The 57,671-nt window shown below is 64.0% G+C and carries 49 protein-coding genes and 1 tRNA gene (1 of these 50 running past the window's edge); 25 read left to right on the forward strand and 25 right to left on the reverse strand.

Annotated elements, in window-relative coordinates; translation table 11 throughout:
- Positions 1-568: 568 nt before the first annotated feature.
- The 7 genes from WN73_RS32745 to WN73_RS32775 form a co-directional block, all read right to left on the reverse strand.
- Entirely contained in the window at positions 569-1,243 is a 675-nt protein-coding gene (locus tag WN73_RS32745; RefSeq protein WP_028175303.1) for a hypothetical protein, read from the reverse strand.
- A gap of 37 nt (positions 1,244-1,280) precedes the next feature.
- Positions 1,281-2,552 carry an efflux RND transporter periplasmic adaptor subunit gene (locus tag WN73_RS32750; protein WP_028175304.1) on the reverse strand — a complete coding sequence of 424 codons (1,272 nt, stop codon included), beginning with the start codon at positions 2,550-2,552 and terminating at the stop codon, positions 1,281-1,283.
- Positions 2,549-5,731 carry an efflux RND transporter permease subunit gene (locus tag WN73_RS32755; RefSeq protein WP_028175305.1) on the reverse strand — a complete coding sequence of 1,061 codons (3,183 nt, stop codon included), beginning with the start codon at positions 5,729-5,731 and terminating at the stop codon, positions 2,549-2,551. The genes WN73_RS32750 and WN73_RS32755 overlap by 4 nt, the downstream gene beginning before the upstream one ends.
- A 79-nt stretch (positions 5,732-5,810) precedes the next feature.
- Positions 5,811-6,734: an RNA polymerase sigma factor RpoH gene (rpoH, locus tag WN73_RS32760; protein WP_011083134.1), complete on the reverse strand. Its 924-nt coding sequence runs from the start codon at positions 6,732-6,734 to the stop codon at positions 5,811-5,813.
- A gap of 60 nt (positions 6,735-6,794) precedes the next feature.
- Positions 6,795-8,219 (reverse strand): sensor histidine kinase, encoded by a 1,425-nt coding sequence (locus tag WN73_RS32765; RefSeq protein ID WP_028175306.1) that lies wholly within the window; start codon positions 8,217-8,219, stop codon positions 6,795-6,797.
- A gap of 9 nt (positions 8,220-8,228) precedes the next feature.
- Positions 8,229-8,909, reverse strand: a complete 681-nt coding sequence (locus WN73_RS32770) for a response regulator transcription factor (protein ID WP_028175307.1) — start codon at positions 8,907-8,909, stop codon at positions 8,229-8,231.
- Between the two features lie 77 nt (positions 8,910-8,986).
- Entirely contained in the window at positions 8,987-9,166 is a 180-nt protein-coding gene (locus tag WN73_RS32775; protein ID WP_271556290.1) for a hypothetical protein, read from the reverse strand.
- 234 nt (positions 9,167-9,400) lie between these two features.
- Between WN73_RS32775 and WN73_RS32780 the strand changes: the two genes are divergently transcribed.
- The gene (locus tag WN73_RS32780) at positions 9,401-9,646 is read left to right on the forward strand and encodes a hypothetical protein (protein ID WP_028175308.1); all 246 of its coding nucleotides are present in this window, start codon (positions 9,401-9,403) and stop codon (positions 9,644-9,646) included.
- A gap of 288 nt (positions 9,647-9,934) precedes the next feature.
- Positions 9,935-10,312 (forward strand): hypothetical protein, encoded by a 378-nt coding sequence (locus WN73_RS32785; RefSeq protein ID WP_271556291.1) that lies wholly within the window; start codon positions 9,935-9,937, stop codon positions 10,310-10,312.
- Between the two features lie 356 nt (positions 10,313-10,668).
- Here the strand turns inward: WN73_RS32785 and WN73_RS32790 are convergent, their stop codons facing one another.
- A complete protein-coding gene (locus WN73_RS32790; RefSeq protein ID WP_271556292.1) occupies positions 10,669-11,625 on the reverse strand; it encodes a MurR/RpiR family transcriptional regulator in 957 nt (318 codons plus the stop codon).
- 242 nt (positions 11,626-11,867) lie between these two features.
- Here WN73_RS32790 and WN73_RS32795 point away from each other — a divergent pair, with 242 nt between their 5' ends.
- The 5 genes from WN73_RS32795 to WN73_RS32815 all read left to right on the forward strand — a co-directional run bounded on the left by WN73_RS32795 (position 11,868) and on the right by WN73_RS32815 (position 17,221).
- Positions 11,868-13,409 carry an ABC transporter substrate-binding protein gene (locus tag WN73_RS32795; protein WP_271556293.1) on the forward strand — a complete coding sequence of 514 codons (1,542 nt, stop codon included), beginning with the start codon at positions 11,868-11,870 and terminating at the stop codon, positions 13,407-13,409.
- A gap of 79 nt (positions 13,410-13,488) precedes the next feature.
- A complete protein-coding gene (locus WN73_RS32800; protein ID WP_161532657.1) occupies positions 13,489-14,433 on the forward strand; it encodes an ABC transporter permease in 945 nt (314 codons plus the stop codon).
- Positions 14,430-15,290, forward strand: a complete 861-nt coding sequence (locus WN73_RS32805) for an ABC transporter permease (RefSeq protein ID WP_161532658.1) — start codon at positions 14,430-14,432, stop codon at positions 15,288-15,290. Before WN73_RS32800 ends, WN73_RS32805 begins: the two co-directional genes overlap by 4 nt.
- Positions 15,291-15,293: 3 nt before the next feature.
- A complete protein-coding gene (locus WN73_RS32810; protein WP_028175312.1) occupies positions 15,294-16,268 on the forward strand; it encodes an ABC transporter ATP-binding protein in 975 nt (324 codons plus the stop codon).
- On the forward strand, positions 16,265-17,221 hold the full coding sequence (locus tag WN73_RS32815; protein WP_271556294.1) for an ABC transporter ATP-binding protein: 957 nt from the start codon (positions 16,265-16,267) through the stop codon (positions 17,219-17,221). The genes WN73_RS32810 and WN73_RS32815 overlap by 4 nt, the downstream gene beginning before the upstream one ends.
- A 99-nt stretch (positions 17,222-17,320) precedes the next feature.
- Here WN73_RS32815 and WN73_RS32820 read toward each other — a convergent pair whose 3' ends face one another.
- Positions 17,321-18,199 (reverse strand): ferritin-like domain-containing protein, encoded by an 879-nt coding sequence (locus WN73_RS32820; protein WP_028175314.1) that lies wholly within the window; start codon positions 18,197-18,199, stop codon positions 17,321-17,323.
- Positions 18,200-18,360: 161 nt separating this feature from the next.
- On the opposite strand from WN73_RS32820, the gene WN73_RS32825 reads away from it, so the two are divergent.
- The 7 genes from WN73_RS32825 to WN73_RS32855 are packed head-to-tail and all read left to right on the forward strand — an operon-like array spanning position 18,361 to position 27,299.
- The gene (locus WN73_RS32825) at positions 18,361-20,664 is read left to right on the forward strand and encodes a NosR/NirI family protein (RefSeq protein WP_271556295.1); all 2,304 of its coding nucleotides are present in this window, start codon (positions 18,361-18,363) and stop codon (positions 20,662-20,664) included.
- Between the two features lie 22 nt (positions 20,665-20,686).
- On the forward strand, positions 20,687-22,639 hold the full coding sequence (nosZ, locus tag WN73_RS32830) for a TAT-dependent nitrous-oxide reductase (RefSeq protein WP_011083147.1): 1,953 nt from the start codon (positions 20,687-20,689) through the stop codon (positions 22,637-22,639).
- 32 nt (positions 22,640-22,671) lie between these two features.
- Complete coding sequence (locus WN73_RS32835; RefSeq protein WP_039186341.1) at positions 22,672-24,015, forward strand: nitrous oxide reductase family maturation protein NosD; 1,344 nt, start codon at positions 22,672-22,674, stop codon at positions 24,013-24,015.
- Positions 24,012-24,920 (forward strand): ABC transporter ATP-binding protein, encoded by a 909-nt coding sequence (locus WN73_RS32840; protein WP_028175318.1) that lies wholly within the window; start codon positions 24,012-24,014, stop codon positions 24,918-24,920. The genes WN73_RS32835 and WN73_RS32840 overlap by 4 nt, the downstream gene beginning before the upstream one ends.
- Positions 24,917-25,744: an ABC transporter permease subunit gene (locus WN73_RS32845; protein WP_011083150.1), complete on the forward strand. Its 828-nt coding sequence runs from the start codon at positions 24,917-24,919 to the stop codon at positions 25,742-25,744. The genes WN73_RS32840 and WN73_RS32845 overlap by 4 nt, the downstream gene beginning before the upstream one ends.
- Positions 25,741-26,289 (forward strand): nitrous oxide reductase accessory protein NosL, encoded by a 549-nt coding sequence (locus WN73_RS32850; protein WP_011083151.1) that lies wholly within the window; start codon positions 25,741-25,743, stop codon positions 26,287-26,289. Before WN73_RS32845 ends, WN73_RS32850 begins: the two co-directional genes overlap by 4 nt.
- Before the next feature lie 11 nt (positions 26,290-26,300).
- Positions 26,301-27,299 (forward strand): FAD:protein FMN transferase, encoded by a 999-nt coding sequence (locus WN73_RS32855; protein ID WP_011083152.1) that lies wholly within the window; start codon positions 26,301-26,303, stop codon positions 27,297-27,299.
- A gap of 207 nt (positions 27,300-27,506) precedes the next feature.
- On the opposite strand, the gene WN73_RS32860 is transcribed toward WN73_RS32855, so the two are convergent.
- The 3 genes from WN73_RS32860 to WN73_RS32870 are packed head-to-tail and all read right to left on the reverse strand — an operon-like array spanning position 27,507 to position 31,150.
- Positions 27,507-28,478, reverse strand: a complete 972-nt coding sequence (locus tag WN73_RS32860) for an alpha/beta hydrolase (RefSeq protein ID WP_028175319.1) — start codon at positions 28,476-28,478, stop codon at positions 27,507-27,509.
- Between the two features lie 17 nt (positions 28,479-28,495).
- Positions 28,496-29,368 carry an MBL fold metallo-hydrolase gene (locus WN73_RS32865; RefSeq protein ID WP_186363038.1) on the reverse strand — a complete coding sequence of 291 codons (873 nt, stop codon included), beginning with the start codon at positions 29,366-29,368 and terminating at the stop codon, positions 28,496-28,498.
- 42 nt (positions 29,369-29,410) lie between these two features.
- Complete coding sequence (locus WN73_RS32870; RefSeq protein ID WP_271556296.1) at positions 29,411-31,150, reverse strand: MFS transporter; 1,740 nt, start codon at positions 31,148-31,150, stop codon at positions 29,411-29,413.
- A gap of 64 nt (positions 31,151-31,214) precedes the next feature.
- Here WN73_RS32870 and WN73_RS32875 point away from each other — a divergent pair, with 64 nt between their 5' ends.
- The gene (locus WN73_RS32875; RefSeq protein WP_271556297.1) at positions 31,215-32,102 is read left to right on the forward strand and encodes a LysR family transcriptional regulator; all 888 of its coding nucleotides are present in this window, start codon (positions 31,215-31,217) and stop codon (positions 32,100-32,102) included.
- Positions 32,103-32,327: 225 nt separating this feature from the next.
- Here WN73_RS32875 and WN73_RS32880 read toward each other — a convergent pair.
- Positions 32,328-32,417: transfer RNA gene (locus WN73_RS32880), tRNA-Ser, on the reverse strand.
- Positions 32,418-32,613: 196 nt separating this feature from the next.
- Between WN73_RS32880 and WN73_RS32885 the strand changes: the two genes are divergently transcribed.
- A complete protein-coding gene (locus tag WN73_RS32885; RefSeq protein WP_028175322.1) occupies positions 32,614-32,955 on the forward strand; it encodes a hypothetical protein in 342 nt (113 codons plus the stop codon).
- 58 nt (positions 32,956-33,013) lie between these two features.
- Here WN73_RS32885 and WN73_RS32890 read toward each other — a convergent pair whose 3' ends face one another.
- From WN73_RS32890 to WN73_RS32900, 3 genes are all read right to left on the reverse strand, one after another.
- A complete protein-coding gene (locus WN73_RS32890; RefSeq protein ID WP_028175323.1) occupies positions 33,014-34,477 on the reverse strand; it encodes a trehalose-6-phosphate synthase in 1,464 nt (487 codons plus the stop codon).
- 232 nt (positions 34,478-34,709) lie between these two features.
- Positions 34,710-35,531, reverse strand: coding sequence for a trehalose-phosphatase (gene otsB / locus WN73_RS32895; protein ID WP_028175324.1), 822 nt, complete (start codon positions 35,529-35,531; stop codon positions 34,710-34,712).
- 3 nt (positions 35,532-35,534) lie between these two features.
- Complete coding sequence (locus WN73_RS32900; protein ID WP_028175325.1) at positions 35,535-37,019, reverse strand: MFS transporter; 1,485 nt, start codon at positions 37,017-37,019, stop codon at positions 35,535-35,537.
- Positions 37,020-37,201: 182 nt separating this feature from the next.
- Between WN73_RS32900 and WN73_RS32905 the strand changes: the two genes are divergently transcribed.
- Complete coding sequence (locus tag WN73_RS32905; protein WP_074076407.1) at positions 37,202-37,561, forward strand: DUF3175 domain-containing protein; 360 nt, start codon at positions 37,202-37,204, stop codon at positions 37,559-37,561.
- A gap of 196 nt (positions 37,562-37,757) precedes the next feature.
- Here the strand turns inward: WN73_RS32905 and WN73_RS32910 are convergent, their stop codons facing one another.
- Entirely contained in the window at positions 37,758-39,797 is a 2,040-nt protein-coding gene (locus WN73_RS32910) for a methyl-accepting chemotaxis protein (protein WP_271556298.1), read from the reverse strand.
- A gap of 282 nt (positions 39,798-40,079) precedes the next feature.
- Between WN73_RS32910 and WN73_RS32915 the strand changes: the two genes are divergently transcribed.
- Positions 40,080-41,246, forward strand: a complete 1,167-nt coding sequence (locus tag WN73_RS32915; protein WP_028175646.1) for an FIST N-terminal domain-containing protein — start codon at positions 40,080-40,082, stop codon at positions 41,244-41,246.
- Positions 41,247-41,251: 5 nt separating this feature from the next.
- Entirely contained in the window at positions 41,252-42,601 is a 1,350-nt protein-coding gene (locus WN73_RS32920) for a hybrid sensor histidine kinase/response regulator (protein ID WP_039186348.1), read from the forward strand.
- A gap of 183 nt (positions 42,602-42,784) precedes the next feature.
- Here WN73_RS32920 and WN73_RS32925 read toward each other — a convergent pair whose 3' ends face one another.
- From WN73_RS32925 to WN73_RS32950, 6 genes are all read right to left on the reverse strand, one after another.
- Entirely contained in the window at positions 42,785-43,480 is a 696-nt protein-coding gene (locus WN73_RS32925) for a response regulator (RefSeq protein WP_049832585.1), read from the reverse strand.
- The gene (locus tag WN73_RS32930) at positions 43,480-43,608 is read right to left on the reverse strand and encodes a hypothetical protein (RefSeq protein WP_271556299.1); all 129 of its coding nucleotides are present in this window, start codon (positions 43,606-43,608) and stop codon (positions 43,480-43,482) included. The genes WN73_RS32925 and WN73_RS32930 overlap by 1 nt, the downstream gene beginning before the upstream one ends.
- The gene (locus WN73_RS32935; protein WP_011083163.1) at positions 43,605-44,288 is read right to left on the reverse strand and encodes a response regulator transcription factor; all 684 of its coding nucleotides are present in this window, start codon (positions 44,286-44,288) and stop codon (positions 43,605-43,607) included. The genes WN73_RS32930 and WN73_RS32935 overlap by 4 nt, the downstream gene beginning before the upstream one ends.
- A gap of 138 nt (positions 44,289-44,426) precedes the next feature.
- A complete protein-coding gene (locus WN73_RS32940) occupies positions 44,427-45,599 on the reverse strand; it encodes a c-type cytochrome (RefSeq protein WP_028175648.1) in 1,173 nt (390 codons plus the stop codon).
- A 131-nt stretch (positions 45,600-45,730) separates the two neighbouring features.
- On the reverse strand, positions 45,731-47,446 hold the full coding sequence (locus WN73_RS32945) for a PQQ-dependent methanol/ethanol family dehydrogenase (protein WP_039186352.1): 1,716 nt from the start codon (positions 47,444-47,446) through the stop codon (positions 45,731-45,733).
- Positions 47,447-47,853: 407 nt separating this feature from the next.
- On the reverse strand, positions 47,854-48,303 hold the full coding sequence (locus tag WN73_RS32950; protein WP_028175650.1) for an SRPBCC family protein: 450 nt from the start codon (positions 48,301-48,303) through the stop codon (positions 47,854-47,856).
- Between the two features lie 593 nt (positions 48,304-48,896).
- On the opposite strand from WN73_RS32950, the gene WN73_RS32955 reads away from it, so the two are divergent.
- The 4 genes from WN73_RS32955 (at position 48,897) to WN73_RS32970 (ending at position 54,069) form a co-directional block, all read left to right on the forward strand.
- Entirely contained in the window at positions 48,897-49,382 is a 486-nt protein-coding gene (locus tag WN73_RS32955) for a (2Fe-2S)-binding protein (RefSeq protein WP_028175651.1), read from the forward strand.
- Between the two features lie 84 nt (positions 49,383-49,466).
- Positions 49,467-51,809 carry a xanthine dehydrogenase family protein molybdopterin-binding subunit gene (locus tag WN73_RS32960; RefSeq protein ID WP_011083168.1) on the forward strand — a complete coding sequence of 781 codons (2,343 nt, stop codon included), beginning with the start codon at positions 49,467-49,469 and terminating at the stop codon, positions 51,807-51,809.
- Positions 51,810-51,948: 139 nt separating this feature from the next.
- Positions 51,949-52,749 carry an FAD binding domain-containing protein gene (locus WN73_RS32965; RefSeq protein ID WP_028175653.1) on the forward strand — a complete coding sequence of 267 codons (801 nt, stop codon included), beginning with the start codon at positions 51,949-51,951 and terminating at the stop codon, positions 52,747-52,749.
- A 207-nt stretch (positions 52,750-52,956) separates the two neighbouring features.
- A complete protein-coding gene (locus tag WN73_RS32970) occupies positions 52,957-54,069 on the forward strand; it encodes a CaiB/BaiF CoA transferase family protein (RefSeq protein ID WP_028175654.1) in 1,113 nt (370 codons plus the stop codon).
- Positions 54,070-54,312: 243 nt separating this feature from the next.
- On the opposite strand, the gene hppD is transcribed toward WN73_RS32970, so the two are convergent.
- Entirely contained in the window at positions 54,313-55,431 is a 1,119-nt protein-coding gene (gene hppD / locus WN73_RS32975; RefSeq protein ID WP_028175655.1) for a 4-hydroxyphenylpyruvate dioxygenase, read from the reverse strand.
- Positions 55,432-55,552: 121 nt separating this feature from the next.
- Here hppD and WN73_RS32980 point away from each other — a divergent pair, with 121 nt between their 5' ends.
- On the forward strand, positions 55,553-56,032 hold the full coding sequence (locus WN73_RS32980) for an Lrp/AsnC family transcriptional regulator (protein WP_028175656.1): 480 nt from the start codon (positions 55,553-55,555) through the stop codon (positions 56,030-56,032).
- A gap of 71 nt (positions 56,033-56,103) precedes the next feature.
- Entirely contained in the window at positions 56,104-56,415 is a 312-nt protein-coding gene (locus WN73_RS32985; RefSeq protein ID WP_011083173.1) for a DUF1272 domain-containing protein, read from the forward strand.
- 96 nt (positions 56,416-56,511) lie between these two features.
- On the opposite strand, the gene fahA is transcribed toward WN73_RS32985, so the two are convergent.
- Positions 56,512-57,671 carry the 3' portion of a fumarylacetoacetase gene (fahA, locus tag WN73_RS32990; RefSeq protein WP_271556300.1) on the reverse strand. The gene runs 115 nt beyond the window's last position, so the window shows 1,160 of its 1,275 coding nt (coding positions 116-1,275); the start codon falls outside the window, past its right edge; the stop codon is at positions 56,512-56,514.

Below are 57,671 nucleotides of genomic sequence, written 5' to 3' on the forward strand. Positions count from 1 at the left end.
GCAAGGTAACCATGACGACGGAATAGCGCTGCTGCGTAGTGGCCTGAAAGCGCGGACCGAGAACGGATGGCTGATGCGCAATCCCGAGTTTCTCGGATCGCTCGCCGAAGGCCTGCTCGCGAGCGGCGAGGCTGCGCAGGCCCTGGCCGCGGTGGAAGAGGCCTTGTCCATCTCGCGGCAAGGCCGGCAATTGTGGTGCCTTGCGGACCTGCTGAGGATCAAGGCTGAAATTCTTCTGGCCAATGGCCCATCCGATCTCTCGCGATCCGAATTGCTGTTCGCCGAGGGACTATCCGTGGCCCGAGAGCAGCAATGCCGCTTCTACGAGCTGAAGGTTGCGGCAGCGTGGGCAAGGATCATGGCGAGGTCGAACCGTCAGCAGACGGCACTTGATCTCGTTGGTCCGGTCAGCGCTCTGTTCGATCAGGAGATCGATCTTCCCGCACTCGCCTTTGCCCGCGCTCTGGCTGAAATACCGGGCATCTCGCTTTCGACATACGACGGCGACCGGCCCCCGTCTTGCACCTGCCACTAGGTTGCGATGACGCTTGAGGCCTGCAATTTCGCCTCAGCATCCCGGTGGCAGGATCGGCGACACGCCCGGCGTTGGCGCTGCACCCGAGGCGTTGGCCGGCAACACTGTCGCAGGCTGCGCCAGATTCATCGAAACCCCTTCCGCGCAAGCCGAGCTGTTCGGGCTGGGCACAACGGCGGCGTTCGGGTCGATGCCCGTGCCGCCGGCGCCGCTGGTATCCGCCAGGATCGTGCCGGGCGCGGGGCTTGCAGGCACCTGCGGAATCGAAAGCGGCAGAGATGCCGCGCTCGTCACCTGCCCTCCGGGCGTTGAGCTGCATGCCACTGTCGCACCTGTTCCCGCCGGCGCGGCCGTGGAGATTGTCCCGATGGAGCTGCCATTCAGTCCCGAGACCGGCAGGATCGGGGCCGCGATGCCCGATGTCGAAAGGCCAGTGCTCGATACGGTCGGTGTCGCCGGCAACGGCGTTGGCGAGGTCGCCGGCGGAGCGCAGACGACCACCGTCCCGGGCGTCGTCGGATCCGAGGCGAGCGGAACAGGCGCCAGCGTCGTATCCGGAGCGCCCGGCACGGTCGTTGCCGAAAACGGCCCCGGACTGTTGAGCGGCGAGATCACGATCGCGCCCGGCACTGTCGGCAGATCCATTGCCGTGCTGCCGGTCGTTGCGATCTGTGCCTGGCCCGGAGAGATGCCGAGTAGCAGAGCCATTACCGCTGCGAACGCGAACCGCATCATCTTTTGTGCCCTAACTCACTTCGCTCTTGCGAACCGTGACCTTGCTGCCCTCCACCAGATTGACCGCAGGATTGAGCACGACCTGATCGCCGGGCTGCACGCCGTCGCGCACTTCCACCGTGGTGCCGAAATCCCTGGAGATCGAGACCTGCTGAAAATGAACCGTACCATTCCGCACGACCGCGACATGGAGGCCGTTCTGATCGAAGACAAGCGCATCGGACGGGATCGTCGTCGAGGGCGTCCTGCGCGGGATCGATAATTCGACCGTGCAATAGATGCCGGGACTGAGCAGGCCATCGGGGTTGGGCACGTCGATCTCGGTCAACAACGTCCGGCTCCCCGGCTGCAGCGCGGTCGCGATCCGCGTGACCTTGCCCGCAAACGTCCGCCCCGGAATCTCGGGAACGCGGATATCCGCGTCGACGCCCGGAGCAACGCCGAAAGCCTCGTCCTGCGGCACGAAGACCTGGGTTCGGATAACGTTGGAGTGCATCATCGTGAACATGAAGGTGGAGCCGGCCTGCACCAGGCTGCCATTGTCCACGTTGCGCTGCGTGACCACGCCGTCGAACGGCGCCACCACGCGCTGGTAGGACTTCTCCTGCTGGAGCACGCGAATCTGCGCCTCCTGCGCCGCGATGTTCGACTGCGCGACGCCCACCGCGCCCTGCTGTGCGCGCAGGGTGAGACGATCGTTATCGCCCTGTTGCGCTGTCAACCAGCCCTGCTTGACGAGATTGCTGTCGCGCGAATTGGTGACGTCGGCCAGTTCTCGGCTCGCTTGCGCTTGCTGAAGTGCGGCCTGGTCCTGCGCGAGCGTCGCCTGCGCCTGCGCGATCTGCTGGTCCAGCTCGGGAGCGGTGATTTCCACGAGGAGATCGCCCTTCTTCACTCGATCGCCGATGTCGACGTAGCGCTTCTCGATATAGCCGCTGGTCCGCGCGAAGATGTTGGCAGCCTCGAACGCGGTCGTCGTCGCCGGCAAGGTGACCTTCATGAGGTCGCCGCTAGCCTGGACCGTCGCCACGCGAACTTCCGGAACGTTGGTCCGAACCTGCTCTGCCACTGCGGCGACCTCACGCGCGGCCTCATAGTGCCGCCAGCCGCCGATGCCCAGACCGCCCGCAAGTAGCAGGAGCACGCCTCCCCCGAGCAGCGGACCACCGTAACGGCGCTTGGATCGCGCGCCCTTGCCCGGCAGCTCCACGATCCTGAGGCCCTCCGCTCCGGGGTGGTCTGCTGCCTCGTCGTCATCGGTCCGTGCGCGAACATCACTCATTCGGGTTGCTCCTCGAATACGCCGTGGCGGGGCTTGCCGTCGTTGCCCTTGCGCAGCATGGCGAAGAGATAAGGCACGATCAGCAAGGTGGTCGGAGTTGCGAACAGCAGGCCGCCGATGACCGCCCGCGCGAGCGCTGCATTTTGCTCCTCACCCGGCCCGCCGATCGCCATCGGGATCATGCCCACGATCATCGCCGCCGCGGTCATCAGCACCGGCCGGATCCTCGTCCGGCCCGCGCTCAGCGCCGCCTGGAAGGCGGAATGTCCCTTCAACTGCTCGTCCCGCGCGAACGTCACGAGCAGGATGGAATTTGCGGAGGCAACGCCGACCGCCATGATGGCTCCCATCAGCGAGGGCACGTTCAGCGTGGTCCCGGTGACGAACAGCATCGTCACGATGCCGCAGAATGTCGCCGGCAGCGCCATGATGACGACGAAGGGATCTCCGAAATTCTGGTAGTTCACGACCATCAGCAGGTAGACGAGAATCGCCGCGAACAGCAGTCCAATCCCGAGATCGCGGAACGACTGATGCATGCTCTGGATCTGTCCCAGAACCTGGATCGAATTGCCGGGCTGCAGTTGCTTCTGAAGGGTGGACGTCACCTTGTCGATATCGGACGCGACGCTGCCGAGATCGCGGCCCTGGACGCTCGCATAGACGTCGAAAACCGGCTGGACATTGGCCTGGTTCAAATTGGTCGGAACGGTGCCCCGCTTGAAGGTGGCGACATTGCTGAGGAGGCCAGGCACCGTCTGCCCGCTTGCGGCGAGCGATGCCGACACCGGCGTGTTGCCCAGGGCGTTCAGCGAGTTGGCCCTGTATTCGGGTGTCTGCACGGCCAGGTAATAGGGGATGCCTGACGTCGGATCAGTCCAGAAATTCGGCGAGACCTGCGCGGACGAACTGAGGCTGACATTGATATTGGTCGCCACCGTGCTCGCATTGAGACCCAATTGCGCGGCGCGAGTGCGGTCGATATCGGCGTAGAACGCGGGAGCATCGACCTCCTGCTGCAGATGCGCGTCGACGACACCGGGGATCGCCGCAAGACTCTTCTGCAGCTCCTTGGCCACGGCCAGGTTGTTGCTGCCGTAACCGACGGTGCGGACATCGATCTGCGCCGGGAGACCGAAGTTCAGGATTTGCGTGACGATATCGGCCGCCTGGAAATAGAACGTGTCCTCCGGAAATGCCGACGGCAGCACCTGCCGCAGCTTCCTGATGTAGTCCGCAGTCGGCTTGTGCCCGTCCTTCAGCGATACGAGAATGGTGCCGTCGTTCACCCCGATCGTGGAGCCGTCGGTGAATGCGAGATTGTAGGGCCGCGCCGGCAGGCCGATATTGTCGACGATCAGCGCTCGGTCGCGCTCCGGAATGACTTCGCGAATCTTGTCCTCGACCGCCTGGAAAATCGCTTCCGTCCGCTCGATGCGCGTGCCCGCGGGCGCGCGAACATGGAGCTGGATCTGGCCGCCGTCGATCAGGGGATAGAAGTCCCGGCCGACATAGGCGAACATGGTGGCTCCGAGCGCCAGCACCAGCACGGCGACGACGGGCACGATGACGCGACGACGCAACAATGTCAGCAGGAGATCGGAATAGCCGTCGCGCAGGTGCTCGAACCCGCGCTCGAACGCGGCGGAGGCGCGCGCGAATATGTTCGACGATCGCTCGCCCTCGCCATGACGCCGCTCGCCCTTCAGCAGCAGGCCGATAGTGATCGGCGTGAGCGTCCGCGACAGCCCGTACGACGCCAGCATCGCGAACACCACGGCGAGGCCAAGCGGCGTGAACAAATATTTGGCCGGGCCTTCCAGAAATACGACCGAGGTGAACACGCAACTGATCGCGAGCGTGGAGACCAACGTCGGAATAGCGATCTCGGCGGCTCCGTGCAGGGTCGCTTCCGACAACGGCATGCCCTCTTCGGTCCAGAGCCGGTGCGTGTTCTCGATCGTCACCGTCGAATCGTCGACAAGGATACCGACCGCGAGGGCAAGCCCGCCGAGCGTCATCGTGTTGAGGGTCTCGCCGAGAAAATACAGGACGACCAGCGAGGACAGCATCGCCAGCGGGATCGAGATCAGGACGACCAGCGTCGATCGCCAAGACCCCAGAAACACCAGGATCATCAGCGCTGTCAGGCCGGCCGCGATCGCTCCTTCGCGCAGCACGCCATTGACCGAATGGGTGACGAATATCGACTGATCGAACAACTCGTTGATCTTCAGCCCCGCCGGGGCCGATGCGCGGATCGACGTCAAGGCCGCCTTCACGCCGTTGACGACGGCGAGGGTAGAGGCGTTCCCGTTCTTGATGACGCTGAGCAAAACGGCCCGGTGGCCGTCCTCGCGGACGATATTCTGCTGGACCTGGGCACCGTCGCGGACCTGGGCGACGTCCTTCAGGAAGATCGTGGCCCCGTTGGCGAACTTGACCGGGATCATGTTGAGATCCTGGATTGTGGCCGGCGTTGCATTGGTTCGAACGGTGTACTGGGTGTCCCCGATCTTCGTCGTGCCGGTCGGCAGCGTCAGATTCTGGGTGTTGACCGCATTGACGATGTCGAGCGGCGTCAATCCGCGCGACAGGAGCTTGTTCGGATCGATATCGACCATGATCTGCCGGTATTTGCCGCCGGCAGGCGTGGGAAGGGTCACCCCCGGAACGGGAGCCAGTTGCTGGCGGACCCGGTAGATGCCGAAATCGTAGAGTTGCTGCTCGTTCAGGCTGTTTGACTCGAGGCTGAGCTGGAGCACCGGGACGCTCGAGGCATTGAACTGCACGATGATCGGCGGCTGGATGCCCGGCGGCATCAGGGCGCGGATGGCATTGGTCGCCGAGACGATCTGTGAGATCGCGAGATCGAGATTGACGTCCGGCTGAAAGTAGATCTTCTGAACCGAAAGGCCGTTGAGGGTCTGTGCTTCGATATTCTTGATTCCGGTGACGTTGGCGCTGATCGAATATTGGCTGTAGGTGCTGACGCGCTGCTCCATCTCCGGCGTCGAGAGGCCAGTGTAGCTCCAGATGACCGTGACAACGGGGATCCGAATCTCCGGGAAAATATCCGTCGGCATCGACCGGATCGCGATCCCGCCGAGAAACAGGATCAGCGCGGCAAGCACATAAAATGTGTGCGGAAGCCGTAGTGCGAAGCGAACAATTCCCATGGTGGTCTGCCTGGAGCGAGGGACGCGGGATCTTCGGACAGGTGAGGACGGTCGGAGCTCCGTTCAAATGAAAACGAATTCAGACGTTGCATACGGCGGCGCGTGGCGCATCCTGCGCGGCGAGCATCACGGCCCGCTTGACCTTGGCAAAGGCACGAATCTCGATCTGTCGAACCCGCTCGCTGGAGATGGACAATTCGCGGGCCAACTGATCGAGCGTTACGGGGCATTCCGTCAGCCGCCGCGCCTCGAAGACATGACGCTCCCGCGCCGCAAGCCCGCCCAGCGCAACCCGCAAGGCTTTGGCACGCCGCTCCGTCTGCTCGTGATCGGCGAGCATCGTCTCGGCGTCGACCGCCCCATCGACCAGCAAGGCTTCCAGCTCGGTTCCGCTTTCCTCGCCACCGACGCGCGCGTTCAGCGACATGTCGCCATTGAGCCGCGCATCCATCTCGATCACCTCACGCGCGGTCACATCGAGCTTCCCGGCGATCAATTCGGCGACGTCAGGCGTGAGCCCTGACATCACGCTGCCGGTGGCTTTCCTGATCTCGCTGCGGAGCTTGAAGAACAGCTTCTTCTGCGCAGCCGTCGTCCCGATCTTGACCAGGGACCAGGAGCGCAGGATGTACTCGTGAATGGCGGCCTTGATCCACCAGATCGCATAGGTGGAGAAACGCGCGCCGCGGCCGGGCTCGAAGCGTGACGCTGCGATGACGAGGCCGAGATTCGCTTCCGCGATCAGGTCGACCATCGGAAGTCCGTATCCCTTGTAGCCGCGCGCCAGCTTGGCGGCGAGCCGGAGATGGCTGGTGACGAGCGCGTCGGCTGCGCCGCGGTCTCGTGTCTCGTGCCAGCGACGTGCCAGCTGCTGCTCCTGACCTGGCTCGAGCAGTTCGTAGCGTCTGATGGCCGCGGAATACGCGCTGAGGAACGGTGCCGATACCGCTGCGCCCGCAGCGGCGACGGAAGCACTCCTCGCAACTTCGTGGCTAGTCTGCATCTGTCACTCCCACACTCCAGGCCGGCTGATCGATCTCGAAGGCATTGCGCATCATTTGGCTCATCCCATCAGGTCGGCGTCTGCGTGCCGCAATGTCCGGGACCGGCAGGTGGCGGCCTTGTCCGCCCGTCCGGTCCAGGCGAGGATCTCGATCCGCCCTCCGGGCGCGGGACCGACGATCAGCCGGAAGCCGTGCAGCTTGACGATGGCGGCCACCAGGCTTAGCCCCAGCCCGACGCCCGGCGTGTTGCGCATCTTGTCGGAGCGATAGAACCGCCGCAGCACCGCCTCGCGCTCCTGCTCGCTGATGCCGGGGCCTGTGTCGCTGACACGCACGAGCGCCGTGCCGTCCTCCGCTTCCAGCGCGAGCTCCACCCGTCCTCCCGATGGCGTGAACTTGACGGCATTGTCCACGAGATTGGCGACCGCCTCGAACAGCAGGTCCCGGTCGCCCCACACCTGCACATTGCGCTCGATGACGACACCGAGGGCGATGCGCTTGTCCTCGGCGATGGGTTCGTAGACGTCGCACACTTCCCGCAGGATCTCGTCGAGCGCGACCTCGCCAAAGCCGGCCATGCGGCGATTGTTCTCGATCTCGGTCAGACGCAGCAGGGCCGTGACGATCGCGAGCGACTGGTCGATGCCGGCGATCGCCTTGTCGGTAATCTCCTGGAGCTCCTCCAGCGTTGCCGCATGCGTGCGCCCGCGCTCCAGCGCCAGGCGGACGCGCGTGAGCGGCGTCCTGAGATCATGGGCGATGTCGTTGCCGACGCCGGCGAGCGCGTTGATCATCGTCTCCATCTCGTCGAGCATGCCGTTGACGATCGCGGCCAGCCGCGCGAATGGATCGTCCGTTCCGCCCTCCGGGAGCCGCTCGCGCAGCTCGCCGGCCACGATGCGCTGGACCCGTTGGTTCACCTCCTCCACGCGTCTCTGGGCGCGGATGCTCAGCCAGGCGCCAGCCAGCAGACAGAGGCTGAAGGCCGGCAGCAAGCCCAGGGCCAGCGCCTGCCCCACCACGCTCGATATCTCGCGCGTCTCATCGACGTTCCGTCCCATCACCAAGACATCGCCGCCATCGAGACGTCTGCCGACCGCCCTGACGACCGGAACGTGGGCTGCCGGCTTTTCGAACAGATCGAGCCGCACGCCCTGCACCGCGCCATCAAGCCCCAGCTCGCGCGGCAAATGGTCGATGTTGCCGGCCAGCCTCGTGCCAGCGGCATCGAACAGTCCCGCGTATTGCACGCCCCTGGAATCCTGCTCGAGATGATCCGCGATCGCGCTGATGCGGCGGGCCGGCGGCAGGTCTGCGATGAAGTGAATCCGTGTGGTGATCATGCGATCGGATCGCGCGACCAGATAGTCGTCGAGCTTCCAGTAGATGAACGCGAACAGGCCGACCACGAACAGCGCGAAGGCGGCCGCCACGGCCAGGGCCCAGAGGAACGTGCTGGAGCGGATCAGCTGGCTCTGGTGCATCTTGCGCCCCTATAGCCGCGAACGCAGAACGAAGCCGGAGCCTCGGACGTTGTGGATCAGCTGCACCTCTCCGGGACCGTCCACCTTGTGACGGAGCCGGCCCATATGCACATCGATCAGGTTCGTAGTCGCCGGGACGAACTTGTAATTCCAGACCTCCTCGAGCAGCATCGCGCGCGTCAGCAACTGATCGTTCCGGCGCATCATGTATTCGAGCAGGCGGAATTCGCGCGGCAACAGCTCGAGCTCGCGCTCGCCGCGTCGCGCGGTCCGCTCGATCAGGTCGATCTCGAGCGGCCCGACATGCAGGATGGTTTCGCGGCTGTCGGTCGGACGGCGCAGCAGCGCCTCGATCCGCGCGACCAGCTCGATGATCGCGAACGGCTTTGTGAGATAATCATCTCCGCCCATGCGCAATCCGCGCACTCGGTCGTCAACCGCGCCGAGCGCGCTCAGGACCAGCACGGGCGTCCTGACCTGGTCCTTGCGTAACGCCTCGATGACGGCCAGCCCGTCCATTCCCGGCAGCATGCGATCGACGATCATGGCATCGGGGCTCGATGTGCGCGCGCGGTCGAGACCGTCGACGCCGTCGCCGGCCCATTGCACCTCGAACCCGCGATCGGCGAGCTCGGCGACAATTGCCTCGGCGGTCTCGGCGTCGTCCTCGATCAGGAGAATCCGGTTCATGATCCTCGTTCCGCGTTCCGCACGCCGTTTCGGCGCGCAGTGAGGAAGCGAGGGTTCAGCGGCACGCGGTGTCATGCTCAATGCCCGCCCGCGTCGAACGCGCGGCCCTGATGCCGCCCGACGCCGGCCACTCGCTGCGGTACAGGATAGGCTAGCGTCGCATGGGGCACCATTGAATTGCAATTCATGGTGCGGACCGCGCGCCTCGCGAGCAGCTCCAGTGCAAGGGCGATGCGTGTTGCCAATGTCGTGATCATCTTCCGGGCTCCGCTGCCAACTGCGCTGGATCGAACATATGCCGTCAACGCACGCGCTGTAGTTTCAGGGGCCACGGATGTTATGCATTCGCACGATCGTGGTTGCGACGCCGCATCGGGTCACGGGCGGTTGAACTGCGGTGAGCAAATCGTGCGTTTGAATCGCGACTGATCGTTCACACGTCGATGACGAGCCGGCTTGGTTCGGCCTGATGTCATCAATGGAGAGAGCGAATGACCACGTCCAAACTGTTGTCGATGGGATTGATCGCAGCCGCCATGCTGGGCGGCCCCGTCATGGCGCGCGAGCACCATCGCGTCGTGCAGCAGCCCGCGGTGGAAGCCGATACGGTCGCGACGAGCGCGCCATTCTATCCGGGCGAACGCGCCTGCATTCCGGCACCGCGCGTCGGCGCCTTTGCCACCGCGCCGTGGACCGGCAACAACGTGCCTTGCGAGCCGGGCACGGGCAGCTTCTGATTGCGCCAACGCGGCCGGCCGGATGGCTCCGCCGGGCGCTTCACATCGAATGACAGAGAGCGGGCTGTTCGATTCAGCCCGCTCTCTTGCGTGCGCCGCCACCACGCGCGGCGCGTTCACCTTCGCGCGCGGCGCCCGATGTCTGACGCCGAATTCAGTTGGATTGCCGCGCGGCGCACCTACCTCTCCTGCATCACACGCCCGGTCATCAGCAGCCTCGCGCGCACAGCACGATCCGGCAGCGGGCCTCAGGGATGACCGGGCAGCTCAACACGAGAGGAGTTTTCCATGAAACGAGCCATCATGATTCTGGCAACAGCAGCGCTCGCCTCGACGCTCGCCATCGGCGCGGCCGACGCGCACGGTGGAGGAGGTGGAGGTGGCGGCCACGGCGGCTTTGGCGGTGGCGGCTTCGGCGGTGGACATGCGGGCTTTGGCGGCGACGCGCATTTCGGCAGCATGGGGCATGAGGGCGGCTTCGGCGGCGGCGCCCGGTTCGGCGGCGAGCACCTCGGCTTCGGCGGTCATGCCGACGGTCTCCGCCAGCACGCGTTTCACCACTTCGGCCGCTACCGGCCCGGATATGGATTCTACGGCGCCTATCCGGATTGCTATGATTGGTACGAGTTGCATCCCAACCAGCCGTTGCCGCTGAGCTGCAGCTAGCCCCAACCGCTCAACAGCCATCGGCCCGGACCGACCAAAGCGCATTGCCGTCTTGTTCGAAGAAGATGGCGATGAAACGTATCCCACGTTTGCGAAGCCAAGATGCTCTCTCGAGAGCATCTTGGCTTCCGAACGACCAACAGACTCAATGTTTTCCATGCCGTTCCAACACGAGCCCACTGTTACAGGCTTGAGTTCTACCGGCTCGCTCCAAAATGACGACCGCTCTGATCGCGCAGATTGTCCGATTTGCTCGTCCCGACATCCAAATCTACGACGCGCACGTTTGAGCAAGGGCCCGAGCCTGCTCTGAGAGCGTCAGCAGCGCAACAGTTGGCATGTGCCGGCAGTGCCCTTCAGTCGCCGAGCGGCCCATTTGAATTCCCGTCCGTCCCCTTCATCAACTCGTATTTGATCCGGCGCATCCGTGTCTGGGCTTCGAGCGGCTTGCAATAGGCCGTCGACGCGGCGAGCAGATCGATGGCCGCGAGAAGGGCATAGCGCGACGCGGTCGGCTTGAGCGCATCGGGCGCTTCGGGCACGTGCAAGCCGAGCGCAATATCGGCGATTGAGGCCAGCCTGCTTTGCGGCTTGGTAATCGCGACGACCAGGGCGCCGTATCGCTTGGCGATACCGGCTGCCTCAATCACCTCGTTCGCTGCACCCGTGGTCGAGATGGCGACGACGACATCGTCCTCGCCAAGGGTCGCGGCGATCATGCGCATCAAGCTCGGGTCGGAGGTGTGAGAGACGGCGATCCCGAGACGAAAGAAACGATTCTGAACCTCCATCGCCGCAAGGGTCGAGCCGCCGCCCACGCCGAAGGCTGCAAGTTTCGAACAGCGCGAGATGGCATCGGCAGCCCTCTCGATGTCCTCCTTCCGCAGTCCCTCTTCGGCAGCAGCGATTGCGCGACGAATTTCCTGGAACACCGACCGCCAGAGAGCGGGGCGCGCCAGATCCGTGCCGACATGCGGGGGCAGCTCAACGTAAATCCGCCCAACCGCCATGGCTTGAGCCAGCCTCACCTTGAGGTCACGGACGCCGCGACAGCCGACGGAGCGGCTGAACCTGGTCACTGTCGGTTCACTGACACGCGCGCTGCGAGCCAGCTCCGCATTGCTCGCGTGAATGGCAAACTCGACGTCGGCCAGCAGCGCCATGGCAACACGCTGCTCCGAAGGGCTGAGACTCGGAGCACTCTGTCTGATGACAGAGATGATGTCGCCGGCCACGAACGCGTCGCGGCGCGACGGGGTCGAGACTGCTGTCCCGGCGGCTTTCGCCGGGTGAATTCGCTTCGCACGCGGCATGCGCGCCCTTCCTTAGGTCGGATTAACCTGCGCCCTTGGCCAGGAGATCGTCGTAAGAAACCTTCAGCCTCGATCAATCCACGTATCGACAGATCGGCAGTCTATCGCAATTTTCCACTTGAAACTTAGCATATTCTGTATGTAACTTTCAAACAAACGATAACGCGCCGCCGGGTCAACGCCTGAGGGCGCATCCCCTGCAGGTGAAGGCAGGCGGCTGAGACAAGGTGGGAGGGGCGATCATGAGATGCGACCTCAGTGTCTTGATGCGTGGCGCCGTTGGGATCGCCGCCGCATTGTTTCTCAATGCACACGCCAGCGCGGCCACCCTGCTTCGCGAAGCCACCATCGGCGAACCGCCGCCACTTGACGTCATGCTGACGACAGCCGACGTCGCCTCGGTCATCGGCCGCCACATCTTCGAAACACTGTATGCGCTGGACTCGACCTATACGCCGCGCCCGATGCTGGCCGAGAGCGACCGCGAGGAAGACGGCGGCAAGACCATCGTCATCAAGCTCCGCGAAGGCGTTCCCTTCCACAACGGCAAGGAGATGACCGCCAAGGACGTGGCCGCCTCGCTGACGCGGTGGGGCAACTTCGGTGCGCGCGGCAAGCTCCTGATGGCCGCAGCCACGTCGGTCGAAGCGACGGGAAAGTACGAAGTCACGCTGAAATTGTCCGCGCCGAACGGCGCCTGGAAGAACCTCATTGCGGACGTCAATGGTGGCCTTGCGATCTATCCGGAAGAAGTCGCCGCCAATGCCGGCAACCGGCCGATCGAGCAGAAGGACTATATCGGTACCGGGCCTTACAAGTTCGTGGAGTGGAGGCCGAACCGCTATGTCGAGGTGGAGAAATTCGATGGCTACAAGCCGGTGAAGGAAAAGGGCGACGGGTTCGCCGGCGCCCGCATCGCCATCTTCGACAAGATCCGGTTCATTCCGGTCCCGGACGTCGGCACCCGCGTGAGCGGCGTGCAAGCCGGCGACTACGACTATGCGGAAATGATCTCTGGCGATCTGTACGAGTCCCTGAGCAAGGACCAATCGGTGCAGGTGCAGCGTACGAACGCGCCGATCTTCGGCCTTTTCTTCATGAACTCGAAGCAGGGAATCCTGAAGGACAACTACAAGCTCCGCCGCGCCATCCAGACCGCGCTGGACAAGTCGCAGGCCCTGCGCGTCGCCTTCGGCTCCAAGGACCTGTGGAACGCCGAGGGATCGATCTTTCCCAAGGGCACGCCCTGGTACTCGGCGGAAGGCGTTTCCGGCTACAGCCCGCACGATCCAAAGAAGGCCAAGGAGCTCGCCAAGGAGGCGGACTACACGGGGACTCCGATCCGCCTTCTGGTCTCGACAAACTATCAGGCGCACTATGACGAAGCCTCGGTCTTCACACGCCAACTGGCCGACGCCGGGATCAATGTTCAGATGATGGTCGTCGATTGGGCGACGCTTCTGAAGATGCGAGGCCAGCCGGAACAGTGGGACATCTTTGTCACCCACCATTCGTTCTCGCCCGATCCGCTGCTCCTCACGTTCCTGAATGCGAGTTATCCCGGGTGGTGGGACAGCCCCGAGATCAGCTCGCTTCGGGCCGAGCTGATCAAATCGACCGATCCGACCGCACGCAAGTCGACATGGGACAAGATCCAATCGCTGATCTACGATCAGGTGCCGGTCATGAAAGTAGGCGATGCCTACACCTATGACATCGCTTCTCCCAAGTTGAAGGGACTGAACCCGAACGGTCCCGTGTTCTGGAATGTGTCCACGAAGTAAGGACGGGCAATGAGACCGCTGGGAATGTCGAGCGCCGTCACCGGCGCGCATCATCGCCGCTGATCAGCCGCACAATCACATGTGGTCTTACGCACTCAAGCGCGCGGGAACGACGGCGGTGACGCTTCTGGCGGCGTCCGTTATCATCTTTGCCTTCATCCATATCGTTCCGGGCGATCCCATCTACGTCCTGCTCGGTGACACCGCGACCCCCGATCAGATCGACGCTCTGCGACACCAGCTCGGTCTCGATCAACCGATCATCCTGCAATATCTGACCTGGATCGGCCATGTGCTCGAGGGCAACCTCGGACGGTCGATCTTCTTCCAGGCGCCGGTGCTGTCGGTGATTGCCGACGGTGCCGAGACCAGCGCCTTGCTCGCCACCATGACGATGATCTGGGTTACGCTCATCGGTGTGCCGATCGGCATGATCGCGGCGGTTCGGCACGGCACCTGGCTCGACCAGGGGCTATCCGGCGCGGCGATGCTGATGGCCTCGATTCCCACGTTCTGGGTCGGGCTCTATTTGATCCTGATCTTTGCCGCGTGGCTTGGCTGGTTTCCGAGCTCCGGTTATCCATCGATCTTCGAAGGCGGGCTCGTCAATCTCCGCTATCTCGTCCTCCCGAGCCTGGCGCTTGCAGCGCCGAATGCCGCGCTGATTCTGCGGCTGACGCGTGCCAGCATGCTCGACGTCTCCCGCGAGGATTACGTGCGCACGGCGCGTGCAAAGGGCATCCGACCCTGGCAGGTCGTGGTTCGGCACATCCTGCGCAACGCGCTCCTGGCGGTGGTCTCGGCATTCGGCTTCACCTTCGCGGCGCTGCTGTCCGAAGCGGTGGTGACCGAAACCGTGTTTGCCCTGCCGGGTATCGGCCGCCTCGTCGTACAGTCGATCCTCCGCCGGGACTATCCGGTGATCCAGGGCGTCATTCTGGTCATCGTCGTCGTGTATCTCCTGATCAACCTGATCGTCGATCTGAGTTATCGCCTGCTCGATCCGCGGGTCGAACTCCAATGAGCCGCGCCGGCGCGACCCTTTGGCTGAAGCCGTTCGTCGCGCGCCCGATCGCACTGGTGGGGCTCGGCATCCTCCTGGGGACCGTGCTCGCCGCGTCTTTCGCACCCTGGCTCGCACCTTACGATCCCTATGCCATCGACCCGTCGATCCGTCTGACACCTCCGAACGCGCTTCATTGGTTCGGCACCGACCAATTTGGCCGGGACACCTTGTCACGCGTCATCCACTCGGCGCGCATGGCGCTCCTGATCGGCTCGGGCGTGGTCGTGTTCGCGCTTGCGACGGGCGTGCCGATCGGCGTTCTGTCCGCCCTGTTCCCCCGACTCGGTCACGTGCTGATGCGCCTGGTCGATGTGCTCATGGCATTCCCGAGTCTGCTGCTCGCACTCGGTCTGATCGTCGTCCTCGGTCCGAGCGTGGCCAATGCCATTCTGGCGATCGGGCTCGGCTACATGACGACGACGACGCGCATCGTTTACGGTCTGACGCTGCGCTTGCGCGTGGAGACCTATGTCGAGGCATCCCGCAGCATGGGCGCCGGAACGGCATGGCTCATCGGCAAGCACATCCTGCCGAACCTGATCTCACCGCTTCTTGTGCAGGCCAGCTTCGTCTTCGCGTTCGCGCAGCTTGGCGCGGCATCGCTCGATTTCCTGGGCCTGGGCGCTCCGCCGGAGATTCCGAGCTGGGGCAACATGCTGGCGGAATCGCGCACCTTCATCACCCGAGCCCCGTGGCTGCTGTTCTTTCCGGGCATGATGATCGTGGCGACTGCATTTTCGCTCAACCTGGTCGGCGATGCACTGCGCGATCGTCTCGATCCCCGGTTCCGTCAGGTGTTTAGCGAGAAGGGCTAGATCGTGCTGTCCGTTCGCGACCTTACGGTGTCATTGGGCTCGGAGACCACACCGGTCGACATCGTCGCCGGCGTGTCCTTCGAACTTGGCAAGGGCGAAATCCTCGGCCTCGTCGGCGAATCCGGCTGCGGCAAGAGCATGACCTCGCTTGCGGTGATGGGATTGCTGCCGCAGCCCGGCCCGCGGATCCGGGCCGGCCGGGTCCTGTTGGAGGGCTGCGACGTGACGCAGCTGCAGCCCTGGCAGCGCGTCGAAGCGGGCCACGGCCGGATGGCAATGATCTTTCAGGAGCCGATGACCTCGCTTAACCCGGTTCGTCGGATCGGCGATCAGATCGCCGAAGCCGTGCGCGTGCATGATCGATCTTCCGGCCCCCCCGCGATCGCCCGGGCGCGCGAGCTGCTCGAGCTGGTGCGCATGCCAGATCCCGCAATGCAGCTGTCGGCGTATCCGCATCAATTGTCCGGCGGCCAGCGCCAGCGGGTCATGATCGCGATCGCGCTGGCCTGCAGGCCTCAGGTTCTAATCGCCGATGAACCGACCACGGCACTGGATGTCACCATCCAGGTGCAGGTTCTCGGGCTGCTGCGCGAGCTCTGCAACCGCCTCGACATGGCGATGTTGTTCATCACCCACGACATGGGGGTGATCGCGCAGCTCGCCGATCGCGTGTCGGTCATGTATGCGGGCCGGATCGTGGAGACCGCGGGCGTCGAAGCGTTGTTCGGCAGACCGCGCCACCACTACACGCGCGGACTGATGGACTGCATGCCGTCGCGGAATTCCGGCGCGCGCCGCCTGCCAACCATAGCGGGGCAGCCGCCGGCGCCCGGCACGGTCGGCGCTGGCTGCGTCTTTGCCTCGCGGTGCGCAGCGGTGCGTGCGTCGTGCCGCACGGCGGCCCCACCGCGCGCGGAAGTTTCTCGCGGACACGAGGTGCTCTGCGCCTTTCCCCTGGACGGCGGGGGACCGCGATGAACGGAAACACCGTCCTCGACATTCGGGATCTTGAGGTCTCCTTCAGCGTCAGGCGCGCCGGCCGAAAATATCAGGTGCGGGCGGTGGATGGTGTGTCGCTGTCGCTGGCAGAGGGTGAGGTGCTCGGGATCGTCGGCGAGTCAGGCTGTGGCAAGACCACGCTGGGCCGGTCCATCGTGGGGCTGGCCCGGCCCGACAGCGGCACCATCAGCTTCAAGGGAACGGACATGACGGGAGCCAGCCTTCGCAACATGCGCCTGAACATCCGGATGGTCTTCCAGGATCCCTATGCATCGCTCAACCCGCGGCGGTCGATCGGAGACTCGGTCGCGGAGGCTGGCGATATCAATGGTTTCTTCACCAGTCGCGCCGAGCGCAGCGCGGCGATCGCCGCCACGCTGACGGCGGTCGGCCTGGATCCGTCTTTCGCCGCGCGCTATCCGTACGAACTGAGCGGCGGGCAGCGGCAACGGGCCGGCATCGCACGAACAATTCTTCCCTCACCGTCCATCGTGATCGCCGACGAGCCGGTCTCGGCCCTCGACGTGTCCGTGCAGGCCCAGGTGCTCAATCTGATGATGGATCTGCGTGAGCAGCTGAGACTGTCGATGCTGTTCATCTCCCACGACCTCGGCGTCATCGGACAAATCAGCAATCGCGTTGCGGTGATGTATATGGGGCGGATCGTGGAGCAGGCCGCAACGCGGACGGTTTTGAACGATCCGCGCCATCCCTATACACGTTCGCTGGTGGCGGCAATTCCGAAGCCGGACCCATCCAAGCGGATTCTCGGCGCGATCGAAACGGGTGAACCGCCAAGCCTCTTCAAGCGGCCAAGCGGCTGCGCCTACGCCCCACGTTGCCCGATAGCCAGCCATCGCTGCCTGGTCGACGTTCCCGAGCTTCGGTCTGCCGGCGCGGACGGTAGAGCAATTGCCTGCCATAACGCGTAGCCGGATTCGTGGGCCTGTCGGATCGACTTCGCGCGACCAGGAAACCGATGGCGTACGGCCAGGACCGGGCACGGAGACGAACGACGTCGCATTCAACCTTCACGCCACCGTCAACGAGCGCAACCACGCTAAGCGAGCGATGGCCCCTTCCGCCAATTCTTGTAGCAGCACGACCTGGGTTTGATCGCTGGCGCTTTCGGCGCTCTCCAGGTAGCCGTCGGCCAGCGCTTCCGAGATCGTCTCCGCGTCGCGCTGTTCGAGTGACACCGGGAATTTCCCGATGCCCTCGGCTTTCTCGGACATCTGCATCGTCTCTTCAACAAGCTCCCGTGTGCGGACCGCTGCAGCCCCGGCGAGACCGCGTTCCAAGTCGGCAAGCTGCGCTGCGAGACGGAGCTCCAGTGCGCGCGCATCGATCTGCATCACGGCCGAATCGTCGCGCCCCCTCCGTTCGGTTTGCTCATGCTCCTTATGGTAGGCGCGACGCCGTTCCTTCCTCAGTGTCGAGATATGTCCGAGTTCCTCACGCGCCATGGCTTCGGCGGCCTGCTTGATCTCCAAATCCCGGGAATAGGCGGCGACGTAGGACCAGAATGCGAAGGCGCGTTCCTCGTTGCGAACCGCCATGGCCAAAGCGCGGTAGGGGGTCGTCAGCCGGGAGGTTTCGATCTCCCTTGCCGTCTCGGCGTCGAAGGTTTCGGGCGCCTCCCATCGAACCAGCGCCGGATCCGGCGCCTTGCCGCGGCGCGATTGTGACCATCTTGCGACGCTGTCGACATGTTCGCGCTCAGCGGCGGCGAGGTTAGCGAAGACCTCGGCCAGGGCATCCTTGTTCTGCCGTCGCATCTCCTCCGCCAACGCGGAGTATCTTTTCGCAGCCTCCTCTTCCATGGCGTTGGCGAGAGCGAACAACTCGTCGAGCGACTCGAGCGTTCCGGCCGGCTCGCTCATCAGCAGCGAAGTTCGTAGCAACGGCATGACGAGATCCTCACGGAACAATTGGCGAGCTTGATCCAGCGCAAACACTCTTTCGGTTGACAGCGTAGCATCTATCCGATCAAGTTCCTGCGTCAACGGCGACTTCGGAAGAAATAGGAGCGCGCGGCCCGGTCGGTCGCGGCGTTCACGTTCGAGGTCCCATGCTCCAAAGAACGCATGTTGTTCCGGATTTTCTAACCCAAGCGGCGCGCGCACTCTTCGCGTTGGCGTTGCTTTGCGTGTCGTCCTTCGGCACCGCGTCCGCTGCCGACCTGAACGGTTACCTGTCGAAGATTGCCCCTGCCGACTTCTTCCCGGGCGCCGACCGTTTCGGTCCCCCGCAGGGCGAGCCGCCTATCATACCGGCCTATCGCGGCGATCAATTGCAGGGCTTCGTGTACCTGAATTCCGATTTCGCCAATGCGGTCGGCTATTCCGGAAAACCGATCCAGATGCTCGTTGGCATCGATCCGAAAGGTGTGCTGACCGGCCTCAAGCTGGTCGAGCACAAGGAGCCCATCGTGCTGGTGGGCATCCCCGAAAAGCGCATTCTGGAGGCCGTCAACAAGCTGATCGGCGCCGACCTGGGGAGCGTCGCCCGCGGGGCTGCGCCGGCGCCCCAAGTCGACATCGTCAGCGGCGCAACCGTAACCGTTCTGGTGATCGGCGACAGCATCGTTCGATCCGCCACCAAGCTGATCCGGAGCGGCCGCCTCGGCGCTCAGGGCAGCCCGGTTGCGGCGGCCGGGCCGCGAGCTACGAAGGCCATCGACGCGGCCAAGAGCGAAGTCCGCGATTGGCAGACCCTGGTCGGCGACGGCTCGGTCCGGCGGCTAACCCTCTCCGTCGCCGATATCAACCAGGCCTTCGAGAAATCGGGCAATGCGGTCGCCGCAGCGCGCCCGGAGGAAGGCGCTCCGGACGACAGCTTCATCGATCTCTATGTCGCGGACGTCGCGGTGCCGACCATCGGCCGCAGCCTGCTGGGCGACGAGAGCTACGGTCGGCTGGCCGGCAGGTTGAAGCCAGGCCAGCAGGCGCTCGTCGTCGCCGGTGCCGGCCGTTATTCCTTCAAAGGGGCCGCCTACGTTCGGGGTGGAATCTTCGACCGGATCGAGCTGATCCAGGAAACCAACAGCATCCGTTTCCGCGATCGGGACCATACCCGACTGGGTAGCCTGGCGGCCGACGGCGCGCCGGATTTTCCCGAAATTGCGCTGTTCATCGTGCCGGCCGACTTCGCGTTCGATCCGACCGAGCCGTGGGCGCTGCAGCTCCTGGTGCAGCGCGTCGTCGGCGCACGGGACAAGGCCTGGGTCACCTTCGATCTTGGATACACACTTCCCGAAATCTATCTCAAGCGCGAAGCGCCGGTTCGGCCGGCCGCAGCGGCAGCGGCGCCGACCGCAAAGTCGTCGCCGGCCGCCGCCCCCGAAGCCCGCGTGCCGACGACCGACGAGGATCCGTTGTGGATGCGGATATGGCGCGCGGACGCCCTCAAGATCGGCACAGCGATGCTGGCGCTCGGCGCGCTGACGCTGATCTTCTTCTTCCAGAATTTTCTGGTCCGTCGTCCGGCGGTGTACACGTGGGTCCGCCGCTTCTATCTGCTGTTCATTCTCGTCTGGCTGGGATGGTATGCGAACGCTCAGCTTTCAGTGGTCAACGTCCTGACCTTCACGAACTCCCTGCTGACCGGGTTCAGTTGGGAGTATTTCCTCTCCGCGCCGCTGATTTTCCTTCTCTGGGCCTCCATCGCGGCGGGACTTCTCTTCTGGGGGCGCGGACCGTTCTGCGGTTGGCTCTGCCCGTTCGGCGCCCTGCAGGAATTGCTCAACAACGCTGCCAAGGCGCTCAAGGTCCCGCAGTACCGCGTTCCCTGGGGCCTTCACGAACGGCTGTGGCCGATCAAGTACATCATCTTCCTCGGCCTGTTCGGCATGTCGCTCTACTCGACGGCGTTTGCCGAGCAACTTGCCGAGGTCGAACCTTTCAAGACTTCGATCGTTCTGAAGTTCGCGCGGGAATGGCCGTTCGTCGTCTACGCCCTGACCCTCCTCGCGGCGGGGTTGTTCGTCGAGCGCTTCTTCTGCCGCTACATGTGCCCGCTCGGCGCGGCGCTGGCGATTCCCGGCCGCATCCGGATGTTCGAATGGCTGCGACGCTGGCCGGAATGCGGCTCGCCCTGCCAGCGCTGCGCCAATGAATGCCCCGTGCAAGCGATCCATCCGGAAGGTCACATCAACGTCAACGAGTGCATCTACTGCATGCACTGCCAGGAACTCTATTTCGATGACCACCGCTGCCCGCACATGATCCAGGTGCGGCTGAAGCGCGAGAAGCGGATGGCCATGTCGTCGCCTTCGATGCGATCAGGCGGCAAAGGACCGAACACAATCATCACAGCCGGGGGAAAACCCGTCGGCGCGTCGCCAGTCGACGCCATCACGCCATCTGCAACCTGAACCGAAAGCCGAGGAGGCAATCATGAGCGACAGCGACAACATCAAGGGCGTCAGCCGGCGAACGCTGCTGGGGACCACGGCGGCCGCTGCGGGCGTGGGACTTGCCGGCGGGGCGGTGGTGACGAAGGACGGCGCGGGCTTCGTCTCGACCGCCGACGCGCAGACCAAATCTGCCGCACCCAAGGCACCGCCGGCACGTCCGGCCGTGCAGAAGACCGAAGTCGCGCCGGGCGAGCTCGACGAATATTACGTCTTCTTTTCGAGTGGCCAATCCGGCGAGATGCGGATCATCGGGCTCCCCTCGATGCGCGAACTGATGCGCGTTCCGGTCTTCAACCGCTGCAGCGCGACCGGCTGGGGCCAGACCAACGAAAGCCTGAAGGTTTTGACAGAAGGGATGCAGCCGGCAACCCGCGAATTCCTCAAGAACCGTGGCGGCACGTTCATGAACGGCGACCTCCACCATCCGCACGTCTCCTTCACGGATGGCACCTACGACGGCCGCTACGCCTTCATGAACGACAAGGCCAACAGCCGCGTGGCGCGGGTGCGGCTCGACGTCATGAAGTGCGACAAGATTATCGAACTGCCGAATCAGCACACCGTCCACGGCCTTCGGCTACAGAAGTATCCACGAACCGGATATGTGTTCTGCAACGGGGAAGACGGCGTTCCGCTGCCGAACGACGGCAAGGTTCTCGACAACCCGAAGGAATATCACTCCATCTTCACGGCGCTCGACGGCGATACCATGAAAGTGGCCTGGCAGGTGATGGTTAGCGGCAATCTCGACAACGTCGATTCCGACTACCAAGGCAAATACTGCTTCTCGACCTGTTACAACGCCGAAGAAGGCGTCACTCTGGCCGAGATGACCGCCAACGAGCAGGACTGGGTCGTCATCTTCAACCTCAAGCGGATCGAGGAGGCAGTGAAGAAGGGTGATTTCAAGGAAATGAACGGCGTGCCCGTGATCGACGGTCGCAAGGGCTCGCCCTACACGCGCTACGTTCCGGTGTCGAACAATCCGCATGGCATGAATACCGCGCCCGACGGCATCCACATCGTCGCGGCAGGCAAGCTGTCGCCGACGGTGACGGTGATGGACGTTCGGCTGTTCGACCAACTGTTCGACGACAAGATCAAACCGCGCGACGTCGTGGTCGCCGAGCCCGAACTCGGCCTCGGGCCGCTGCATACGGCCTACGACGGCAAGGGCAACGCCTACACGACGTTGTTCCTCGACAGCCAGGTCGTCAAATGGAACATCGATCTCGCCAAACGAGCCTTTAAGGGCGAGAAGGTCGATCCCATCATCCAGAAGCTCGACGTCCACTATCAGCCTGGCCACAATCACTCCTCGATGGGTCAGACCAAGGAGGCCGACGGAAAATGGCTGATCTCGCTGAACAAGTTTTCGAAGGACCGCTTTCTCAACGTCGGCCCGCTGAAGCCGGAGAACGATCAGTTGATCGACATCTCGGGCGACCAGATGAAACTGGTCCATGACGGTCCTAGCTTCGCCGAGCCGCATGACGCCACCATCGTGCACCGTTCCAAGATCAACCCGATCTCGATCTGGGACCGCGCCGATCCGATGTTTGCCGATGCGGTCAAGCAAGCCAAGGCCGACGGGATCAACCTGGAGGCGGATTCCAAGATCATCCGCGACGGCAACAAGGTGCGGGTCTATATGACCTCGACCGCTCCGGCGTTCGGGCTCGAGCAGTTCCAGGTCAAGCAGGGCGATCAGGTCACCGTCTACATCACCAACATCGATGCGGTCGAAGACCTGACGCACGGCTTCTGCATCGTGAACTACGGTATCCAGATGGAGGTCGCGCCGATGGCGACCGCGTCGGTGTCGTTCAGCGCCGACAAGGCGGGCGTCTACTGGTACTACTGCTCCTGGTTCTGCCACGCCATGCACATGGAGATGAAGGGCCGCATGTTCGTCGAGCCGAAATCGGTCTGATCGGGAGCGACACCGTGCGTCTTCCGTCACGCATGCTTCCGGCGGCGCTCGTCGCCGCCGGATTGTCCGGCTTCGCCAGCGCGGAGACGCTGACTGCTGTGCCGGGGCAACCGCTGCAGGCGTTGCTGGATCGTGCCCGCGACGGTGACGTCGTCGAACTCGCTCCAGGGGACTACAACGGCTCGATCCGCATCGATCGCCCTCTTGCCCTGACCGGACGTCCCGGCGCCGTGCTGGACGGCGGGGGCTCCGGCAACGTCGTCACGGTGACCGCGCCCGATGTAACGGTCCGCGGCGTGACCATCCGGGGGTCGGGGCGCGACCTGCAGGCGATGAATTCCGGGGTCTTTCTCCAGAAGACCGCCGAACGCGCGACCATCGAGAACAACCGCCTGGTGGGAAACCTGTTCGGCGTCTACGTGCACGGAGCGACCGGATCGCGGGTGGCCAACAACTTGATCGAAGGGCTTCGCGGCCATCGCCTCAGCGAGGCCGGCAACGGCGTCTCGCTCTGGAACGCTCCCGAAGTCACCATTGCGGACAACACCTTCCGCTATGGCCGCGACGGTATCTTTACCATTTCCAGCCGCAAGGACCGCTTCGTCGGCAACCGCTTCGAACAGGTTCGCTTCGCGGTCCACTACATGTACACCAACGACAGCGAAGTCAGCGGCAACGTCTCGATCGGAAATCATGTCGGCTACGCCATCATGTACTCGAACCGGCTGATCATCCGCGACAACATCTCCGATCGCGATCGCGATCACGGCCTCCTGTTCAACTACGCCAACTACGCCGAGATCGACGGAAACAGGGTGACGGGCGGACTATTGGATACGGTGTCCGTCGGGAGCGAAGAGGGGCCGGACGACGAGCGAGGCATGATCCCGGACACGAAGCGCGAGCAGAGCTTGCGAAGCGGCCCGGAGAAGTGCGTGTTCATCTACAACACGAACCACAACCGGTTCCGGAACAACTGGTTCGAACGCTGCGCCATCGGCGTTCATTTCACGGCCGGATCCGAAGGCAACGAGATCACCGGAAACGCCTTCGTCGGCAATCGGAACCAGGTCAAATATGTCGGTACGCGCAACCTCGACTGGTCCAAGGGCGGCCGCGGCAATTATTGGAGCGACAATCCCGCCTTCGATCTCGACGGTGACGGCATCGCCGACACCGCCTACCGACCCAACGATCTCGTCGATCGGGTGCTGTGGACGGCGCCCTCCGCCAAGGTGCTGATCAACAGCCCTGCGGTGCAAGTGCTGCGGTGGGCCCAGGCTCAGTTTCCGGCGCTCTACCCGGGCGGCGTCATCGACAGCCACCCCTTGATCGCTCCACCGCCGCGGCCGTCGGGCAAGGAGGGCGGAAGATGAGCGCTACCGTTTCCGTGACTGGTGTCGTGAAGAACTACCGCACGGTGCGCGCACTGCGCGACGTCTCGTTCGATCTCGCCCCGGGACGGCTCAGCGCGCTGGTCGGCCACAACGGCGCCGGCAAGACCACACTGATCAAGCTGATGCTGGGATTGATCCGTCCGGATCAGGGATCCATCCGCGTCCTCGACGAGGATCCGGCCGCCGGTGAATTTTCGGCACGACGGCAGCTTGGATATCTTCCGGAAAACGTTGCCTTCAACGCAGCACTCACCGGGCGAGAAACGCTGACATTTTACGCGCGGCTGAAGCACGTCAAACCGTCGAAAGCGTGGGCCTTTCTCGATCGCGTCGGACTGACCGATGCGGCCGACCGCCGGGTCGGGACCTATTCGAAGGGCATGCGCCAGCGCCTCGGATTGGCGCAGGCGCTGCTCGGCCGGCCCCGGGTGCTCCTGCTCGACGAGCCGACGACGGGACTGGATCCCGCGCTACGGCAGACCTTCTATGAGATCCTGAACGAACTCCGCGACGACGGCGCCACTGTGCTGATCTCGTCCCACGCGCTGAACGAACTCGAGGATCGCGCCGAGCATGTCCTCATCATGAACCGCGGGCTCCTCGCCGCGCAGGGCACCCTGTCGGAACTGCGCTCGATCTCGCAACTCCCGATCCGGGTTTCGGTCGACTTTGCGCCGGGCGCCGGCGTTCCCGCAGCGTGGATGAACGGCGCAAGTGTCGCGACCCCGCGCGGACGCATGCTGCTGGTGCCCGACGAGGCGCGCAAAATGGACGTGCTGCGCGCTGCGGCCAGAGATCCCGGCGTCATCAACATCGAGATCGCGGCGCCGACCCTCGATGAGCTCTATGCGCATTTCCTAAATTCGCAGGAGAGTGCTGCGTGAGAACGATCGTCATCATAGCCGCCAAGGAGATCCAGGAAGGGTTACGGAACCGCTGGGTCCTGGCAACCACGCTCCTTTTGGCCGCGCTGGCCTTGTCGCTGACGTTCCTGGGAAGCGCACCCACCGGCAATGTCGGCGCGGGGGCGCTCGACGTCGTCGTCGTCAGCCTGTCGAGCCTGACGATCTTCCTGCTTCCGCTGATCGCCCTCTTGATCTCGCACGACGCCGTGGTCGGCGAGATGGAACGCGGCACCATGACGCTGCTCCTGAGTTATCCGGTGGGCCGAGGCCAGGTGATCCTCGGCAAATTCTGCGGCCACGTCCTGATCCTCGCCTTCGCGACAGTGATCGGCTACGGCGCCGCGGCCGCTGCCCTCGCGACGACCGGCGCCTCGGTGCTCGCCGCGAGCTGGTATGCCTTCGCCTCGATGCTCGGAACCTCGGTCATGCTCGGGGCGGTCTTTGTCGCGGTCGGTTATCTGATCAGCAGCCTGGTCCGGGACCGCGGCACCGCCGCCGGCATCTCGGTGGGAGTCTGGCTGCTGATGGTGCTGGTATTCGACATGGCACTGCTCGGCGTGCTGGTCGTCGATCAGGGGAACATCGTCTCCGCACCCGTTCTCGAAGCGCTGCTGTTCCTCAATCCGACGGACCTGTACCGGATGACGAACCTGACCGGCTTTAACGTCAGCCAGTTTTCCGGGATGGCAGGGCTCGCCGGCACCGCGACGACCAGCGTCGGCGCGCTGTTGACGGGACTGACCGCCTGGGTCGTCGCGCCGCTCGGGCTTGCGGCCGCCTTCTTCGCTCGGAGGGAGCTATGATCCTGCGGATTCTGTGCATGATCGTCGCGCTGGTCCTCGCCGGCTGCAATCGGGACGGAAGCGATGCCGTCATGCCGCCGCCCGCGGCGCTCAACAGCGATGCAATGGGGGTCTTCTGCGGCATGAACGTGCTCGAACACCCTGGCCCCAAAGGGCAGATCATCACGGCGAGCCGCATCGACCCGTACTGGTTCACCTCGGTGCGCGACACCGTGGCCTTCACTCTGATGCCGGATCAGCCCCGTGACATCCGCGCGATCTACGTGTCCGACATGGCGCGCGCGCCCAGTTGGGAGGAGCCGGGAGCGACCAACTGGATCGACGCCAAAAAGGCGTTCTTCGTCATCGAGAGCCGCAAGCAGGGCGGAATGGGGGCCGCCGAGGCTGTGCCTTTCGGCAATCGTGCCGCGGCGGACGCCTTCACCGCCGCCAATGGCGGCAAGGTCGTCACGTTTGCGGACGTTCCGAGCGGCTACGTGCTCGGCAGCGACAGCGCCGCCGTCGATCAAACCGGGCATGAACGCCCCAGCGCCCGGACCAACTGACGAGGCTTCCGATGGCACCAGCAAATCTCACGCGCCGGCGCATGATCACCATCGCAGCCGCGACCGCAGGCTCGGCGTTTCTTTCCGGCGGAGGACACGCGTCCTCGACCGGGGCAGTGCGTTGGCGCGGATCGGCGCTCGGCGCGCAGGTGTCGATCGATATCTTCCATCCCGATCGGGAGGAGGCGGAAAGGATCATTCAGGATTGCCTGACTGAGGTAAGACGACTCGAAGGGCAGTTCAGCCTGTACCGGGCGGATTCCGCCATTTGTGCCCTCAACCGGAGTGGCATCCTTGTCGCACCGGAGCCCGACATGGTCGCGCTGCTCAAGGCCTCGCTGCAATTCTCCGACCTTACCGGCGGCACCTTCGATCCCACCGTCCAGCCGCTCTGGCAGCTCTATGCCGCACACTTTTCGTCGGAGAATCCGGATCCCGGCGGTCCGCCGGCCGGGAAGCTGGCGGAGGCGCTCGCGAAGGTGGGCAGCAGCGGCCTGCGCGTAAGCGAAAAGCTTGTGGCGCTCCTCAGACATGGCGCTGCGATCACCCTGAACGGCATCGCCCAAGGATACGCCACCGACCGTGTCGTGGATGTCTTGCGCGCCCGCGGGTTGTCGACGACCCTCGTCAACATGGGAGAGATACGCGCGCTCGGAGCGCGCGCGGACGGGACGCCGTGGCGCGTCGGCCTTTCCGATCCGGACCGAGCCGGCGCGCTCACGGAAACCATCGACCTCATTGATCGGGCGGTCGCGACCACCGCGGGCGCGGGCTTCCGCTTCGATCCGGCGGGCCGGTTCACGCATCTATTCGATCCCCGGACGGGACGGAGCCCTGCGCTCTATCGGACCGTCAGCGTCATCGCGCCGACCGCCACCGAGGCGGATGCGCTCTCGACCGCCTTCAGCCTGATGCCTGCGTCGCAGATTGGCGACATCGCGGCCACGCGGCCAGACGTGCAGGTCCGGCTGATCACCAATGATGGAAATTTGCGCCTTTACGGCGCCTGAGAGGACGAGTCGCCATAAGATCTGGCGGAGAGAGTGTCAGTCAATCCCCTTTGAGAGATAAAGCAGTGTCCGGAGCTTCATCCCATGTGGCATGACCAGCAGCCGTGACGCCAGTGCCTCGGGGAGAACAAGAGATCGAGGTTCGCGTCAGGGGCCACGCCGTTAAGCTTGCCATTTCGGGAGCTGGGCAATCGCGGCATGCCCTCTTTAGGCTGCAGGCCGTTCCCCAAGGAAACCGTCGACAGCAGCGAAGACCTGCCAGCGATTCTTCTCCATGAATACCGAGTGCGTGCCCTCGCCGATCTCGATCCAGCGGCGATATGGCGCCGCCGAGAGCTTGCTGAACACCGTTTGCGCCATATCCATTGGGCAGTCGCGATCCAGGTCGGCATGGACGATCAGGACCGGCACCGTGAGCGAGGAAGGATCATAAAGCGGCTTGCCAGATGCCCAATATTCTCGGCTGTCCTGAACCGTTCCGTTCGGCGCCCGCAGCTTGTCCGGCCCGAGTCCTGTTTTAGCAAAAGTTGTCTCCGCCCACGCATCGAACCAGGCTGGCGGCAATATCGCGTCCTTCTTGTCATCGGGAACGCCGTTGAGCCAACGGCTCTTGGCCGCCGAGCGCTCGACGATGCGATAGGCGCCGAGGGCGCCGCCGGAATCAGCCGCGCTCGGGGTCGTCCGGAGCCACTGCGGCGCGATCAGAACAAGCTTGTTGACGTGCGCCAGGTTCTCCGAGGCGTAGCGTGACATCAGCGTCGTCCCCCACGACCACCCGATCAGGTTGATCTTGTCGACCCCTCGCCGCGACCGGATAAGCGTAGCAGCACTGCCGACGTCACGCACAGCGACGGGTGTGCGCACGATTGGCTGATTGTTGGACGCCGGTTCTTCCATTTCAGGCGGACGGGTCGACCCACCATAGCCGCGGACATCGACGAGATAGACGTCATAGCCCTCCTGGGCCAGATGATCCATCCAGGACAAGCCGTCCAGGCGAAGGTCGAACGAAGTCGACGCCGGATAGGTCGATCCCGCGACGAACAAGACCGTCTTGTCGGCAGAGAACCGGACCAAGTCGGACCGTCGCTTGTTGCGAACGAAGAGTTCGATCCCTGCGGTGTCGCTCGGGATCATCATCTCTTCGCTGATGATGGCGTCGGTAATCGATTTATGCATCTCGGTGTCCCCTCAGGTTACACGAACCGCCAGTCGAACCTGTCGCCGCTACGTGTGACGTGTCCGGCTGACGTGTTGGCGAAATGAGCCGTGAAAACGGTCGAGCGATCTTCCGCAGCCCGTTCGAGAAGCCAGCGGCGCGATGCGCGTGCGCGCTCCGCGTCCTCACAAAACGCGCTGTTCCAGTCCGGACGATAGATCTGAAGCGGCTGATGCATGATGTCGCCGCTGAAGAGCGCCTTCTGTCCCTGGTCAGAAAGCTGGATAGCGACGTGACCAGGGCTGTGCCCCGGGGTCGGATGGAACGTAAGACCGTCCCCGATCGCAGCCTCGCCATCGACGATCTCGGCCTGTCCGCTCTGGATAACAGGAAGAACGCTGTCCTCGAATACGCCGGCGCTGAAGCCTTCCTTGCCAGCCGGGCCGGACCAATGATCGTACTCGGCCTTGGAGAAGACGTACTTGGCATTCGGGAATGTCGGCACCCAGCGGCCGTTGAGGAGCCGCGTGTTCCAGCCGCAATGATCCGCGTGCAGGTGGGTACAGCAGACATAGTCGACCTGTTCAGGTGAGACGCCGGCTTCCGCCAGCCGGGCGAGGAAAGGCAGATTCAACTGATGAAAGCGCGGCAGCATCGGACGGTTCTTGTCGTTGCCTGCGCAGCTGTCGATCAGGATCGTATGGTGCTGCGTCTTCAGAACCCAGGTGTGGATGCTCGCGATGAAGCGCCCCCCCGCCTCGTCGAAGCAATCCGGGATCATCAGCGCTCGGTGCTTCGCCAGAACCGACTGATCCCAATCCGGGAAGAGGAAGTCCGGGGTGAAACCCGGACCTCGGATCTCGACAACCTGACGAATGGCAACGTTGCCGATCGCGTGCATTGCGGTCATGTGAACCAGACTTTCTTGCTTGTGCAGATTGAAGCGTGACCGCTAGGCCGTGGCAGTCGCGACTGACTCGACCTTGGCCGCTGCCGGCGCCGATTGCAGCCAGAACAAGCCGAGAAAGAACGAGATCGCCGAAATGACCATCACGTAGTACAGACCGGCGTATATATCGCCGCTGGAGATCTGGAGTGCCGCGGCGATCGCCGGCAAGAGGCCGCCGAAATAGCCGTTGCCCACGTGATAGCTGAACGAGACCGACGTGTAACGCACCTGGGGCGGAAACAGATCGGTCATCGCCGATGCCAGCGGACCGAAGATCATGCCGGCAACCGTGCTCAGCGCCGCCAACACGAGTATGATCATTCCGAAATTCATCGCACTTGGATCGGCACGGCTCGGATATCCGGCCTCCTCAAGCGCATGCTTCAACTTGGCGGTGAACGCCGCGACATCCGGAGCCTGCCCTGCGGCGCCAACCGGGATTGGCTTGCTGCCAACGAAAACCGTCGCGACCGCCCCTTTTGCTTCGGACCTAGTCAAATAGGGAGCGCCGAACCGGATCAAGGCGTTCTTGGCCATATCGCACCCTGTGGTGAACTTCGCCGTTCCGATCGGGTTGAATTGGAAGGAGCACTCCGATGAATCCACCGCGACGGTTACGGGTACGGCCGCCTGCGCGGCATGGAGCGCAGGGTTGGCATAGAAGATGAGTGCCTTGTAGAGCGGGAGGTAGGTGAACGTGCCAATGACGCAGGCAGCCAGGATGAATATCTTGGTGCCGTAGCGGTCGCTCAACCAGCCGAAGAAGATCATCACCGGCAGCGTCAACATCAGTGCCGCACCGACCAGGAGACTAGCGATCTGCGGATCGACCTTGGCCGTGCCCGTGAGAAACACCAGAGAATAGATCTGAGCACCGACCAGCAGCACGCTCTGGGGGACGACCATCGCAAACATCGCAATCAGCACGCGCTTCAGGTTCGGCAACGCCCGGAGCGTGTCGTAGATCGGAGACTTCGAGAGCGTCCCCTCATTCTTCATTTTGAGGAAGAGCGGCGATTCCTGCAGCTTCAACCGAATCCAGACCGAGATCGCGAGCGGCAACACCGAACTGATGAACAGGATGCGCCAGCCCCAGTCATTGAATGCCTCGGGCGTCATGCTGGCGCGCATGAGATACACGGATAGCATCGAGAGAGCGAAGCCGATCGGTGCGGAGGTTTGCAGCCAGGACGTTAACCAGCCGCGGCGGCCTTGCGGTGCATGCTCTGCGATGTAGGTCGCAGCACCGCCATACTCGCCGCCAAGAGCCAATCCCTGGATCATTCGCAGCAAGATCAAGATCGAAGGCGCCCACAGGCCGATCGACGCATAGCTCGGCACCAGACCGACGGCGACCGTTGAAGATCCCATCATCAGGATCGTGGTGAGAAAGGTTTGCTTGCGTCCGATCATGTCGCCGATGCGACCGAACACTAGCGCCCCAAACGGCCGAACGAGATAGCCCGTGCCGAAGGTGAGAAGCGCGAAGACATTGGCCCAAACGGGATTGTCGGGCGAGAAGAAATTAACCGAGATGGCCGAAGCCACCGAGATATACATGAAGAAATCGTACCACTCGATGACCGTACCGACGGTCGCTGCGATCATGACCCTTCGCTGCAACTCGATGGTGGGCTCCGCCGCAGCAGGACCGGCGTTTGGCAGCTTCCTCATCTGTCCCCCAACTATCTTGTCCGCTTTCGCGGCCCATATGATCCGGCTTGCGTTGATGTCCTCCGTCATGGGATATTTGAAATCGATAGATGAGATATGTGGTATAAACCGGATGAATATCAGGGCTCATGACATGCCTCTGCTCGCATCGCTCAAGGTGATGCTCGATGAGAGGAACATCACCCGTGCGGCAGCGCGGCTTGGCATTAGCCAACCGGCACTTTCCGCCCAACTGGCCAGGCTTCGCGATATCTTCAAGGATCAGTTGCTGACACCTGCCGCCTCGGGAAAAGGCATGGTCCTCACCCCTCGGGGAAACGAGCTCAAGGAACCTCTGCGACTGGCACTGCAGAATCTGCAGGATGTTATCGGTGCACCAGCTGGCTTCGACCCGAAGAAATCGGATCGAACTTTCACAATCGGCGCGAACGACAACGCGACCGCTATTGTTGGATCGCGGCTGGTCGCGTTCTCGCGACGGGATGGCTTATCGGGAATCCGGTTCGCCTTCCGCTCGATCGATTTGATGAAATTGGCTGGCCAGCTCGAGGCGGGAGATCTCGACGTTGCGCTGGTTTCGAAAGATGCGGTCCCAAGCGGAATGCCGTCCCAGCCGCTGCTCGATGAACGGTTCATGATGGCCCAGCGTAAGGATCATCCGCGCGGATTGCGGCGGCCCACGATGAGAGAGTATTCGCGCCTGGAGCATATTATCGTTTCGGGAGAAGGCGGCGGCTTTCGCGGCTTCATCGACGATGTCCTGGCGAGGGACGGGCTGACGCGTTGCGTCGCCGTGTCAGTTCAGCACTACAGTGTCGTGCCGCTCTTGCTACAGTCGACCGACCTCGTTTGCACTCTTCCGCAGCGTTTCCTCAACCGCTACCGTGATGTCCTGCAATCCCTGCCGCTGCCGTTCGATACGAGGCCCTTTACGCTGCACGCCACTTGGCACGCCCGATTCGATAACGATCGCGGTCATCAATGGCTTCGGCAGCAACTCAAGGACTGCGCCACCGGCTAGCAACGCGAGCTGAAGTGAAAACCACTTGCTCATTATTTCATCGACATTTCAGCCAACTCCGGGCCGCCTATGCGTCGCGGTCTGGCCGTAACCGACGAGTTGGAAGAGAGGCCCTCATCCTTGTCGATGGCGACGATGATATTGAACTCCGTCAGGCCAGCCATTTCGTACAGTCGGCCAAGCTAACGAATTCAAACGAGCCAAATCGTGGTTTGGCGTAGAAAATGGCGGAGAGAGTGGGATTCGAACCCACGGTACGGTTTCCCGCACACACGCTTTCCAAGCGTGCGCCTTAAGCCACTCGGCCATCTCTCCGGAGCGCCCTCTCTTGAAGGGGCGCCGGCGATTTTGCAAGAGACCGCGAGAAAATCGGGTGAATTTTCCGTAAGATGTTGTATTTAAACGACAATATCTGGCGCCGGCGGCTGTTTTGGAACCGCCTGATGGCTGAACCCAGGACGGGTTTGGCGCGACGATTCATTTGAGAATGCCAAACACGACCGGGGGCGCCATGACCATCCGCAAGACCATCGCCGCACTGGGCCTGATTTCGGCCCTTGGCTCCGCCTTTGCCGGGCCGGCCCTGGCTCAGGTCTGCGCCCGCCAAGGGGTTGACGTCAGCTGCGACGACGGGCGGCGCGGGGTGCTTTCGGGCGATGCCATTATCTGGCCGGACGGGACGCGCTCGAGTTCGTCGCCGCATCCGAGCGTGATCATCGGCAACAAGAGCTCGGTGCATGTCGGGCCCGGCGTGTTCGTCGGCCAGGGCAAGGGCATGGTGCCGCTGGACGATCCCAACGCGCCGAACAAGCGGCAATGCGCGATTCTGGATGGCGTGTCGTATTGCTATTGACGATCTCTTCCTTCCCCCCTCGTGGGAGGGGGGAAGATCAGAGCGAGCTTCACGGAAGCTAAATCAACCGCACGCCCGAGATCGCCGACTTCAACCAGCGCAGCGCTTGCGGGGGCTGGGCTGCGAGCGGGGCGACGGCGGCCTTCTCGATCCGGCACTTTTCGAGCTCGGCGACGAAATCGGCGGACCATTGCTGGATGGTATGGCCGCGCAGCTTCTTCATCATCGCGTCCCAGCGCATCTTGCGCTCGGTGAGCGGCATCGCGGCGGCGATCGCGATCGCGCGTGCCATGGCGTCGATGTCGTGCGGATTGACCAGCAGCGCCGTGTCGAGCTCATTCGCCGCGCCGGCGAATTTCGACAGCACCAGCACGCCGGGGTCGGCCGGGTTCTGCGCGGCGACATACTCCTTTGCGACGAGGTTCATGCCGTCATGCAGCGGCGTCACCACACCGATCTGCGCGGTGCGATAGAGCCCCGCGAGCACGGCCTGGCTGAAGCCCTTGTTGAGATAGCGGATCGGCGTCCAGTCCACCTCGCCGTGGCGGCCGTTGACGTCGGTGACGAGACGCGCGACCTCGTTCTGAAGATTGCCATAGGCCTCGATGGCACCGCGCGAAGGATTGGCGATCTGGAGCAGCGAGATGCTGCGCAAGAATTGCGGCTGCTCGGTCCAGAGCCGGTCGAACGCGCTGATGCGGTTGACGAGGCCCTTGGAATAGTCGAGCCGGTCGACACCGATCGCCAGACGCTCGCCGTTGAGGCTGCGGCGCAGCCGCGACACATCCGGATGCGAGGCGGACTTGGCGGCATACTGCGCGAACTTCTCCGCATCGATGCCGATGGGGAAGACTTCACAGCGGGTGCGGCCGTGCTGCGACAGCACAACACCATCATCGATGACGAGACCGAGCTCGCCGGCGACATAACCAAGGAAATTCTGGCGATCCTCCTCGGTCTGGAAGCCAATGAGATCGTAGGCGAGCATCGCCGTGATCAGTTCGCGATGATTGGGCACGCCCTGCGTCACCGCGGCCACCGGCCACGGCGTGTGCAGGAAGAAGCCGATCGGATCGTCGACGCCGAGATCGCGCAGCTCCGCACCGAGTGCGAGGAAATGATAGTCCTGCACCCAGAATGCGGTCCGGGGCTTGCGGAAGCGCATCAAGGCGCGCGCCATGAAGGCGTTGACCTCGCGATAGCTGACATAGTCTTCGCGCGAAACGCGGATCAGATCGCTGCGCGAATGCAGCGCCGGCCACAACGCCGAATTGGCAAAACCTTCGTAATAGCCGCCGTAATGCGCCGCCGGCAGATCCAGCGTCGCAATCGCGCCCGAACCCAGCGCCTCGATCTCGGCAAACGGCTCCTTCTGATGGCCGTCACGCACGCGGCCGGAAGACCCCACCCAGATGGCACCCGAATGTTCCACAACGGGAAGCAATGCCGCAGCCAAGCCGCCCGTCATGGGCTCGTTGGGTTTGCCGCGCGCAACACGATTCGAAACGACGACTAAGTTCACAGGTCGTCCCCTCCTGTTCATTCCACCCCGTTTAACTGGCGTTCATCAATATGGTTCCTGTCATCATTTCCACGAAATGAAACCAAAGTCAGGCGCGCACGTTGGAACTGGTTTCGCTTGCGGAACCTACTGCAAAGACAGTCATTTTGGTACTATTGCACGGCATGCATCGCTGTACGCTAGGGCGCTGCGCCGACGGCCTTTATGTCTGCAGCGTGGCGCTGCCTTTGTTTCACCTCGGATCGAGCAGGCGCGCGAGGAACGCGCGCACATCGCTCGGCGCATCGAAGTGACCATTCACACCCATGGCACGGCGGCCCACCGAAAAAGCGAGCCCGTTCATGTCAGGCATGATCGCGAACACAGTCTCGTCGGTGACGTCGTCGCCGATGAACAGTGGACGCCGTCCCCTGAACGGTTCGTGCTTCATCAACTCGTGCACGCCGGTCGCCTTGGTGAAGCCGGAATGCTTGATCTCGCAGACGAACTTTCCGGGCAGCACCTCGATCGGCGCATTGGGCAGATCGGCGCGGATCAGCGAGACAGCCTCGAAGATCGCCTTCTCCGCATGCGGTGCGAGGCGATAGTGCAGCGCGAGCGAATAGCCCTTGTCCTCGAGCAGAATGCCCGGACTGAGCTTTGCGATCGCAGCGAGCCGCCGCTTCAACTCCTTGTCCAGCGGCGGCGCGTGCACATCATCCGCTTCATTGTCCACCGACAGCCGCATCTCCGCACCGTGGCCGGCGACGGCGCGATAGACGTCGGGCGCGAAGATCAGGTCGATGTCGTTGAGCGAGCGGCCGCTGACCAGCGCCAGCGCCCCGGAGGTGCGTTCCACCAACCGCTTGAGCGTCTCCGACAGGCCCGGCGGCACCCACACTTCGCGCGGCGTCGGCATCAGGTCGAGCAGCGTGCCGTCGATGTCGAGCAGGATCGCGGTCTCGTCGAGATGCGGCACGAGCGCATGCGGCACCGGCACCGTTTCCGGCACATCGTCGTCAACGGGCATGCTGCGCTTCTGGTCCACTGCCATTTCCGCAAGTTCCGATTTCATAGTCTACTCCATAAAGGCCAGCGGCCGCGCTATTTGTTCGAGCGATTTGCGTTCCGCGGAGACGGCGTAGCGCCACGCCACGATCGCGGCCGCGATCATGAGGAATGCCCCCAGCAAATAGCCGGCGAACACGCTTGTGCGTGATCCCGTGTCGATCAGCGCGCCGAACAGCGCCGGGCCGATGACGCCGCCAATACCGGTGCCGACCGCGTAAAACACCGCGATCGCCAGCGCGCGGACTTCCAAAGGAAACGTCTCGCTGACCGTGAGATAGGCCGCGCTCGCGGCGGGCGAGGCAAAGAAGAAGATCACCATCCAGGCGATGGTCTGTCCTTGCGCACTGAGCGCCCCGATCGAGAACAGATAGCCCGACAGCGCCAGCAGCAGGCCCGACGCGCCATAGGTGAACATGATCATCGCGCGCCGTCCGAGCGTGTCGAACAGGCGGCCGAGCAGCAGCGGGCCGAGGAAATTGCCGGCGGCGAAGGGAAGCAGATACCATCCGACATGATCGGCGCTGATGCCGTAGAAATCGGTCAGCACCAGCGCGAAGGTGAAGAAGATGGCGTTGTAGAAGAAAGCCTGCGCGCCCATCAGGACGAGGCCGACCAGCGCGCGCTGGCGATAGACCGTGAACAGCGTGTGCATGACCTCGCGAATCGGCGTGTGATCGCGCATCTTCAGCCGGATCCTGGTGAAGCGTCGGTCGCTCGCATCCTGGTCGTGTCCGATCACCGAACGCTCGATCTCGTCGACGATGGCGTGGGCCTGATCGGGCCGCCCGTGGATCATCAGCCAGCGCGGACTTTCCGGGATCCACATCCGCATCAACAGCACGACGAGGCCGATGCTCGCGCCGATGAGATAAGCGAGGCGCCAGCCGAGATCGGGGCCGATCAAGGCGGGATCCAGCAGAACGATGGCCGCCACCGCGCCCATGGCCGCGCCGATCCAGAAGCTGCCGTTGATGACGAGATCGGTCCAGCCGCGATAGCGCGCCGGCACCAGCTCCTGGATGGTCGAATTGATCGCGGTATATTCGCCGCCGATGCCGGCGCCGGTGAGAAAACGAAACAGCGCGTAGCTCGCGATATCCCACGACAGTGCGGTCGCAGCGGTCGCGGAGAGATAAAGCGCGAGCGTGATGAAGAACAGTTTCTTGCGGCCGATGCGGTCGGTCAGCCAACCGAAACCGAGCGCGCCGAGCACCGCGCCGGCGAGATAGGCTGAATTGGCAATGCCGAGATCGAGATTGGAGAATTGCAACGAGGGACTTTGCTTCAGCGCGCCGGAAAGCGCACCGGCGAGTGTCACCTCGAGCCCGTCGAGGATCCAGGTGATGCCGAGCGCCAGCACGACCCGGGTGTGAAAGCCGCTCCACGGCAGCGCGTCGAGACGTGAGGGAATACTGGTCTCGATGATGCGATCGGTCGCGACCGCCGAGACAGCAGGTCCATAATTCAGCGCTTGGCTTTGCTGCAATTCCATCGCGTTGCTGGGTCTGACCAATGGAAGCGACCCCGGTTCACATGATGTGGCCAGGGGCGAACCGATCATCGGGGTGCGGCATTCCGCCTGCCACCTGCGACAACGTCTGCGGCAAGCGCCGGTTCCAGCAGGAACGGCCTCCAACGCCGTCCGTTTCCGAAGGAGCCGCAGGGAGTTGACGCATGGCTCACGTCAGAAAGACGACACATTCTCGCAAAACAGCTGCGCGCAGCAGGAAGACCAGCGTGCGCAAGAGCGCGAAACGCGCGACGCCGAAGCGCTGGTCGCAACGTGTGACCAAGGAGAGCGACGCGCTCGATCTCAAGCGCGGCGTATTCACGCTCACGAGTCCGAAGAAGATCGCAGCCTCGCTGAAGCGCTCGGCCGAGCACAGTTCGCGCCGCAAGACCGGCGCCTATCGTTCGGCGCTGTCGATGCTGACGTTCTATATCAACCGTGCCGGCAAGACGCTGCCGAAAACACAGCGGGCGCGGCTGGAGCAGGCGAAGGTGGAATTGAAGCGGGCGTTTGGAAGGGCGTGAGGCTTAGACGGCACAGCGAAAAATCAGCCGTCGTCCTGGACAAGCGAGCGGAGCGAGCGCTGATCCAGGACCCATTATCACAGGACGTGGTTTGGCGAAGACTTGCGGCTGGCTGCTCGCGCAACGACTGCTCCCTGGGATAATGGGTCCTGGCTTTCGCCAGGACGACAGCGGAGAGAGTGGAGAAGTCCGAGCCTTACGCCGCCCGGATATTCCCCATGAAGCGGTCGAGCTCGGCGCGGAGGCGGGTGCTTTCGGATGACAGGGTCTTGGCCGAATTCAACACCTCCTCCGAAGCCGAGCCGGTTTCGGCGGCGCCGCGATTGACCTCGCCGATGTCGGTGGCGGCGGCGTGGGTGCCCTGGGCGACCGTCTGGACGCTGCGCGCGATCTCCTGCGTCGCGGCGCCCTGCTGCTCCACCGCGCTCGCGATCGACGTCGAGATCGACGATATCTGGCCGATGGTGGCGCCGATCTCCTTGATCGCGGCGACCGACTCGGCGGTGGCGCCCTGCATGCCCGTGATGTGGGAGGAAATCTCGTCGGTGGCCTTCGCCGTCTGGCTGGCCAGCGACTTCACTTCGCTGGCAACCACCGCAAAGCCGCGGCCGGCTTCACCGGCGCGCGCCGCCTCGATGGTGGCATTGAGCGCCAGCAGGTTGGTCTGCTCGGCGATTGCCGTGATGAGCTTGACCACTTCGCCGATCTGCTGGGCGGCGTGCGAGAGCTTGCCGATGCGACCATCGGTCTCCTTGGCCTGCACCACGGCGGCCTCGGCAATGCGGCTGGAATCGCGCACCTGGCGACCGATCTCCTCGACCGAGGCCGAGAGCTCTTCCGTCGCGGTGGCGACCGACTGCATGTTGCTGGAGGCCTGCTCGGAGACGCCGGCGACCTGGCTCGACAGGCTCTGCGTGGTCTCGGCGGTACGGGTCAGCGTGGACGCGGCCGATTCGAGCTGCACGGCCGAGGCCGAGACGTTGGAGACGATGGCGCCGACGGCGCTCTCGAAATCGTCGGCAAAGCGGATCAGCTCGGAGCGGCGGCTTGCGGCCTGCTCCCGGCTCTGGGCTTCGCTGGCGGCGGCATCGCGCTCGGCCTTGGCGACGGCCTGAACCTTGAACTCCTCGACCGCGCCGGCCATCTCGCCGATCTCGTCCTTGCGGCCGAGGCCCGGCAGCACGACGTCGAAATTGCCCGAGGCGAGTTCGCGCATCGCCTTGCACATCGCGATCATCGGACGCGAGATGCCGGTGCCGAGCAGGAAGGCGAGGACCGCGCCGAGCAGCGTGCCGCCAACGGCGAGCATGAGGACCAGTTGCTCGGTCTGCCCGATGGTCGCTTCCGATTCCGTATCCAGCCGCTGCTGCTCGGCGACGAGGTCCGCCTTCATGGCGGTCGCGCCTTGCAGGATCGCACCGGCCGAGCCGCTCATCTCGGTCACGAGCTCATCGACCATCTTGGCGTTGGCGATCAGCTTCTCCAGCGCGTCGCGATAGGCCGCGAGCAGCACCTTCGCATCCTTCAAGCCGGCGACGATCTTGTCGTCCATGGAATAGACCGCGCCCAGCGAGTTCTCGACGAACTTCAGTCGCGCCAGCGCGCTTGTCGCCACCGCCTGATCGGAGTTGAGGATGAAATTGCTCGCGGCCGAACTCGCAGTCTGGAACTGGGCATTGACCTGCTTGGTGCCGAACTCGATCGCCTGCGCTTCTGCGTCGGAGGCGTTGTTGCCGATATCGTCGAGCTTGTACTTCAGGAGGTTGGCATTGCGCTGGAGCTGGTTCTGGACCAGCAGCGCGCTGTCGCGCTTGGCCTGCAGGATCTTTGCAAACGTCGCGGAGAAGTTGGAGAACTCCTTGGCGAGCTTGTTGAGACTCTCCTGCCGCGCCGGCCGCTTGGCGCCCTTGATCGCCTGGTCGATGGCGTTCTTCAGGCTGGCCTCGGCTTCCAGCGCCGCCTTGGCGTCATCTTCCTTGCCGGTGACGACGAAGTAGCGGGCGGACGAACGATAGGCGAGCAGCTCGCGGTCGATGTTGCGGGCGAGGTCGGCCTCCGAAACGCTGGTGCGGTAGGACCCGACCCCGGAGGAGACCCGCTCGAAGCCGAAATAGGCGAAAGCCATGCTGCCGGCGGAGATCACCAGCACTGCGGCAAAGCCCAGGATGATTTTGGCGCGGAACCTGAGGGTCGGAAATATGGTGCGCTTAGACGGCGACGCGATACGCCCGGACATTCCCACCCCCAACCTATGTTCTTGCAACAATCACGCGGCCCGGAAGCAGCCCTTTCCGAACGCGTGCGGAAAATTAAGGCAGAAACGTCAAGGGGTGGTAAATCCGTCCGGCCTGCACCCCGGGTGGAGAGCGTTTCCGCTCCCTCGGGCGCGTCCAGCCTTGCCGGGCCGAGCGGCGCCGTGTTGCGGCTAACCGGAAAACGCCTTATTCTTTGAACACTTGTCGGGCACTTATCAGGCACTTGGCGTCAGACCAGGCTGGTCCTCGAGGGGAGAAACGGAGTGGGGCAAACCGATTTTCGGTTTGGCGGTGCGTCTGGCGTTGCCGTTGCCAAATCGAAGGCTGCGAGCGTCGAGGAAGCCGTGGCCGAGCTCGCCGCCCAGCTCCCATCCGACGAGCTGGCGCTGATCCTGGTCTTCCTCTCGCCCAGCTACGACCCTCATCACTTCATCGCCGAGATCACCCGGCAATTCGACGAGACTCAGGTCTGCGGTTGCACGACCGCGGGCGAGCTCGCCCCTGACGGCTGGGACGAGAACAGCGTCGTGGCGCTGGCGTTCAGCCGTGCCGACTTCTCGGCCGCGGTGCGGCCCATTCTCAACCTCGACAGCTTCCGCGTCGAGGACGGCCGCAGGATCGGCGGCGAGCTCCGGCACGAGCTGTTGCGGATCACCCCGCAAGTCGATCGCGGCAATCCCTTCGGCCTGGTGTTGATCGACGGCCTGTGCCGCCGCGAGGAGGCGGTGATGTCCGCGATCTATGCCTCGCTCGACGACATCCCGGTCGTCGGCGGGTCCGCAGGCGACGGGATGCGCTTCGAGAAGACCTGGGTGTTCTGCGACGGCAAGGCACACACCAACGCCGCCCTCCTGATCCTGTTGAACACCTCGCTGCCGTTCCGGGCTTTCAAGTGCGACAATTTCGAGCCGAGCCCGCAGAAGATGGTGGTCACCGAAGCCGACATCGAAAATCGAACGGTCAGGGAGCTGAACGCGGAGCCCGCGGCCGAGGAATATTCGCGCATGGTCGGGATCCTGGACGCCAAGCTCGATCCATTTTCCTTCGCGTCCCACCCCGTGCTGGTGCGCGTCGGCGGCGCCTATTACGCGCGGTCGATCCAGCGCGTCGAGCCGGACGGATCCTTACATTTCTTCTGCGCCATCGACGAGGGCATGGTGCTGACGGCGGCGACGTCGCGCAGCCTGGTCGGCTCGACCCGCGACACCTTCGCCGAGATCCGGGACCAGATCGGAGACGTCTCGCTCTATATCGGCTTCGAGTGCCTGCTTCGCCGGCTCGACGCCGAGCAGCATCAGCTCGCCCGCGACATGTCCGACCTGTACCGGCAGAACCGTGTCGTCGGCTTTCATACCTATGGCGAGCAGTTCGGCTCCATGCATGTGAACCAGACCTTCACCGGCGTTGCGATCGGAAGGCGCCCGTCGTGACGGACATGTTGCAGGGCCCCGATGCGGTCGACCAGCTGCGGCGCGAGGCGGCGAAGCTGAAGAAGATCAATGCCGCGCTGATGTCGCGCGTCGAACGCTCGATGGACCAGCAGCTCAACGCCTTTTCATTGTTCGAAACCGCCATTGCGCTCGACCACAAGGTTCGCGACCGGACTCACCAGCTGCGCGAGGCGCTGCATTCGGTCGAGCGCGCCAATGAAGGGCTCTACCGCGCCAAGCAGCAGGCCGAAGCCGCAAGCTCGCTGAAATCATCGGTGCTGATCTCGGTCACCCACGACCTGTTGCAGCCGCTGAACGCGGCGCGCCTGACGCTGTCGGCGCTGACCGAGATGATGGAATCGCAGGAGGCGGGCCTGCTGATCGACCAGGCCGACCGCTCGCTGCTGATGCTGGAGGATTTGCTGCGGTCGCTGCTGGAGATCGCAAAGCTCGACGCCGGCGCGCTCAAGCCCGACGTGCGCGCGATTGCGCTGGCGCCCCTGTTCGAACAGCTCCGCAACGAATTCGAGCCGGTCGCGGCGCGGCAGGGTCTTTCCCTGCGCATCCGCACCTCGCCGCGCGCGGTCAGGTCGGATGCGATGATGCTGCGGCGGATCCTGCAGAACCTGCTTGCCAATGCCATCCGCTATACCCGCAGCGGCGGCGTCGTCATGGGATGCCGGCTGAGAGGCGACCACATCTGCATCCAGGTCTCCGACACCGGGCCTGGAATTGCACAGGCGCAGCAGCAGGCAATCTTCCGCGAATTCCAGCGCGGCGAGGCGACCGCGACCGACCAGGCCGGCTTCGGGCTCGGCCTCTCCATCGTCCGCCGTTTCGCAACCGTGCTCGGGCACGAGGTGCGGCTGTCGTCGCAGGTCGGCCGGGGATCGACCTTCACCCTGGAGCTGGAGCCCGCCGACCTCGCCGAGGTCAGCGACGAGGTGCACGAGGTCAAGCTCGCCGAGCGGCGCTATAGCGGGCTCGAAGGCGCCAAGATCCTGCTGATCGAGAACGACCCGAACGGCTCGGAGGCGATGGCCGCGCTGCTGGAAGGATGGGGCTGCGACGTCGCGACCACGCGCTCGGCCGCGGATGCGCTGCTGCGCCTCAGCGAGCTCGGCGGCGCACCCGATGCCGTGATCGCCGACCTCCATCTCGATCACGGCGAGAGCGGCTTGTCGGCCATCGCCGACGTCCGCCAGCATCTGAAGCTCGACACGCCGGCCATGATCATCACGGCCGACTACTCCGAAAAGGCCGCGAAGGACGCGAGCCGCCACGGCCTCGAAGTGCTGAAGAAGCCGATCAAGCCCGCCGAGATGCGGGCGCTGCTGTCGTTCCTGCTGAGCTAGCCCGCGCGGATGGCCTTCGCCCCCCGCCTGCGGGGCAAGCGCGCATGGCTCCCAACAAAAATGGCGAAAACAACCCCATGCACAGTAGCGGTAATATCTTACATCCATTCAAGGCAATGATTTACAATCGAAATCAGAAACAGAGCGCTCTCAATCTGGAGGGCAAACCAGGCGCGGATCGCCTCACTGCTGGTCCGGCCGTGGTCGCTCGCGCTCGGCCGCGGTGCCCCCGCCTGCCAGCGTCGCGAAATCGATCCTGGACATTTCGACGATGGCCTTGGTGCGGCTGATCACGTTGAGCTTGCGCAGGATGTCGGAGACGTGGACCTTCACCGTGGTCTCCGAGATCTTCAGCTCAAAGGCGATCTGCTTGTTTTGCAGCCCGCGCTTGAGCATTTCGAGCACGCGCAATTGCTGCGGCGTCAGCTCGTGCAGGCGCTTCAGGAGATCCTGCGCGGGGCCGGCCGCGCGCTGCGGGCGGACCTGCCCGCGATACGCGGCGGGAACACAGACCGCGCCGCGCAGCACCTCGCCGATCGATTGCGCCAGATCCTGCTTGGACGACGATTTGAGGATGTAGCCGGACACGCCGAGCGACAATGCGCCGGAGATGATCTGCCGATCCTGATATCCGGATACGATGACGACGGGAATTTTGGGGAACGCCTTGCGGATGCGGATGATGCCCGAAAGACCCGTGGTGCCCGGCATCGACAGATCGAGCAGGATCAGGTCGAGCTCGGTGGTCGCCGCGACCTGCTCCAGCGCGCCGTCGATCGAGGTCGCCTGAAGAATATCGGCCGCGGGCGCCACCATCCGGAGCGCGCCCTCGAGCGCCTCGCGAAACAGCGGATGGTCCTCGACGATCAGAAATCGCATCACGTATGAGCCATTCTGAAGACCTTGCCCAAGATGCCGCCGGGGCCGACGTTGAATTGCACATGCTGAGAATGGCTCAGCAGGGCCGCGCCGGCTTGATCCAGGTCAAGGACGACAGCGCGCGTCATTGCGGCCTGCCGCGATCGACCCGTGCATGAGGCCGGCTGCGCGGATCGGGCAGCTCCATCTTGCCGATCTCGATGATCGCCTTGTTGCGGCTGAACAGGCCGAGCTTGCGCAGGATCTCGGTGATATGCGCCTTCACCGTGGATTCGGCGAGCTGAAGCTCCTGGGCGATCTGCCGGTTCGGATAGCCGCGACGCAGGAGGTCGAGCACGCGAAGCTGCTGCGGCGTGAGCTCGCGCAGCTTGACCTCGAGCGCCTTGCTGGCATCGGCCCGCCGCCGCGGCGTCGCCACGAAATCCTTCGGCACCGACACCGATCCGCTCAGCACACCCTCGATCGATTGCGCCAGCTCACGCTTCGACGTCGACTTGGGCAGATAGCCGGCGGCGCCCAGCGCCAACGCCTCGCGGACGACGTGCTGATCCTCCTCGCTCGACACGATAGCGACGGGCAGGCGCGGATAGGCCTCGCGCAAGCGCAGGAAGCCGGAGAAGCCGGTCGCATCCGGCAGCGAGAGGTCGAGCAGCGCGAGGTCGATGCCCTCCCCGGCCGACAGGATATGCAGGGCATCCCCGATCGACATCGCTTCGAAGATCCGCGCCTCCGGCAAGGCCAGCCGCACCGCATTGCCGAGCGCCTCGCGAAACAGCGGATGATCGTCGATGATCAGGAAGCTGGTCATGGGGCCTTCCCAACACTGCACCGCACCCGCATCGACCGCAGCAGCGGAAGCGGCACATCCATGCGATAGCCGTCCGGCGCCGGGATGATGCCGGACGGACGCTACCACATCCTCCCGATCGCGTTCGGTCAAGATCGTTCAGTCGTTCGATTCGGACTGGACCGTCAGCAGGAAGGAAAAGATGTGGTCGAACTGCTCGTCGGTGAAGACCTCTTTCCAGGCCGGCATGCCCTTGGTCGGCCGTCCCTCATGCACGGTCGTCCAGAACTTCTCGCGCATCTCGTCGCCGTAGCGGTGACGCAGCAGCCGCAGGTCGATCTTCCGCTCGCTCTGGATCGCGTCGGGGCCGTGGCAGTGCGCACAGGTTCCGTTGAAGATCTCCTTGCCCGAGCCGACGGCCTCGGCGGCCGGCGCGGCCGCGTCCCCCTTGGTCTCGGTCGCCACCACATTGGCGGTCTGCGTCACGCCGGGTCCGGTCCCGGTCGTCGTTCCCGCCGGCATCGCCCGGGTCGCACCGAAGCGCGCCGGCTGGCCGGTCGGCAGGCCATATTTCACCGCGAGCGCGCCGATCGTGCCCTGAAGCTGCGGCAGGACGGCATCGACGCGATCACGCAGCTCGGTGGACGTCTTCGCAAAGCCGATCGCCGCATCCCATGACAGGCCTTCGCCCTCGGTGAGCTGGATCTGATAGCGATCGCCGTAACTGGTCTTGTTCAGCCAGCCGGCGACCGGGCCCCAGATGAAGGCGACGTCGGCCTTGCCCTGATCGAGCGCCTGCATGCCTTGCTCGGGCGACAGCACCGTCACCTTCTGGATATCGTCGCGGCTCGCGAGCAGGTTCTGCGGCGTGCTGGCGAACTGCACGGCAACGCGCTTGCCCTTGAGGCCGTCGATGCCATCGAGCGCCTGCCCCTTGGCGGCCACGAGGGCATAGCCCTGCTTCGCGAACGCGTTGGAGAAGATCACGGCCGGTCCCATGAAATCCTCGGACCGCGGCAGCCCGATCATGGCGTCGCATTGCTTGCCGAGCAGGGTGACGCGCACGGTGCGCTTGCCGAAATAGGATTTGTACCAGTCATAGGCGATCGGCCGGCCGAGCGCCTGCGCCAGGGCCTGCCCGATCTCGACATAGAAGCCCGGTTGCGACGGACTATCGCTCGAGAATGGAAGATTGGTCGGATCGGCGCAGAGGCGGAGCGGCTGCGCCTCGTCTGCGCGCAGCGAGACCGGAACGATCAGCGCGGCACATGTGAGCAGGCCTGCGATGGCGCGATTTCGGCTCGCACCGATGCCAGAATGATTCGGACGCATCCTCGTCTCCCATAGCTTTGTTGAGCCGGAGCTCGTTGAGCCAAGCGCAGCGGCACCAGGCATCGGCCGATGCCGCAACCAAAGTCTGGAAAAAGCGCGCGCGTATCCCGCGGGGATACGCGCGCGAGTGGTCACTGGACGGAGAACACGAAGAGCGAACCGCCCTCGGGAGCTGCGGCCGTCATCTTCTTTCCTACCTCGCCCAGGAACGCAGGCAGCGCAGCCGTGCGGCCGACGACGATGGCGACATATTGCTTGCCGTCGACCTGGTAGGTTACCGGACCTGCGCCGATGCCGGAGCCGAGATTCCTGCTCCACAACACCTTGCCGGACTTCGCATCGATGGCGCGGAAATCGCCATGGATGTTGCCGGCAAACACGAGGCCACCGCCGGTGGTCAGCGTGCCGCCGTTGAACGGCAGGTCTTCCTTGATCGACCAGACCTTCTTCTGCGCGACCGGATCCCAGGCCACGAGTTCGCCGAGGAAACCGCCGGGACCTTCCTTGGTCGGGAATTCGGCGCCGAGATAGAACACACCGCGCTTGTAGGCGACGTCGGAGACCGACCAGTCCATGCAGACATTGTTGGACGGGATGTAGACGAGGCCGGTCTGCGGGTTGAACGACATCGGCTGCCAGTTCTTGCCGCCGATCAGGTTCGGGCAGATGTCCTTGGCGGGATGGTTCGGCCCGGGACGCTTGTCGGGATCCTCGACCGCGCGCATCGTGGCGACGTCCCACTTCTTGGCCCAGTTGGAGAACACGTATTTCTCCGCCGAAAGCACCTTGCCGGTCTCGCGATTGGCGACGAAGAAGTAGCCGTTGCGATCCGCCTTCATCAGCGCCGGCACGGTGCTGCCGCCGATCTTCAGATCCGCGAGCACGGCTTCGTTGACGCCGTCATAGTCCCAGGCATCGGCCGGCGTGGTCTGGATGTGCCACTTGATCTTGCCGGTGTTGGGATCGAACGCCACCGTCGAGGCGGTGTAGAGGTTGGTCAGCTTGCCGAAATTGCCGTCGCCGGTCGAGCGTACCGCCGTGTTCCAGGGGCCGGGATTGCTGGTACCCCAATAGACTGTGTCGGTCTTCGGATCGTAGGAGCCGACCAGCCAGGCCGCACCGCCGCCATGCTGGGCGGAGTCGCCCTTCCAGGTATCGCCGCCGGGCTCATCCGGCGACGGAACGGTGTAGGTCTGCCAGAGCTGCTTGCCGGTGTTGATGTCGAAGGCCTGGAGCGAGCCGCGCACGCCGTACTCGCCGCCGCCGAAACCGGTGATGACCTTGTCGCGCACGACGAGCGGCGGCGAGGTGATGACCGAACCCTGCTTGTAATCGACCACCTTCGCCGTCCAGAGCGCCTTGCCGGTCGCGGCATCGAGCGCCGTCAGCTTGCCGTCGAGGCGGCCGACGAAGATCTTGCCGTCGGCATAGGAGACGCCGCGATTGTTCACGTCGCAGCAGGCGTATTGCAGCACGTCCTCGGGAATATCGGGTTCGTAGGTCCATTTGCGCACGCCGGTGGCGGCATCGAGCGCGTAGACGTATTTCGGGCCCCAGGAGCTCGAAACGTAGAGCGTGTTGCCGACGACGATCGGCGAGGATTCGTTCGAACGGAGCGAGGCGAGCGAGAACGAATAGGCGAGCGTCAGCTTGCCGGCGTTCTCGGTATTGATCTGCTTCAGCGGGCTGAAGCGCGTGTTGCCGTAGTCGTGGCCGGCAACGGCCCACTGGTTCGAATCGGATTGCGCCTTGAGCAGGGAGTCGTTGGCGCGAACGCCCGACGTAGCGGTGGCCAGCATCGCAACCATCGAGATGCCAGCCAAGAAGCCCTTCGTTCCAAAGGTCATGTATTCCCTCCACGATGTTGTTGTGCACGCCATGTTAGGCGCCTGAGCGCGCCGCGCCCGTGATGCGCAGTTCGTCTGCGAGCCATCGTTCGAAATTACAGCATCGCCTTGTCGCGCTTAGTATAGGCGGAAGGTAGTAGTGCAAATCATTGGCGGCTTTTGCCGCTCATCTCGTTGTCCGGGCTTGCGTCTTGCCCTTATTTTACAGCTCGAAAAGCGCCATCGGATTTGGGCAGCATCGCGCCGTAATCCGCTTCGTCCGCCCAATCAGCGCAGTAAGTTGGGCAAAGCGAAGCGTGCCCACCTCTTCTCTCGCAATCGTGGATTGGTTAAGTGGTGGGCACGGCGCAAGAGCGCCTTTGCCCACCCTACAAGTTCGCGTCGGGGCGCCGAGGACGACGCGCTGATCACGATGATGGCGCTACCACAGCCGCGAAGCTTTCGAAGAAATTCGCGGCAAGCTTTCGCGACGTCGAATCGATCAGCCGCGAGCCGAGCTGTGCGAGCTTGCCGCCGATCTGCGCGTCGGCCTCGTAGTGCAGGACGGTGACGCCAGGCGATTCTTCTTCCAGCCTGACCTTCGCGCCGCCCTTGGCAAAGCCGGCGACGCCGCCGGCGCCTTCGCCGACGATGCGGTAGCCGTTGGGCGCATCGATATCGGTCAGCGTCACCTTGCCGCTGAACGTCGCCTTCACCGGGCCGACCTTCAGCACCACGGTCGCAATCATCTCCGTCGGCGATGCCATCTCCAGCGATTGGCAGCCGGGAATGCAGCGCCTGAGAATATCGGGATCGTTGAGCGCGGCCCACACATTGGCTTTCGACGCTGGGATACGCTGACTGTCGTTCATCTGCATCGCTTCCACCCCTTTTGACCGTTGCTTGTATGGCACGACTAGGGCGGCGCCCGGCTGCGATCAATCGCCAGGAAGTACTAGGGGTGCTTTTTCTGGCGTCTCATTCACTCAATGCCACTCTGCGGCCCGATGGATTCCGGGCTCCCTCGCTCCGCTCGGGCCCCGGAGTGACGGAATGGACTGTCCGGCGAGGAACGCCAAGGTCAACATCAATGGAATCAATGACTTAACCTGCCGCCGTCTACTACCAAGATCGCGATTACAACGGCGTGGGCGCGTGCTCCTATTCGCAACAACGAACACGACATAAAAGGGAGAAACGACGCGCCAAGGGCGCCGACATCCAGGGCCAGCGCCTCGCGCCGGCGGCTGAACCCAGCCGCCATCGACGAAGCGGAGATCGTTTTCGAAAGCTCCCTGCAAGGTCGCGCCACGCACTGGCGGCGGCACGGAACATCGTGGCCGAATCGCGCACCTGCGACAACCGCCACGATGACCTTTCCATGACGCGCAGTCCCCAAAATCCCAGTTGCAAAGTTCCGTTCGCGCTGTCTCTAATTGGAATAACTACAAACATTCGGGAGGACTTCACCGTGTCTACAGTCAAACTGACAGTGAACGGCAAGGCCGTTGCTGTCGACGTCGAGGATCGCACGCTGCTGGTCCATCTCCTGCGCGATCACCTCAACCTCACTGGCACCCATGTCGGCTGCGACACCAGCCAGTGCGGTGCCTGCGTCGTGCACATGGACGGCCGCGCCGTGAAATCCTGCACCATGCTGGCGGGACAGGCCGACGGCGCCAGCGTCACCACCATCGAAGGCATCGCCAAGGGCGACGAGCTGCATCCGATGCAGGCCGCCTTCCGCGACAATCACGGCCTGCAGTGCGGCTATTGCACGCCGGGCATGATCATGTCGGCGATCGACATCGTGCACCGCCATGGTGGCGAGCTCGACGAGGCCACCGTCCGCCAGGAGCTCGAAGGCAATATCTGCCGCTGCACCGGCTACCACAACATCGTCAAGGCCGTGCTGGATGCAGCCGGACGCATGAAGGTTGCGCAGGCGGCCGAGTAAGGCCGCCCGCCTCGAACAAAGACCACCACTTGCTGCTTTCGATGGAAAGCGCAGTCAAAATAATTCCGGTCGGGAGGACCAGACATGGGTGTTGAAGGCATCGGCGCGCGAGTCGTGCGCAAGGAAGACAAGCGTTTCATTACCGGCAAGGGCCGCTACGTCGACGACATCAAATTGGTGGGCATGACCCATGCCCATTTCATCAGAAGCCCGCACGCGCACGCCAAGGTCAAGAAGATCGACTCTTCCGCCGCGCTGAAGATGCCGGGCGTGGTCGCGGTGCTCACGGGGCAGCAGATCGTCGACGACAAGGTCGGCAACCTGATTTGCGGCTGGGCCATCACCTCCAAGGACGGCAGCCCGATGAAGATGGGCGCATGGCCGGCGATGGCGCCGGAGACGGTGCGCTTCGTCGGTCAGGCCGTCGCGGTCGTGATCGCCGACAGCAAGAATCTGGCGCGCGACGCGGCGGAAGCGGTCGTCGTCGATTACGAGGAACTTCCCGCGGTCGCCGACGTCCACGCCGCGATCAAGGCCGGCGCACCGCAGCTTCATCCCGAGGCTCCCGGCAACCAGGTTTATGACTGGGTGATCGGCGACGAGGGCGCCACGGATGCGGCCTTCGCCAAGGCCGCCAATGTCGTGAAGCTCGACGTCACCAACAACCGCCTCGCGCCGAACGCGATGGAGCCGCGCGCGGCGATCGCCGATTACGACGCCGCGGAGGAGCATTTCACGCTCTACACGACGTCGCAGAACCCGCACGTCGCCCGCCTCGTGCTGTCGGCGTTCTACAACATCGCGCCCGAACACAAGCTGCGGGTGATCGCGCCCGACGTCGGCGGCGGCTTCGGCTCCAAGATCTTCATCTATCCGGAGGAGATGGTGGCGCTGTGGGCCTCGAAGAAGGTCGGCCGTCCCGTGAAATGGACCGGCGACCGCACCGAGGCCTTCCTCACCGACGCGCATGGCCGCGACCATGTGACCCATGCCGAGATGGCGTTCGACGCCAGCAACAAGATCACCGGCCTCAAGGTGAAGACCTACGCCAATTTCGGCGCCTACATGTCGCTGTTCTCCTCGTCGGTACCGACCTATCTCTACGCGACGCTGCTGTCGGGCCAGTACAACATCCCGGCGATCCATGCCGAGGTGATCGGGGTCTACACCAACACCACGCCGGTCGACGCCTATCGTGGCGCGGGCCGGCCCGAGGCGAGCTATTTGATCGAACGGCTGATGGAGACGGCGGCGCGGCAGTTGAAGGTCGATCCGGCCGCGCTGCGCCGGACCAACTTCATCACCCAGTTCCCGCACCAGACGCCCGTGATCATGGCCTATGACACCGGCGACTTTAACGCTTCGCTCGACGCCGCGATGAAGGCGATCGACTATGCCGGCTTCGCCGCGCGCAAGGCCAAGGCCAAGGCGGACGGCAAGCTGCGCGGCATCGGCGTGTCCTGCTACATCGAGGCCTGCGGCATCGCACCGTCGAAGGCCGTCGGCAGCCTGGGGGCGGGCGTCGGCCTTTGGGAATCCGCCGAGGTGCGCGTCAACCCGGTCGGCACCATCGAGATCCTCACGGGCTCGCACAGCCACGGCCAGGGTCACGAGACGACGTTCTGCCAACTCGTGGCGGAGCGCCTGGGGGTTCCCATCAGCCAGGTCTCGATCGTTCATGGCGACACCGACAAGGTGCAGTTCGGCATGGGCACCTACGGCTCGCGCTCGGCGGCCGTCGGCCTCACCGCGATCCTGAAGGCCATGGAGAAGATGGAGTCCAAGGCCAAGAAGATCGCCGCGCACGCATTGGAAGCGTCGGAAGCCGACATCGTCATCGAGAACGGCGAGTTCAAGGTGACGGGCACCGACAAGGCGATCGCCTTCCCGATGGTCGCGCTCGCAGCCTACACCGCGCACAATCTGCCTGACGGAATGGAGCCGGGCCTGAAGGAGAGCGCCTTCTACGATCCGACCAACTTCACCTTCCCGGCCGGTACCTATATCTGCGAGCTCGAGGTCGATCCCGGCACCGGCAAGACCTCCTTCGTCAACTTCGTCGCGGCCGACGATTTCGGCCGGCTGATCAACCCGATGATCGTCGAGGGCCAGGTCCATGGTGGCCTGGTTCAAGGCATCGGACAGGCGCTGCTCGAGCACGCGATCTACGACGCCAACGGCCAGCCGGTCACGGCCTCGTTCATGGACTATGCCATGCCGCGCGCCGACGATGTGCCCTCGTTCAACCTCTCCCACACCACGACGCTGTGCCCGGGCAATCCGCTCGGCATCAAGGGTTGCGGTGAGGCCGGCGCGATCGGGGCGTCAGCGGCCGTGATCAACGCGATCACGGATGCGATCGGCAAGAACAATCTGGAAATGCCCGCAACCCCTGACCGGGTGTGGCGCACGATCCACGCGGCTTAACCGCCTCATCATCGTCATTCCGGGGCGACGCGAAGCGTCGAACCCGGAATCTGGAGCCACGAATTCAACCTCGAGATTCCGGGTCTGCGCCTGCGGCGCATCCCGGAATGACAGAGAAAAGATTTCAGGAGCAACCAAGATGTACCAGACAACCTATCATCGCGCCTCCTCGGTCGACGAAGCCGCCAGCCTGTTCGGCAAGAGCAGCGAGGCGAAATTCCTGTCCGGCGGCCAGACGCTGCTGCCGGTGATGAAGCAGCGCCTCGCCAGCCCGTCCGACGTGATCGACCTCGGCAAGATCAAGGACATGATCGGCATCGAGGGCGCCGGCGACACGCTGACCATCAAGGCCGCCACGCCGCATTACGACGTGGCGACCAGCGATGCCGCGAAGAAGGCGATCCCCGCGCTCGCCTATCTCGCGTCGCTGATCGGCGACCCCGCCGTGCGCTACCGCGGCACGATCGGCGGCTCGCTCGCCAACAACGACCCTGCCGCGGATTATCCGGCCGCGACGCTGGCGCTCGGTGCCACCGTGAAGACCAACAAGCGTTCGATCTCGGCGGAGGATTTCTTCAAGGGCCTGTTTACGACGGCGCTCGAGGACGGCGAGATCATCACCGCCGTGTCGTTCCCGGTTCCGGGGAAAGCGGGCTACGCGAAATTCCCGCATCCGGCCTCGCGCTTTGCGCTGACCGGCGTGTTCGTCGCGCAGACGAAGTCGGGCGATGTCCGCGTTGCCGCCACGGGCGCCTCGCAGAGCGGCGTGGTGCGCATTCCCGCCATCGAAGCCGCGCTCAAGGCCAACTGGTCGCCGTCGGCGATCGACAGCGTGACTATTTCGGCGAGCGGACTTCTGTCCGACATCCACGGCACGTCGGAGTATCGTGCGAACCTCATCAAGGTGATGGCGCAGCGTGCGGTGGCCGCCGCAGGCTGACGATCCCGCTCTAGCGACTGAACACAAATTTTCCGCGGCGCGCAGAAATGCGCGCCGCTTTTATTATGCGCCCATGCATGAAAACCGCTTGCCTCGCTGGCGGGAAGGCGAGAAAAGTTAATCAGCCGATTAACTCGCCCCCAAGAGCAACGTCGGAGGCGTTTGCCGGATCACCGGCACTTGCCTGCGACCCGAGGAAACAACAACGTGCTCGACAAATCAGCCCCCACCTCGTCCGTCCGCGCCTCCGGCCCGCTCTCGGGCTTCCGCATCGTCGAATTCGCCGGCATCGGGCCCGGCCCGTTCGCCTGCATGATGCTGGCCGACATGGGCGCCGACGTCGTCACGCTCGACCGGGTCGGCGCCAAGAAGAGCATGAAGTCGGTGGCGGGCCGCGGCCGCAAGGTGATCGAGCTTGACCTCAAGGACAAGGCGGCGATCGCACAGGTGCTCGACCTGCTTGCGAGCGCCGATGCGCTGGTCGAAGGTTTTCGTCCCGGCGTGATGGAGCGGCTCGGACTGGGCCCCGACGTGGTGCTCGCGCGCAACCCAAAGCTCGTCTACGGCCGCATGACCGGCTGGGGCCAGGAAGGCCCGCTCGCGAATGCCGCCGGCCACGACATCAACTACATCTCCATCACCGGCGCGCTCGCCGCGATCGGCCCGAAGGAGGCGCCGGTGCCGCCGCTCAACCTGGTCGGCGATTTCGGCGGCGGTGCACTCTATCTCGTCGTCGGCGTGCTCGCGGCCCTGCTCGAAGCATCGAGGTCCGGCAAGGGCCAGGTGGTCGATGCCGCGATGTGCGACGGCGCCGCATCGCTGATGTCGTTCTTCTTCGACATGACCACGATCGGCCGCTGGACCGAAGGGCGCAACCAGAACTTCCTCGACGGCGGCGCGCATTTCTACGGGGTCTACGAATGCGCCTGCGGCCATTTCGTCTCGATCGGCTCGATCGAGCCGCAGTTCTACGCGCTGCTGCGCGAGCACGCGGGCCTCTCCGACGCCGATTTCGACGCGCAGATGGACCGCAAGGCCTGGCCGGCGCTGAAGGAAAAGCTGAAAGCCGTGTTCAAGAGCAAGACGCGCGAGGACTGGCGCAAGATCATGGAAGGCACCGACATCTGCTTCGCGCCGGTGCTGACCATGTCGGAGGCCACGCAACATCCGCACATGGTCGCCCGACAGGTGTTCGTCGAGCGCCACGGCGTGAAACAACCTGCGCCCGCACCAAGGTTCTCACGGACGCCATCAGCGGTGCGCGAGCCGGAGGGCGCGGAGATCGCGGCGGTGACGAAGGCGTGGCAGGCGGCGAAATAATCTCCGCCGTCGCAACACGCTCCGCTGTCGTCCCGGACAAGCGCAGCTCTCGACAACGCGTAGCGTTGCCTAGAGCGGAGCGCTGATCCGGGATCCATAACCACAGGCCGTTGTGGTTACGGGACTCGGAGTTACCGCTTTCGCGCCGCAACTCCTCCCTGTGGCATGGGTCCCGGATCTGCGCTTGCGCTTGTCCGGGACGACACCTGTTATGAGGCGGCAAATGCAGGCAATAGCGACGAGCTACGCCGCGTCATCCACCTTCAGCACCCCGCGCCGGATCTGGTCCTCCTCGATCGATTCGAACAGGGCCTTGAAGTTGCCCTCGCCAAAGCCGTCATCGCCCTTGCGCTGGATGAACTCGAAGAAGATCGGGCCGATCGCGTTGGCCGAGAAGATCTGGAGCAGCACCTTGGTCTGGCCGCCGTCGACCACGCCTTCGCCGTCGATCAGGATGCCGTTCTTCTGAAGCCGTGCGATGTCCTCGCCATGCTTCGGCAGGCGCGCGTCGATCCGCTCGAAATAGGTCTCGGGCGGCGAGGGCATGAAGGGCAGGCCGGCCTCGCGCAGGCCTTCGATGGTGTGGTGGATGTCGCGGCAGCCGCAGGCGATGTGCTGGATGCCTTCGCCGCGATAGATCTTCAGATATTCCTCGATCTGGCCGGAATCGCCGGCGTCCTCGTTGATCGGGATCCGGATCTTGCCGTCGGGGCTGGTCAGCGCGCGCGAGAACAGGCCGGAGGCGCGCCCCTCGATGTCGAAGAAGCGGATCTGGCGGAAGTTGAACAGCCTTTCGTAGAAGCCGGTCCAGACATCCATCCGGCCGCGATGAACGTTGTGGGTGAGGTGGTCGAGATAGAACAGGCCGGCACCGACCGGCTTGGGATCGCGCGCGCCCAGCCACTCGTACTCGGAATCATAGGCCGAGCCCTTAGCGCCGTAGCGATCGACGAAATAGAGCAGGCTGCCGCCGATGCCCTTGATCGCGGGCACGTCGAGCGCCTTCTGCGCGGATGACACGTTGGCGGGCTCGGCGCCGAGCGCAATCGCGCGGTCGTAGGCCGCCTTCGCATCGACGACGCGAAACGCCATCGACGGCGCACAGGGACCGTGCGCGGCGACGAAATCGTGGCCGTGGGTGCCGGGCTCCTCGTTGACGAGATAGTTGATGTCGCCCTGGCGATAGACCGTGATGGCCTTGGTCTTGTGGCGCGCGACGGGCACATAGCCCATCAGCTTGAACAGCGCGTGCAGCTGTTCCGGATTGGGATGCGCATATTCGACGCACTCGAAGCCGTCGGTGCCCATCGGATTGTCGGCGCTGATCGTGGCCGGCGGTGCATCGTGCGGAAACGGACCCATGCTGCTCTCCCAAATGGCTGCTGGCAGGAACTATCCTTCATGGGACGCGCAAGGGGCGTGCAAACGGGACGACATTTGACTATCATATGCACGATCCGTGCATCAAATGGACAAAACCCGCATGATTTCAGTGGACGCCTTCGACCTCAGGATTCTCGGCGCGCTCCAGGACGACGGCCGCCTCACGAACCAGGAGCTTGCGGAGCTCGCAGGTCTCTCGGCCTCGCAATGCTCGCGGCGGCGGATGCGGCTGGAGGAGGAGAAGGTGATCGCGGGCTATCACGCCGATCTCTCCAGCGAGGCGCTCGGCTTCGGCGTGATCGCCTTCATCCAGGTAGGGCTCGCGACCCACTCGCCGGACAATTCCAAGCGCTTCCGCGCGCTGGTGAACCGCATCGACGAGATCCAGGAGGCCTACTCGCTGACGGGCGATGCCGATTACGTGCTCAAAGCCGTGCTGCGCGACCTGAAGGGCCTCTCCAACCTCGTCAACGACGTGTTGATGCCGCACCAGAGCGTGGCGCATGTGCGTTCCTCGATCGTGCTGGACCGGCTGAAGGAGAGCACGCGGCTGCCGCTGAGGGATTTGAAGGCTGGCTGAAATCGAGGGAACTACGGCATTCGCGCTGCGCGCGCGGTCTGCGATGATCCGGCCGATCCGGAGATTCGACCATGGCCCTCCAGCTTCGACCGAACTGCGAATATTGCGACCGCGACCTGCCGCCTGACGCAACGGATGCGCGGATCTGCTCCTATGAATGCACATTCTGTGCGGACTGCGTCGAGACCAAGCTCTCCAACGTCTGCCCGAACTGCGGCGGCGGCTTTGCGCCGCGCCCGATTCGCCCCACGCAGGAATGGCGGCCGGGCGTGTGCACGACCAGGCAGGCGCCGTCGGACAAGCGGGTGCATCTGAAATACAGCGTGGAGGATGTCGCGGCACATTGCGCGCGGATACGCGACGTGCCGCCGGAGAGGCGTTGAATTTCTAACTCGTCGTTCCGGGGCGCGCGAAGCGCGAACCCGGAACCTCGAGATTCCGGGTTCGATGCTTCGCATCGCCCCGGAATGACGACCATCTCACTCCGCCGGCAAAATCGTCCCCTCGACCTCGCCGAAGCCGACGCGATAGCCGGCGCCGCCCTGGCACCAGCCGCGCATGATGAGGCTGTCGCCGTCCTCCAGGAACGAGCGCTTGATGCCGCCGGGGAGTTCGACCGGCTCGGTGCCGTTCCAGCTGATCTCGAGCAGGCTGCCGCGCTGGTTCTTCTCCGGGCCGGAGATGGTGCCGCTCCCTAAGAGATCTCCGACATTCATGGCGCAGCCAGAGGAGGCGTGGTGCATGAGCTGCTGCACCGAGGACCAGTACATGTACTTGAAATTGGTGCGGCTGATGCTGGTGGGCGCGTTGGCGCCGCCGGGCCGCAGCGAGACGTCGAGCTCGATGCTGTAATTCTGCGGCTTGGCCTGCTTGAGATAGTCGAGCGGCACCGGCTCCTGCTCCGGCCCCTTCAGCCGGAACGGCTCCAGCGCCTCGCGCGTCACCACCCACGGGCTGATCGAGGTCGCAAACGCCTTTGCCAGGAACGGACCGAGCGGCACGTACTCCCACTGCTGGATGTCGCGTGCGCTCCAGTCGTTGAGCAGCACGAAACCGAAGATCATCTCTTCGGCCTGCTGCTCGGTGAGCATGCCGCCCATGGCTGAGGGCTGGCCGACCACGACGCCCATCTCCAGCTCGAAATCGAGCCGCTTGCAGGGACCAAAGCTCGGCACGTCGACATTGGGCGGCTTCAATTGCCCGCGCGGGCGCTTCACGTTGGTGCCGGAGACCACAACGGTGGATGCGCGGCCATTGTAGGCGATCGGCATATGCAGCCAGTTCGGCTGCAGCGCATTGTCCTTGCCGCGGAACATCACGCCGACATTGGTGGCGTGCTCCCTGGACGAATAGAAATCGGTGTAGCCGGAGACCGCGAACGGCATGTGCAGCTTGGCGTCGCGCATCGGCACCAGGGCCTGCTTGCGCAGCTCCTCATTGTCGCGCAGCTCCGGATGGTCCGCGCGCAAGAGCTCGCTGATCCGCGCCCGCGTCCTTGCCCAGACCTTCGGCCCCAGCGCCATGAACGGATTGAGCGAGGCGCCCGAGAACACGCCGAGCGCGCCGACATCGAGACGCGAGTCCTGCTCGAGCTCCCAGAGATCGAGCACGTAATTGCCGATCGCGACGCCGACGCGCG

Origin of the sequence: Bradyrhizobium sp. CCBAU 45394 (assembly GCF_028128655.1) — a bacterium.
Taxonomy (GTDB): domain Bacteria; phylum Pseudomonadota; class Alphaproteobacteria; order Rhizobiales; family Xanthobacteraceae; genus Bradyrhizobium; species Bradyrhizobium diazoefficiens.

Bases quoted from the DNA above. Each gene is read 5' to 3' on its own strand.
- WN73_RS32745 (WP_028175303.1), bottom strand. From the start codon at position 1,243: ATGGCTCTGCTACTCGGCATCTCTCCGGGCCAGGCACAGATCGCAACG.
- WN73_RS32750 (WP_028175304.1), bottom strand. From the start codon at position 2,552: ATGAGTGATGTTCGCGCACGGACCGATGACGACGAGGCAGCAGACCAC.
- WN73_RS32755 (WP_028175305.1), bottom strand. From the start codon at position 5,731: ATGGGAATTGTTCGCTTCGCACTACGGCTTCCGCACACATTTTATGTG.
- rpoH (WP_011083134.1), bottom strand. From the start codon at position 6,734: ATGCAGACTAGCCACGAAGTTGCGAGGAGTGCTTCCGTCGCCGCTGCG.
- WN73_RS32765 (WP_028175306.1), bottom strand. From the start codon at position 8,219: ATGCACCAGAGCCAGCTGATCCGCTCCAGCACGTTCCTCTGGGCCCTG.
- WN73_RS32770 (WP_028175307.1), bottom strand. From the start codon at position 8,909: ATGAACCGGATTCTCCTGATCGAGGACGACGCCGAGACCGCCGAGGCA.
- WN73_RS32775 (WP_271556290.1), bottom strand. From the start codon at position 9,166: ATGATCACGACATTGGCAACACGCATCGCCCTTGCACTGGAGCTGCTC.
- WN73_RS32780 (WP_028175308.1), top strand. From the start codon at position 9,401: ATGACCACGTCCAAACTGTTGTCGATGGGATTGATCGCAGCCGCCATG.
- WN73_RS32785 (WP_271556291.1), top strand. From the start codon at position 9,935: ATGAAACGAGCCATCATGATTCTGGCAACAGCAGCGCTCGCCTCGACG.
- WN73_RS32790 (WP_271556292.1), bottom strand. From the start codon at position 11,625: ATGCCGCGTGCGAAGCGAATTCACCCGGCGAAAGCCGCCGGGACAGCA.
- WN73_RS32795 (WP_271556293.1), top strand. From the start codon at position 11,868: ATGAGATGCGACCTCAGTGTCTTGATGCGTGGCGCCGTTGGGATCGCC.
- WN73_RS32800 (WP_161532657.1), top strand. From the start codon at position 13,489: ATGTGGTCTTACGCACTCAAGCGCGCGGGAACGACGGCGGTGACGCTT.
- WN73_RS32805 (WP_161532658.1), top strand. From the start codon at position 14,430: ATGAGCCGCGCCGGCGCGACCCTTTGGCTGAAGCCGTTCGTCGCGCGC.
- WN73_RS32815 (WP_271556294.1), top strand. From the start codon at position 16,265: ATGAACGGAAACACCGTCCTCGACATTCGGGATCTTGAGGTCTCCTTC.
- WN73_RS32820 (WP_028175314.1), bottom strand. From the start codon at position 18,199: ATGCCGTTGCTACGAACTTCGCTGCTGATGAGCGAGCCGGCCGGAACG.
- WN73_RS32825 (WP_271556295.1), top strand. From the start codon at position 18,361: ATGCTCCAAAGAACGCATGTTGTTCCGGATTTTCTAACCCAAGCGGCG.
- nosZ (WP_011083147.1), top strand. From the start codon at position 20,687: ATGAGCGACAGCGACAACATCAAGGGCGTCAGCCGGCGAACGCTGCTG.
- WN73_RS32835 (WP_039186341.1), top strand. From the start codon at position 22,672: ATGCTTCCGGCGGCGCTCGTCGCCGCCGGATTGTCCGGCTTCGCCAGC.
- WN73_RS32840 (WP_028175318.1), top strand. From the start codon at position 24,012: ATGAGCGCTACCGTTTCCGTGACTGGTGTCGTGAAGAACTACCGCACG.
- WN73_RS32850 (WP_011083151.1), top strand. From the start codon at position 25,741: ATGATCCTGCGGATTCTGTGCATGATCGTCGCGCTGGTCCTCGCCGGC.
- WN73_RS32855 (WP_011083152.1), top strand. From the start codon at position 26,301: ATGGCACCAGCAAATCTCACGCGCCGGCGCATGATCACCATCGCAGCC.
- WN73_RS32860 (WP_028175319.1), bottom strand. From the start codon at position 28,478: ATGCATAAATCGATTACCGACGCCATCATCAGCGAAGAGATGATGATC.
- WN73_RS32865 (WP_186363038.1), bottom strand. From the start codon at position 29,368: ATGACCGCAATGCACGCGATCGGCAACGTTGCCATTCGTCAGGTTGTC.
- WN73_RS32870 (WP_271556296.1), bottom strand. From the start codon at position 31,150: ATGACGGAGGACATCAACGCAAGCCGGATCATATGGGCCGCGAAAGCG.
- WN73_RS32875 (WP_271556297.1), top strand. From the start codon at position 31,215: ATGCCTCTGCTCGCATCGCTCAAGGTGATGCTCGATGAGAGGAACATC.
- WN73_RS32885 (WP_028175322.1), top strand. From the start codon at position 32,614: ATGACCATCCGCAAGACCATCGCCGCACTGGGCCTGATTTCGGCCCTT.
- otsB (WP_028175324.1), bottom strand. From the start codon at position 35,531: ATGAAATCGGAACTTGCGGAAATGGCAGTGGACCAGAAGCGCAGCATG.
- WN73_RS32900 (WP_028175325.1), bottom strand. From the start codon at position 37,019: ATGGAATTGCAGCAAAGCCAAGCGCTGAATTATGGACCTGCTGTCTCG.
- WN73_RS32905 (WP_074076407.1), top strand. From the start codon at position 37,202: ATGGCTCACGTCAGAAAGACGACACATTCTCGCAAAACAGCTGCGCGC.
- WN73_RS32910 (WP_271556298.1), bottom strand. From the start codon at position 39,797: ATGTCCGGGCGTATCGCGTCGCCGTCTAAGCGCACCATATTTCCGACC.
- WN73_RS32920 (WP_039186348.1), top strand. From the start codon at position 41,252: ATGTTGCAGGGCCCCGATGCGGTCGACCAGCTGCGGCGCGAGGCGGCG.
- WN73_RS32925 (WP_049832585.1), bottom strand. From the start codon at position 43,480: ATGCGATTTCTGATCGTCGAGGACCATCCGCTGTTTCGCGAGGCGCTC.
- WN73_RS32930 (WP_271556299.1), bottom strand. From the start codon at position 43,608: ATGACGCGCGCTGTCGTCCTTGACCTGGATCAAGCCGGCGCGGCCCTG.
- WN73_RS32935 (WP_011083163.1), bottom strand. From the start codon at position 44,288: ATGACCAGCTTCCTGATCATCGACGATCATCCGCTGTTTCGCGAGGCG.
- WN73_RS32940 (WP_028175648.1), bottom strand. From the start codon at position 45,599: ATGCGTCCGAATCATTCTGGCATCGGTGCGAGCCGAAATCGCGCCATC.
- WN73_RS32945 (WP_039186352.1), bottom strand. From the start codon at position 47,446: ATGACCTTTGGAACGAAGGGCTTCTTGGCTGGCATCTCGATGGTTGCG.
- WN73_RS32950 (WP_028175650.1), bottom strand. From the start codon at position 48,303: ATGCAGATGAACGACAGTCAGCGTATCCCAGCGTCGAAAGCCAATGTG.
- WN73_RS32960 (WP_011083168.1), top strand. From the start codon at position 49,467: ATGGGTGTTGAAGGCATCGGCGCGCGAGTCGTGCGCAAGGAAGACAAG.
- WN73_RS32965 (WP_028175653.1), top strand. From the start codon at position 51,949: ATGTACCAGACAACCTATCATCGCGCCTCCTCGGTCGACGAAGCCGCC.
- hppD (WP_028175655.1), bottom strand. From the start codon at position 55,431: ATGGGTCCGTTTCCGCACGATGCACCGCCGGCCACGATCAGCGCCGAC.
- WN73_RS32980 (WP_028175656.1), top strand. From the start codon at position 55,553: ATGATTTCAGTGGACGCCTTCGACCTCAGGATTCTCGGCGCGCTCCAG.
- WN73_RS32985 (WP_011083173.1), top strand. From the start codon at position 56,104: ATGGCCCTCCAGCTTCGACCGAACTGCGAATATTGCGACCGCGACCTG.